The sequence below is a fragment of the Clostridium sp. K04 genome, from assembly GCF_019734375.1.
Classification (GTDB): domain Bacteria; phylum Bacillota; class Clostridia; order Clostridiales; family Clostridiaceae; genus Clostridium; species Clostridium saudiense.
The window spans coordinates 57,672-99,723 of record NZ_JAASHD010000002.1 but is presented as its reverse complement, the minus strand read 5'-3'; the positions used below and the strand labels follow the sequence as shown (position 1 = coordinate 99,723).

Here is a 42,052-nt window from a genome sequence, read left to right as displayed (position 1 = left end):
GTAATTCCTCTTCCTGTTGGACCTGTTACTCCAGTTGCTCCTGTGATTCCTACTCCTGTTGGGCCTGTTACTCCTGTTACTCCTGTAATTCCTCTTCCTGTTGGACCTGTTACTCCAGTTGCTCCTGTAATTCCTACTCCTGTTGGTCCTGTTACCCCAGTTGCTCCTGTGATTCCTACTCCTGTTGGTCCTGTTACCCCAGTTGCTCCTGTGATTCCTACTCCTGTTGGGCCTGTTACTCCTGTTGCTCCTGTAATTCCTACTCCTGTTGGGCCTGTTACTCCAGTTACTCCTGTAATTCCTATTCCTGTTGGGCCTGTTACTCCTGTTGCTCCTGTAATTCCATCAACTCCATCTCTTCCATCATTTCCTGTTGGACCTGTGATTGAAACTGCATCTACACCATCTCGTCCTGCTGGTCCTGTTGGTCCTGTGATTGAAACCGCATCTACACCATCTCGTCCTGCTGGCCCTGTTGGTCCTGTGATTGAAACTGCATCTACACCATCTCGTCCTGCTGGTCCTGTTGGTCCTGTAATTCCTACTCCTGTTGGTCCAGTTACTCCTGTTGCTCCTGTTACTCCTGTTGCACCAGTTACTCCTGTTGCACCAGTTACTCCTGTTACTCCAGTTACTCCAGTTACTCCTGTTACACCTGTTACTCCAGTTACTCCTGTTACTCCAGTTGCTCCAGTTACTCCTGTTACTCCAGTTGCTCCAGTTACTCCTGTTACTCCTGTTACTCCTGTTACTCCTGTTGCTCCTGTTACTCCAGTTACTCCAGTTACTCCAGTTGCTCCTGTTACTCCTGTTGCTCCTGTTACTCCAGTTACTCCTGTTGCTCCTGTTACTCCTGTTGCACCAGTTACTCCTGTTACTCCAGTTACTCCTGTTACACCTGTTACTCCTGTTACTCCAGTTACTCCAGTTGCTCCTGTTACTCCAGTTGCTCCTGTTACTCCTGTTACTCCTGTTGCTCCTGTTGCTCCTGTTACTCCTGTTACTCCAGTTACACCAGTTGCTCCTGTTGCTCCTGTTGCTCCTGTTACTCCTGTTACTCCTGTTGCACCAGTTACTCCTGTTACTCCTGTTACTCCTGTTGCACCAGTTACTCCTGTTACTCCTGTTGCTCCTGTTACTCCTGTTGGTCCTGTTAATCCTATTAATCCTATTCCTGTTGGTCCTGTTGGTCCTGTTGGACCTGTTATTCCACCAAAAGAACCAGTTGGACCTGTTGGGCCTGTTGGGCCTGGAGGGCCTGGAGGGCCTGGCATAATTTGATAGCAAATAATTCTTCCCTTGCAATCTCTTATGCATTTACACCATCTATTCGAAGTTTCATCATATATCCATTCCTGATTATGACAATAAAACTGATTATTATCCATACTTCATCCTCCTTTGCGATACTATCGTAACAATAATATATGTTTTAATAAAACAAAATGTGTATAAGCGCAAAATTATTGCTTCTTATCGAATCTTGAAAGAAATAACCCTCAAAAAATTTCTTTTATAAAAACACTTGTTGCTCCTAGATTATAATATTCTATCATCATAAAAAATCATTTGATCCACCTAATTTATAGCCATATTTTACAAAAAAATAATCACAACATCTTGGATACTTCCCAAGAAGTTGTGATTATCTCCTTAAATTTTTTATTTTTCTTCTTTACTCATTTCTTTTGCAACTTCATTAATTACTTTATTAATTTCATCTATTGCTTCTTCTTCACTTTTTACACTAACATCTTCATCATTCTCATTTTCTTCAGAGCTATCCCCATAATTATTTCCATTATTATTTCCACAATAAATTCCCTTTTTAATAGGTGCTATTAAAAATCCAGCTACTGCACCAGCAAAGAAACAAGCTGCCCCTAACAATACCTTTTCATCTAACTTCATATATAACCTCTCCTAAATTAATTATTTTTCTCTTAAAATTTTAACGATATTTTAGTTATATGTTTATAAATTCAATAATATACCGAAGCAAATATAGAATTAGATTTTATTATTTATTTAAATAAGGTAATACATCTTGAGAATAGGCTCTTAATACCTCGCCTACACTCCAAGCTTGAGAATAACATCCTCTTCCTGTTGAAGCAAAATCACCATCAAATATTTCAGCAATACCATTAATACATCCATCTTTCATAGTATCTTCAAAAACCTTACACATATGATTTGCTTTTTCTATAGCCTCTTTAGAATAGTCATTAACTTTACAATATGCTGTTATAAATCCTCCAATTAAGAAAGCCCAAGTAGTTCCCATATGATATGCACAATCTCTATCAATTAATTTTCCTATATATTTCTTTTTATAATCCTTGTCCATAAATGAAAGAGAACGTAATCCATAAGTTGCATATAAATGCTTATATACTGTACTAACTATTTTCTTTTCTTTTTCTCTATCTAAAACTGCAAATGGCAATGATACTGCCCAAATTTGATTTGGTCTTATTTTATCATCATTTTTATCAACTACATCATAAAGACAATTTTTTTCTTCATTCCAAAATTTATTATTAAATGATTCTTTTACTCTACAAGAAAGCTCTTTATATTCTAAAGAATCATCTCCAAATTTCTCACATAACTCTTCCATTATTTTCAACGCATTATACCATAAAGCATTAATTTCAACTGGTTTTCCATGTCTAGGTGTAACAACAAAATCTCCAACTCTAACATCCATCCATGTTACTTGATCAAGACCTCCACCAGCAAATACTAATCCATCACTATCCATTCCAATTGAAAAGTCTGTTTTAGTAGAATAAGCCTTATATATTTCCTTTAACTTTGGATATAGCTTTTCTTTAACAAATTTATAATCACTTTCATCACCAGTATACTTTAAATACTTATAAACTGCTTGAAAATACCAAAGCGAAGCATCTACTGTATTATATCCAGGCTCAGTATTCTCATCTGGAAATACATTAGGAACTAGTCCATTTTTAATATATCTTGCAAAAGACTCTAAAATTTCTCTTGCTTCATCAAATCTTTTAGTAACTAAAGTAAGACCTTCAAAAGCAATCATTGTATCTCTGCCCCAATCTGTAAACCATGGTAATCCTGCTAAAACAGTCTTTAGCCCTGTACTTTCTCTATTAACAATGAAATGATCACCTGCTTTAACTAAATTATTTGCAAAGTCATCATTTAAATTAGCATTTTCAACTAAAGCTTCAGCTCTCTTTTTATATTCATTCACTATTTCAAATCCACTTTTTTCATTTAATCCTTCAATAGTACATTTAACGTAAAATCTTTTCTTTTCAAAAGGCTTTAATTCAATATGAACTTCATAAGGTGTATAATGATTATCTACCCCTAGGAAACCTGTTCTATGATCTATCATATAAAAATGATTTTCTTCCATTAAATAGTTTGGTGTTGCCATACTTGTAGGAATTAAACTTCTATCATAGAAATCTCCTTCCGAAGTATAAAAGTCTATTTTTATATTCTTATCTTTCTCAGGTATTAAAGTTAATATTTTTCCACTAGTCTTTACATCAAATTTTAAATCCCCTCTTTCACTAGTTTCTCCAGCCTCTCTATAATTAAATAAAGGTACTACTTTTAATGTTGCACTTTCACTTCCATTTTCAATTTCATAACATACAGCAACAGTATTATGTCCATATTCTATCGATATAGTTTTTTTAATAGATACATCTTCAATTGAATAATAATATTCTGGTACCGTATCCAAAATAAACTGCTCCAAATATTCTTGTCCATCTTTTGAAGTTCCGATATATTGTTGTGATGTTAAATCATACTCTCTATCATTAATTATAATTTGTTCTTGCGTTCTTGTTAAAATTAATTTTCTATTTACTGGTGCATTTAAGGATGCAATTAAATATCCATGAAATGCTTGAGCACCTCCACCAGCAACTGTATGATTTGCATACCCACCAATACCGTTACCTATAACCCATGATAGCTCATTTCCAGACTCAATATTCTTCCACATTCCTCTTCCATACTTGTACATCTCTATTCCCCTCCTGTAACTGTTATCATATCTATATTGAAATTATACATAAGTTTTAATATACAAACAATAAAACAAATATGCTACTTTTATATTAAAAATGCTATTACATTCAAAAAGAGTAAGATTTATAAATATAAATCCTACTCTTGCATTTTTTATTAGTGATGAGCATCAAAATTTCCTTGACTAATTGCCATACGTTCTGCAGAAAGATTTGCAACAACCTCATTAAGAGTCCAATTAATTGATGTTTCAGTTACTGTAGCCTTTAATACATTATTAATTTTTAGCTTTCTTAAGTTTTCTAAAAATACATTTATTTTTGCAGGTGATAATGCATTAAATATTATGGCTCTTTCTTTTCTTCCATCAGTACAATCTGATTTTATATTATTTTCTAGTATATCCTTCATAACTGTATCAGCATTTTTAGGATATAAAACTATTTGGTCTCTAACCCCTAAAAGTGAAGCATATCCTTGAATTGATTTAAGTTCTTTTCCTCCTATGTTATAAATAACTACACAAGCTCTTCCTTCTACTTGTGAATTATCATTCATATCTAATTTTGTAAATGTCATAAATAAACCTCCATTTTTTTCAATTCAACTGTCAATATAAATTATATCCTAATTATAACATAAAATTCATGTATTATGTAATTAAATAATAATAACTATTATTTAATTATTATTACAGTAAAATTAAATATACATTTACCTTCCACCTATCTTTTTATACAACTCATCTTTATCAATTATTTTTCTTTTAACTTTTAATTCTCCAATACTATTAACAACATTAGACCAAGTACTATATTCTTGAAATGGATTACTTCCTGCTTTTGCTTTTAACCATGAATTTAGAGTACTAGGAACATCCCCATCAACAGATAACAAATCTCCACTTTCATCTCCTAGAAGCCTTCTTCCTAAAAGTCTTATAGACTCTAAGTCTAATAATGAATTTGCCTTATTACTTATCTTCATTTCATATGGCATTAAATGTTCAATTGATTTTGCTACTGATAACAGCCTTTCTCCTTCCCTTACTGAATACCACCAACCTCCAATTAATACGCCATAACGTCTACTGGTAGAAACAAAATAACTGTCAATTGTAATTCCATTGTGAGTCAATTCATTATAATGTAAAAAACAACTAATATTATATAAATTACTCAACACCCAACTTGCTGTATTAACTGACACCTTTCCTTTATAATACGTTAATAAATCTCTTAATAAAATTAAGTCTTCTTCTTTTTCAAATACTATTCCTATCTTCCCAGTTACTGTCCTAAAACTTGTAATAATTCTAGGCATATATTTACTAAATTCTTTTTCCATATCATCATTTGCATATTTAAAATTTTTTATTTGCTTTAAAGCATTTAAAGCAAATTTTTCATTTTCTTCATTAAACAAATATAATACAATTTCATTTCCTATATACATTTTTCCTAATTCAAAATTATGACTAATTCTAAATTTCATCATATAATATTTGCCATCACTTTTTTTTAATTTTATCATACCCGGCTTATTCCATATTCCCTTTTCTATATTTGACTCAGCCTCTTTATAAAGCTTGTTTATTTTTTCTGTAACTTCAATATATTCTTGTTTCTGCTCATTTAAATCTGGATGGTAAATCTTCATTAGCTCAACATACTGTTTTTTCATAGTTTCAATATCCTCACTAAATAATTCAGAAGGATATTTTATTTTTCTTATTTCTTCAATAGTAAGCATTTAACCCTCCTTAATTTGAACACTCTAATTAAATCATAGTTTATATTTATGAACTTAAAATAATTATTATGTAATTATTTATAAATCTATTTTCAAATATTTTCCAATTTGCTATAATATACTATAGGTTAGGGATAATTTAGATATATGAGGGATTGGAGTGTTTTATTATGAATAATGAACTAAAATTTAAAATATATAATAAACTTTCAAAAAAATGCTTTAAAGTAACCAGAATAGATTATATAGATAAACAAGTTTATTACTATGATAAAGATGAGGAAGAAATAATAGCCTTAGATGATTGTATTTTACTAATGCCTACTGGAATATGTGATTCTTTAGGTCGTGAAATTTTTGAAGGGGACGTTATTATTTATCAAGAAAATAGTTTTACTTATAAAAAGACTGCAGAAGTAGTTTATGAAAATGGCTGTTTCGTAGCAAAACAACTTTTATCTGGTACTATAGAACAAACAGCTTTAGATGAAGGTATGTATATTGATCAATTTAAGGACCTTTTATTTTCAACAACCTTTTCTACTTACAAACCTGTTAAAGTAATCGGTAATATATTCACTTATAAGCTAAGTAAAAATAACAGCAAAATTAAAATACCTATAAAATTATAATTTTATTTAAATTTAAAAGAAGAGTTTGAATATATAAATATCAAGACTCTTCTTAATTTATTTTATTAATTATACTTCCATTATAATTGGTACTATTATAGGTTTTCTCTTTGTTTTACTATATATGAATGAACCAATATCACTTCTGATATTATTTTTAATCTCAGACCATTTAAACACGTTATTATCTATAGACTTTTGAATGCTTTCATAAGAAATTTCTTTTATTTCATTTACTAATTCTTCTGATTCTCTAACATATACAAATCCTCTTGTAATTATATCTGGTCCACCAACTATTGCACGACTTTCTTTTTCAATTGCAACAATAACATTAATGATACCATCTCTAGATAAGTTCTTTCTATCCCTTAATACTATATTTCCTACATCACCAATTCCGCTTCCATCAACTAATATATTACCTGCTTGAACCTTTTTAGCAATACATGCTGATTTTCTACTTAAGCTTAATACATCACCATTTTCTAATATAAATGATTTTTCTTTTTCTAAACCAACTTCTTCAGCAATTAAAATATGTTTTCTTAAATGCTTATATTCACCATGTACTGGCACAAAATATTTTGGTTTTAATATTGAATGTATAAGCTTTAGTTCTTGTTCACAAGCATGACCTGAAACATGAATTTCTTCAATTGACTTATAAATAACTTCTGCTCCCTTATGAGTTAATTCATTTATAACCCTTGAAACAGCCTTCTCATTTCCTGGTATTGGACTAGCAGAGATAATTATCATATCATCTTTTTCAATTTGTATATTTTTATGTGTAGATGCAGCAATTCTAGTAAGAGCTGACATAGGTTCTCCCTGACTTCCTGTAGTTACAATAGTTATTTGATCATTGTTATAAAGTCTTAAATCCTTTAAATCAACTAATAACCCTTCTGGCATATCTAAATATCCAAGCTTAACTGCAACATCTGATATTTTTTCCATACTTCTTCCGCTAAATGCAACTTTTCTTCCATACTTAATTGAAGAATTAATTATTTGTTGTAATCTATGAATGTTAGAAGCAAAAGTCGCAACAATTATTCTTCCTTTTCCTTTGGAAAATAAATTATCTAACTTTTCCCCAACTGTCTTTTCTGACATGGTATATCCTGGATGACAAGCATTTGTACTATCTGCCATAAGTAATAGTACTCCTTGCTTTCCAAGCTTTGCAAATCTTTGTAAGTCAATTACATTTCCATCAACTGGAGTGAAGTCTACCTTAAAATCCCCAGTATGAACTATTATTCCTAGTGGAGTATGAATTGCTAATGAACAACTATCAGCAATACTGTGATTTGTTCTTATAAATTCAACTTTTAATTTATCTAATTTTATTATATCTCCAGGTTTTACAACATTTAAATTAACAATATCAAGCATCTTATGCTCTTCAAGCTTGCTTTCTATTAATCCAACTGTTAAGTTAGTTGCAAATATAGGAACATTAACTTGTTTTAAAATATAAGGAATTGCCCCTATATGATCTTCATGTCCATGTGTTATAAAAAATCCCTTTACTTTTTCTATATTATTAACTAAATATGTTACATCTGGAATTACTACGTCTATCCCGTACATTTCTGAATCTGGGAAAGTCATACCACAATCTACTACAACTATTTCATCCCCATACTCTATTACTGTTATATTTTTTCCTATTTCACCAAGTCCACCTAATGGTATGACCTTTATCTTCTTCTTGCTTTCCATCTAAATCCTCCATACTTTATATATCACTACTCTAATTTATTGTACAAAAATAAAAGTTGTATAAAATCAACTCTCTATTATTTATTGATATTCTTTTATAAATTAATACGTTCAATTCACTTAATTAACAAAAATACTTTAAAAGTTATTTTCTTAACATTGCATTTACAAAGCTTAACATCTGACTATGTTAATTCATTCCTTGTTTAATGTTGCTAAGCCGTATTTAAATATAATTTTCACGTCCTAATTATATAAAACAACTTAAATAAATACACTTAAGTTTTCCTAAATATATTCATTTAACTTATTTTATTTCATAAGTCATTATATCCAATTTGGAACTTTTTTTCAACTAAATTTATATTTGTTGAAAATGTAAGAACAAAAAAAGAATATTATCTTTTACATATTGAACTGCATTACCCCAATTTTATTTTGATTAGCAATATTCATTATTTTTAGTAGTAATAAAACTTAATTTCCTCTTCATTCACTTTAATGTATTTATCTTCTTTATAGATTTAAATTTTTTCATAAAAATGACCCTAAGGTAAGCATTTATTAAATACTTACTTTAGGGTCATAAAAACTTAAATTAATTCTAGTAACTTTAAAACATGTGTTGCTATATTTCTCTCTTTACCTTTATATGGATAAGAGTGAATATGAATTGCTGGGTTGAAATTTAATTCTATGATTGCATAATTAGTATTTTCATCACTATAATCTTCTAGCATCATATCCACACCACAGATTTTAGCACCTGCTGCTTTTGCTGCATTTACTGCAATATCTTTAAATTTTTGTGGAATATCATCTGTATAATCTACACTATCTCCACCAGTACTTATATTAGAATTTTCTCTTAAGTACACTATTTCATCCTTTTTAGGTATATAATCAAAATTCTTTCCTTGTTGTTTTAAGAATAATTCTGCATTTTCCTCTAGTCTTATTTTTTCTAAAGGTGTAACATACCCTTTACCTCTTAATGGATCTTGATTTTTAATTTCTACAAGCTCTGTTATAGTCTTTTTACCATCACCAATAACATTTGCTGGTACTCTATGAAGTATTCCAACAACTTCATCATCAATAACTAAAAATCTATATTCTTTTCCCTTAATAAACTCCTCAATAAGAACAGTATTATCATTTTTAAATGCTATTTCAAAAGCATGAATAATATCTTCTAAGTTAGCTCCATTTGGGAAAATATTAATTCCAATTCCGAAGTTTGTGCTCTTAGGTTTTATTACTATTGGCTTATTAATATAATTTGCTGCCTTAATTTTTGCTTCTTCAATACTGTTAAACTCATCACCAAGTGGAACTTTAACTCCCTTTTCAGCTAATACCTTTTTAGTTACAGTTTTATTTTCCATTATTAATACTGAAACATAGGTGTCTTTTGATGTTTTAGTTGCTTGCTTAACATATTCTATTTTTTCATTTTTCTTTAAAGATATAAAGTTTTCACTTCTATCTACTATATTTACAGTAATACCTCTTTTAATAGATTCCTTCATTAAAATTTGTGTGGATAACTCTAAATCTTCATATCCTTCTAACTTAAATCTATTTTTATAAGCATCATTTTTATATTCTTTAGCTAAGTTTAAGAATGTATTAATATATCCATTTTCCTTTATAATTTCAGAAATTCTATAAGCATAAGTTAACTTACTATCCTTAACCTTTTCTATCATATTATTTATAATTTCTTCAAAGTTTAAATTTAGCTTATTATTAACTTCTTTAACTTCATTTAAAATTTCTAATCCATATTGAATTCTATTAATATTTTTTCCATCTTTCTTTAATTCAATATCCTTAAGCCCTGAAACAGCAATCAATTGTTGATTTTCTAATGCTTCTTCTTGCCATTTATCAAAATTGCTTTCCTCTTTAACCAATAGATATATATTAAATATTTGTAGGAATTTTAAATCCTCTAAACTTATTCCACCTTTCTCAAATGGATTAATATCAATAGTTCTATACTCTAAATACTTAATTCCATCATTGATTAGTGATTCCATAAAATTGCTTGTATCACTTGGTTTTAATCTAACTTGACTATAAATTTCTTTATGACTTTCAATAAGACCATCACTTAAATACTGTTTTATACTTTTAATATGATCTTCTACAGTGCTATAGCTTGGGAATAAATCTACTTTATTTTTATAACCACATTTTCCATTTCTATGTGAAATAGCTCCATTACTACTATATCCATGCTTAGTTAATTTCATTAATGGACATTTATTTTCACCTATAAAACTTTCATGTACTATTGGTGCTGCTCCTAAAAGATATACTATAAGCCATCTATATCTAAGATAATTTCTGGCTACTTTTAAGTAAACACTATTTTTAAATTCTTTGTATGATTCCTTTTTACCACTTACTTCGTATAATTTATTTATTATATTTTCATCAAATGAAAAATTATAATGAATTCCTGATATAAGTTGCTTTTTCCCACCATATTTTTTTAATAACTTTTCCCTATACTCTTGAGCTTCTTTACTATGATTTTCAAATTTTGCAACAGGTATTTTATCATCATCTGGAATAATACATGGCATAGATTCTGGCCATAAGTATTCATCACCTATTTCCATAGCAACAATATCATAAAGTGCTCTAGTAAAGTTATATGCTTCTTCTGTTTTTTTGAAAGCTGGTGTAATTACCTCTACTTGACTTTCTGAAAAGTCTGTTGTTATATATGGATTTCTTGCCTTATCTCCAAATATAATCGAATGATCTGTTTCTGCTAGAAATCCTTCTGCATCTAATCTTAGCGTTTCTCTTTCGATACCAAAATTCCCACTTACAATTTCATTGCCAGTAAATAGATCTTTTATTTTATTTAACATTACTTTATTATCTCCTTACTAATTTAATGGTTTGTATTCCTCTCTTAAAGATCCTATTATAATATTTCTAACATCTTCACTTAAAGTTTTTTCTTCATCTTTTGTTAAATTTACAGTTTCAATTGCTTTATGAAATGTAACTGTAATTGTTGAAGGTTTAAACTTATTATTCTCTTCAAAGGATGTAAATGATGCATCAATAGTAACAGGGACTATAGGAACTTTAGCTTTTGTTGCAAGCTTCATGCTTCCTTTTTTGAAAGGTAATGTTTTTCCATCTAAACTTCTAGTTCCCTCTGGAAAAATCATCATAGAATAACCTTCTTTTAAATTTTTAACTCCCTCACTTATCATTCTTACTGCATCTCTCGGATTTTGCCTATCTAAAGCAATACACTTTCCTTTTGATAACCAATAACTTAATATTGGAATCTTAAGTACTTCTTTCTTTGCTATAAATCCTACTGGTTTGTTAAGGGAATAAAAAATTACTGGAATATCTAATATACTTGTATGATTCCCTACAAATAAACAAGTCTTATCAGGTATATTTTCTCTTCCTTCTACTCTTATATCCATCCCTACAACATTTATTGTGAACTTAGACCATAAATATATACTTCTTGATGCATATTCTGTTGCCTTCTCTAACCCTTGTGTTCTTTTTATATGTTCATACTTGAATCCTTTTAATCTAGCATAAATCATATAAAACAAGTATTTTACTCCTTTGATTAACACAATATTTTCCTCCTAGTTATTGTTTTATAAATTATTCTAATGTCAATTCTACCATAATTATCATACTTTTTCACACATAAAAAAACAGTATATTGTTAAAGCTTGTTTAACAATATACTGAAATAAATTATTTATTATTTAAATGGATTTTCTGTTTTATAAAGCATTCCTTTAGGTTGATTGAAACCTACTTCTTTAACTCCTAAGTAGTTAAATACATTTGTTATAGCTTTTCCAAAATGTCCAAATGCAACTGCTCCATGATGTGGATATCTTCCTTCTATTAATACATGTCTATAGAATCTTCCCATTTCTGGAATTGCAAATATTCCAATTGATCCAAATGATCTTGTTGCAACTGGTAATACTTCACCTTCCGCAACATATGCAGTTAATTCAGCATCTGCATTACTTTGTAATCTAAAGAATGTAATTTCTCCTGGAATAATATCTCCTTCTAAAGTACCTCTAGTAATGTTTGGTTCTTGATTTGGTTCTAAGCTTCTAGCCATAATCATTTGATTTTTCATGTTCTTGAACGATAATTTACATGCTGGAGTATTTCCACAGTGGAATCCCATAAATGTATCTTTTAATGTATAGTTAAATTTATCTTTGATTTCAGAATCATACATATCTCTTGGTACACTGTTGTTAATATCTAATAATGTAACAGCATCTTTACTTACACAAGTTCCAATATACTCACTTAATGCTCCATAAATATCAACTTCACATGATACTGGAATTCCTCTTGAAACTAATCTACTATTTACATAGCAAGGAACAAATCCAAATTGAGTTTGGAATGAAGGCCAACATTTGTTAGCAAATACTACGTATTCTCTAGATCCTTTATGAGCTTCCATCCAATCTAATAATGTTAATTCATATTGAGCTAACTTAGGTAATATACCTGGCATTTTATTTCCTTGTCCAAGCTCTTTTTCCATGTCAGCTATAACTTCTGGAATTCTTGGATCATTTGCATGTTCATTAAATGCTGCAAATAAATCTAATTCTGAGTTTTCTTCTATTTCAACACCTAAGTTATATAATTGCTTAATTGGTGCATTACATGCTAAGAAGTCTTGTGGTCTTGGCCCAAAAGATATAATCTTTAAATTTTGTAATCCTAAAAGTGTTGTAGCAACTGGTTCAAATTCCTTAATCATATCAGCAACTTCTTCATAAGTTCCTACTGGATATTCTGGAATATATGCTTTAATGTTTCTTAATGCTAAGTTATAGCTAGCATTAAGCATACCACAATAAGCATCTCCTCTTCCTCCAACTAAGTTGTTTCCTGTTTCCTCAGCAGCAGCTACAAACATAACTGGTCCACCAAATTCTTTTGCAAGTAATGTTTCTGCCGTTTCAGGTCCAAAGTTTCCAAGGTAAACAACTAATGCATTTACTCCTGCTTCTTTAACTTCTGCTAAAGCTTTTCTCATATGAACTTCACTTTCAACTGTTGTAGGACATTCATAAATTTCTCCATAAGTTTCTTTATATGCTGCAACAACAGCTTGTCTACGTCCTGCTGATAATTCCATTGGGAAGCAGTCTCTACTAACTGCAACAATTCCTAATTTTACATCTGGTATATTCTTAAAATTCATAATTAATTCCTCCAATTTTTATGTTTTATTTTATTTAAAATTCTTTATTTGATTTATCTTGTTATAATTACTTTAAACAAATATTCTTGCCCTTAAGTCCAATAAACGCTCCTTGTGCTCCAAGATCTGTTTCTGGATGCCCAATTAACCATTTATTTTTAGCAAATAATAATGCATCTTCACCTTGTTTTTCTATAGTAGCTTCTAATTCTGTATTTGTATCCTTTGGTAATATTACTACACATCTAAATCCACCTTCATTAGCATTACAAGGTGCATAATGTAATGTAGTTCCATAAACTTCTATAGCAGTTCCCGCTGGAACAAATATAGCTTCAATATTTGAAGTATCATACGAGTAATCGTCTTCAATGTCTTTTTCTAAACCTAATAGTAAAATTAAATCAGTAACAGCTATATTAATTTCACTAGTTCTGTGATATTCAACTGCATTTAGCATATAGTTATTTCCATTACAATAACCTATTTGAATATCTAATCCTCCAAATTCTCTGTTCTTAAAGTCTTTAGCTACTTTTAACTCTTCTAATTCCTTTATTGAAGGCTCATATATAACTCCTTCTGGCAATGGAGTTTCTTCCATTTTATTTAAAAGTTCCTTAACATCATAATTATTAAGTACCTTACCATACTTTTTAAATTCAATGTCATTGACATTTTTTATAACCATTTAATTCAACTCCTTTTATATGGGAGTACAAGCCCATTTAACCCTTTTATTTTCCTTGATATTCAACAATATTTATTTTAAATACATAATTTACAATTTAATGTGTGTAAGAAGTAATATGTTTTACTAGGGCTTGTACATATTAAATTAATAGCTAATTTAATTAGCTAATTAATTTCATTATTACCTTCCTATTTATGAACCTTAAAAGTCCATCAATTGGAAAATTGTTCTTAAAATAATTTCATTATTTCATTAACAACATTTTCTACTGTAAATCCAAATTGTTTAAATAAAGCATCTGCATTTCCTGATGCACCAAATGTATCTAGCGAAATTATTCTTCCATCTAATCCTACATATTGATACCATCCAAATGAAGTTAAAGCTTCAACAGCAACTCTCTTTCTAACGCTATTTGGAAGTACACTTTCTTTATATGCTTCATCTTGAGCATTGAATATTTCAAAAGATGGAATACTTACTACCCTTGCATCTATTCCCCTTGCTGCTAATTCATCTGCAGCTTTATAAATAAGTTCAACTTCTGAACCTGAAGCCATTAAAATTACATCTGGAATTTCTTTCTTAGAATCTTTAAGGATATATCCACCCTTTAATGCTCTCTTTGCACATCCATCATATAGTGGTAACTTTTGTCTAGTTAATACTAATGAAGTTGGAGTGCTTCCATTAGTTACTGCATAATACCAAGCTGCTGCTGTTTCCTTTGAGTCTGCTGGTCTAAATACAGTCATATTTGGCATACTTCTAAGTGCTGCTAATTGTTCTATTGGTTGATGAGTTGGCCCATCTTCCCCTACTCCAATACTATCGTGAGTTAACACATAAGATACTGGTAAATTCATTAATGAAGATAATCTCATTGCACCCTTCATATAATCACTAAATACAAAGAATGTTGCACAAAATACTTTTAATCCACCATGAGCATACATACCATTTGCTATAGCGGCCATTGCATGTTCTCTAACTCCAAAATGAAGATTTCTTCCACTTCTATCTTCTGCTGAAAAATCACCTTTTCCAGTCATATAAGTTTTATTAGATGGCGCTAAATCAGCTGATCCTCCAATTAAATTAGGAATTAAATTTGCTAATCTATTTATCATAATTCCTGAAGATTCTCTTGTAGCCATTTCTTTATCAAAGCTCCAAAGTTCTTCATTATTTAATAGTGATTCACTATCTATTTCTCCAGACATCCATTTAGAATATTCTTCTGCTAATTCTGGATATTCATTTTTATATCTTTCAAATAAATTATTCCAAGAATTTTCTTTTTCTACTCCAGCATTAATATACTTGTCCATATTTAAATATACTTGCGCTGGAACATAGAAATCTTCTTGCTTCCATCCTAAGTTTTCCTTCATTGCTTTTACATTTTCAGCTCCTAAAGGTTCTCCATGAGCTGATGCTTTTCCTTGCTTTGCAGGACATCCAAATCCAATTTGATTTTTAACTATTATCATTGATGGTTTAGTAGTTTCTTTCTTAGCTTCTTCTAAAGCATTTTCAATTGCTTCAATATCATTTCCATCATTCACTTTAATTACTTGCCAGTTATATGCTTCATATCTCTTTGCTACATCTTCTCTAAATGCTATATCTGTATTACCTTCAATAGAAATATTATTTGAGTCATATAAAACCACTAATTTTCCTAATCCTAAAGTTCCTGCAAGTGAAGATGCTTCTCCTGAAATTCCTTCCATTAAGCAACCATCGCCAACAATAGCATAAGTATTGTGATTAACAACTTCATATCCTGGTTTATTAAACTTTTCTGCTAAATGAGCTTCTGCAATTGCCATACCAACAGCATTACAAATACCTTGCCCTAAAGGTCCTGTTGTTATTTCAACACCTTGAGTATGTCCATATTCCGGATGACCTGGTGTTAAACTTCCTACTTGTCTAAAATTCTTTATGTCTTCCACTGTTATTCCATATCCAAATAAATGTAATAAAGAATATTCAAGCATTGAACCATGACCTGCCGATAATACAAATCTATCTCTATTATCCCATTTTGGGTTCTTACCATTATGATTCATATTGCTCCATAATGTATAAGCCATTGTTGCAGCACCGAGTGGTAATCCTGGATGTCCTGATTTTGATTTTTCTATTGCATCAGCAGAAAGTACTCTTATTGCATTTATGCATAATTTATCTAATTCTTTACTCATATTTAACTCCTTCTCATTAGCCCTTAATGACTTCTATTTAACAAATAACTATATATCCCCTAGAGGTATAGTATTAAAACTTTTATATTATTTTCTTTACCTCTAGGGTGATATATTACTTTCCGAAAGCTGCTGCCCACTCTGCCTTAAATTTCTCTAATCCTGCATCTGTTAATGGATGTTTAACCATTTGCATTACTAAGGCATATGGTACTGTTGCTATATGTGCACCTGCTCTAGCTGCTTCTATAACATGAATTGGATGTCTAACACTTGCAGCAATTATTTCTGTATTTATTCCATGCACTTCAAATATTTCAGCAATTGTTCTTACAAGTTCCATACCATCCATAGATATATCATCTACTCTTCCTAAGAATGGGCTAACATAAGTTGCTCCAGCATTTGCTGCTAAAAGAGCTTGGTTGGCAGAGAAAATTAATGTTACATTAGTTTTAATTCCTTCTCTAGCTAATACCTTAACAGCTTTAAGGCCTTCAACTGTCATTGGAATTTTAACAATCATATTTTTATGAATAGCAGCAATTTCTCTACCTTCTTTTATCATTCCTTCTGCATCTTCACTTACAACTTCTCCACTTATAGGGCCATCAACTATTTCTGTTATTTCCTTTATAACTTCATTAAAGTCTCTTCCTTCTTTAGCTATTAATGATGGATTTGTTGTTACTCCACAAATTACTCCCATTTCATTTGCTTCTTTAATATGTTCTACGTTTGCTGTGTCTAAAAATAACTTCATTCAAAACTCCCCTTTATATTCAAATTATTATTTAATGACTTTTTAAAACTTATTTCAAAAGTTTCTTTATAAAAAGGCAGCCTTTATTTATCTGCCCTTTATCGTAAAACATCCATGTTACACAGTATTACTAAGATATATATTTTGAAAACATCTTAATTCAAAAATGCTTCTAATGGAACCATTGCAGCTCCTACTAAATATGATCCCTTAAATTCTGTAACATCAATCTTACAATTCTCCTCATTAGTGAATAAATTGTCCTTATAAACAATATTTCTTAAATACTCTATATTTTCTTTTAATAGAATATTTATATCTCCTCCTAAAACTACGCAACTTGGATCTAATAACATTGTTAAATTAGAAATTCCTATACCAAGTATATTAAAATACTTTTCTAAAGCCTCATGTGTAGCTTTATCTCCATTTTCAAATAAAGATATAAATTCATCTATATCATCTATTTTATAATTACTGATTTTATTATATTCTTCTAATAATGCATTAGTTGATGTATATGCTTCTAGACATCCCTTAGAACCACATTTACATGGCTTTCCATCAATAGCAATTTTAATATGTCCCATTTCACCAGCTGCATTATTACTTCCTCTGTAAATTTTACCATCTATTATTATTCCTAAGCCTAATCCATCTGTTATTGATACATATAAAAGATTACTTAATATATGTTTTTTATTTAAGAATTCATAATAAGCTGATAAATTTGCTTCATTATCTATAAAAATAGGAACATTAAACTCTTTAAAGCTTTCTTTTAAGTTATAATTTTCAGCTCCTAATAAATAACAATTTTTAATTATTCCTTCTTCTGAATCTACTGTACCCGGAATTGAAATTCCTATTCCCAATAACTTATCTATAGAAATATCATTTTTCTTTAATATTTCCCTTAGATTTTCCTTAGCAATGGCAACTATGCTTTCGATTCCATCATTATTATGTCTTATTTTAATATCTTCTATAATTTCTTTTTTTAAATTTATTAAAGATAACTTTACATGACGAGGAGTTAGCGCTATTCCTAAAGCAAATCTACAATTTTCATTGATTTTTAAAGCCATTGCTTTTCTTCCACCTGTAGATTTTAAAGACCTTACATCACTAACAATCCCTTCATCCTTAAGCTCTGATATATTAGTAGAAACTGTTGTAATACTTATGTCTAAACTTCTTGAAATATCTAATTTAGTTATTTCATCTTTTTCTAGTAATAACTTAATTATTTTTTTTCTATTTGTTTCTTTGATTTTACTATGATTTACTTCCATCAAATTATGCCTTCCCCTCTTAGTTAAATTATCCTGCCTTAAATATCCTTTAATCTTGGATAAAGCGAATTATACACTTCATATATCTTATCATAAAGGGCTATATTATCACAATTTGGATTTACTAAATCCTTACCTTTTATTATCTTTTCACAGGCTTCTTCAACAGATTCATATATTCCAACACCTACTCCTGCTAAAATAGCAACTCCTAATGCTGGACCTTCTGAAGCTTTTATAGTTCTTAGTGGATAATTAAATATATCAGCTAAAATTTGTCTCCAAACTTCACTTTCTGCTCCTCCACCACTTACTCTAACATCAGTTATATCAACTTTCATATCTTCTATAATATCTAAGCAATTTTTTAAACTGAAACTAACACCTTCTAGTACACTTCTAACAAAGTCAGCATGATTATTTATTAAAGATACTCCAACAAATCCACCCTTAACATTAGGATCAATATGTGGTGTTCTTTCTCCCATTAAATATGGCATATAAATTACTCCATTTGCTCCTGGCTTTGAAGTAGCTGCTTCTTCTGATAAATAATCGTATATACCTATATTCTTTTCTTTAGCTTCTTCAATTTCTTTTTTACAGAAGTTTTCTTTAAACCATTTTAAGGATAATCCTGCACCTTGAGTAACTCCCATTACATGCCACTTATTAGGAACTGCATGACATAAGGTATGAACTCTACCTTCTTTATCAAATCTTGGTGTATCTGTTGAAGCAAAAACAACTCCTGAAGAACCAATAACTGTAGAAATTATACCTTCACTAACTATTCCACTTCCAACTGCTCCAGCTGCTTGATCTCCAGCTCCTCCAACTACAGCAGTACCTGCTTCTAATCCAGTAGCTTTTGCAACTTCTTCAGTAACATGTCCACTTACAACAACTGATTCATAAACATCTGCTAATATATTATTATCTATTTCTAAAGCCTCTAGTAATTCATTACTCCAATTTCTTGTGTTTATATCTAACATTTGCATACCACTTGCATCTGAAACTTCAGTTGCAAATATACCTGTTAATTTAAATCTTATATAATCCTTTGGTAATAATACCTTATTTATATTTTTATAATTTTCTGGTTCATTATCTCTAACCCATAATAGCTTTGAAAGAGTAAATCCTGTTAGTGCCGGATTACCTGTTATTTCTATTAGTTTTTCCTTACCTAAAACTTCTGTCATGTATTCACATTGTTTTTCAGTTCTTTGGTCACACCAAATAATTGAATTTCTAATTACTTTATCATGCTTGTCTACCAAGACAAGCCCATGCATTTGACCACTTAATCCGATACCTTTTATATCTGAACTATTAACTTTGCTCTTTTTAACTACATCTTTAATTCCGTTAAGACAAGCTTCCCACCAATCTTCTGGATTTTGTTCTGCCCACCCTGCTTGTGGTTGATATAAATCATAACCATAAGTTGCAGTTTCAATTGTATTTCCTAATTCATCGAACAAAGCAGTTTTCGTTCCTGATGTGCCAATATCTAAACCTAATAAATATCTCATAATCCCCTCCACAATATATAACTCTTTTTTATCTTAATCTTTTAAAAACTATTATTAAATAACTTTTTAAATGTTCTTTGATAAGTTTATTATAATACCAGTTTTATACTTTTGCAACTACTTTTAAAAAGTTTTTGTATACATTTTCATAATTATTTAAAAATATACCTCCTACAAAAGTTTATATATATAACTTCTATAGGAGGTATTAATATTTTTTTCTTTATTTAACTTCTTTCAATCTTAACCTTGCTTCCACCCATTCCAGCTTCTGCAGGAGTAATTATAAGTTTAACAGGAACCCTATTTTTAATTGATTCAACGTGGCTTATTATACCAACCTTCAATTTATCATTATGAATTCTTTCAAGTGAACTCATAACAACTTCTAAAAGATTATCATCTAAAGTACCAAAACCTTCATCTAAGAAGAACAATTCAAGTGGTGCTGTACCCTTAAGTTGAATTTCTGCTGATAACGCAAGTGCTAAAGCAAGTGACGCTAAGAAGGTCTCACCTCCTGAAAGTGTAGATGCATCTCTTTCTGCTCCACCATTTTTATAATCTCTAATTATAAATCTTCCATCTTCATCAACTTCTAAACCATAATTTCCATTAGTTATTTCCTTTAGCTTTCTACTTGCCTCAAGTGAAACATACTTAAGTCTTGTAGCTGCAACAAATTCAACAAACTTTTTACCTTTAAATAATTTATCTAAATCATTTAACAACGCAAGCTTGTGATCTAATTCTTCTTTTTGCTTTAATAAATCTTTTAATTCTAGCATCTTTTCTTCTATGACCTTAAGCTCTTCTTGAAGTTTAATTTTTATTTCATTATACTCTTTAACTTTAATTTCCTTTTCCTCTTTTTCATTTTGTATATTAACCCATTGTTCTTCAGTTAACTCTCTATTTCCAATCTTCTTAGAAATGCTTTCAATAGCTCCCTTTATTTTTGCTAAATCATCATTATACTTATCAATTTCAACCTTTAAAGCTTCTATTTTAACCTTCTCTAAAACATTCTGTTTAACTTCATCTTCACTTAAAAATCCTTCTTCTTTTAATGCCATATCAAGCTTTTGCTTTTCTTCTTCTTTTCTTTTATAAAGTTCTTTTCCTTTTGAAGTAATACTAATTAATTTAGAATTACACTCTTCATAATTTTTATCTGCTTCTTCTTTTGCCTTTTCTGTAAAGATATAATTGTCTTCAATTATTTTCATTTCTTTTTGAACTTTATTTAATATTTCTTCTATATTATCTATATCTTCAACTTTACTTTTTATTTTTAATAAATTTTCTTCTCTAACTTTATTTTTTTCATCTAAAGTTGTATTAATTTTAGCTAATTCTTGATCAGTATCATTTAAATTATTTCTTGCCTCTTCTTTTTCTGTATTTAATTCATCTATTCTATTTCTATAGCTTTTTATAACTTTTTCTATTTCTTCTCTTTCATTTTCAATTTTATTTATTTCAGTATTTTTAGTTATAAAATCTTCAACATTAGTTTTTTCTTTAAGAATACTTAATTTTTCTTCAACTTGCTGCAAATTTTCTTCTTGCTTTTTTTTATCTTCTAATAATTCATTTATTGTATTTTCATTACTATTAATTTTAGTTTCTAATTGTGTATGCTTAAGTTTTAAATTATTACATTCTTCTTTTAAATTCTTTATTATATTTTCAAGCTCTTCCTTTTTAATATTGTAATCATTTATCTTAGCTTTTAAATCATTCATTTTAACTTGAAGATTAAGTACTACTTCTTCATTAAAATCTTCACTTAAATCTTTAATTCCTGCTTCATTTTCTTTTATTTTTTCCTTTGCAATACTTAACTTAGCTTCTATATCCTTTATGCCATTAAATAACTCAAGAGATAGTTTTTCTTTTAAATCTATGCTTTCTTCTAGATTAGTAACATCCTTAATATCTACATGCTTAATTTTTTCCTTATGATGTTCAACTGAACCACAAACTGGACAAATATCTCCATCTTTTAATTCTTCTCTTAATTTATGAGCCAGGTTTTCTCTTTCTATTTCAAGTATTTCTATTTTTATTTTTTTAACTTCATTTTCTAAATTAATATACTCTTCTTTTTTAGGTTCTAAATCTTTGCTTAATAATTCAATAGCATTTTTATTTTTTAATAATTCTTCATTTGCCTTTTTAAATATATCTAACTTCCCTTTAAGTTCAGAGTATTTTTCTTGCATATCAAATAAATCATTTTGATTTCCCGGGCAATTTTTAATTAATTTTTCTAAAGTTTCTTCATTTTCTACTAATAAATTATCTTTCTTATCTAATTCAAGCTTTAATAATTGTTTTTCATCTAAATATTTTTTTACTTCGCCTCTATTAGCTTCTATCTTAACTTTATATTCATTAACTATCTTAAATAAATTATTATAATCTCGGGTGATAACTACTCCTTCTTGAACATTTTCTTTTAACTCTCTTTCAATATTTAAAGTATCCCTATATTCTTCCTTTTCTTTTAATAACTCATTTCCCTTTTTTAATCTCTTTTCACAATCAATTAATTTTTCATTATTTTCCTTCTTCTTTTTAAGTAATTCATCTGCTCTTTTATTAATTTCTTTAATTTCATTTTCTAAATCAATTAAAGCTTTTTTATCCTTTATTGCTTCCTTTATTTTTTCTTCTTGAACCTTATATTCTGGCAATTTGCTATCTTTATTTATTCTAGCTTTATTCCATTCTTCTTCACATTTAGCCTTTTTCTCTTTAAGCTCTTCACATTTTACTTTAAGTTCACTTAATTCTTTTTCTGTAAAGTTAATATTTTTTAATGTTTCTTCATAAGAAATTATATATGGATTAACTTTATTTGCAGCTTCAGCAGCTTTAACCTTATCCTTAATTAAATTTATTTCATCAGCTTTTTCAATAAGCTTGCTTTCTTTAGTCTTATAATCTTTAACTTCAAGTTGCATATTCCATAATTCAGTATTTTCTTTGAAACTTTTTTCTATTGCTTTAAGTTCTTCATTAGCCTTTTCTAAATTTCCAATACTTATATTTAGTTCTTCTTCTTTTTCTCTTTTCTTTTCTTCACTTATATCTTCATATCCCATAAGCTGACCTAGAAGAACACTATTTTCAGTTCTTTCTTTTGTTATTTGTTTAGATAATTTACTTGAAAGCTTATCCCCATACTCACCTAAGTTGAAAAGTCTTTCTAACATTTCTCTTCTTGGTTTTCCTTCAAGCTTTAAAAACTCTGAAAACTTACCCTGTGGCAAAACAACAGTCCTTGTAAAATCCTCTAAACTTAAACCAATTACTTCTTTACATTTATCAGTTACAGTTTTAACCTTATCAGCTAAAACCTCTTCTCCATTAGTTATATCAACTATTTTACACTTCCCTGATACAGGATTTCCTGATTTTTTATCTCTTTTAAATTCTCTATTAACTAAATACCTTTTAGTTTCTGCTCCTGATATTTGAAACTCAAAACTAACATTTAACCTATCACAATTTGTATTTATATAATTAGAGCTTTTTCTCGAAACATCTCCATATAAAGCTAATGTAATACCATCTAAAACTGTAGACTTTCCACTTCCTGTTGGCCCAAATATTCCAAATAAACCACGATCAGTTAATTTTTCAAAATCTATAGTTTGCTCTTCTATAAAGCTATTTAATCCCTTTATCTTAAGCTTAATTGGTCTCATTTTCATCCCCCTCTTCATTTATTAACTTTAATAATAAACTTACAACTTCTTCATCAGCTTCTACATTTCTTTCTTTCTTATAAAACTCTCTAAATATTTCTTCAAATGATTTTTCTTGAATACTAATAGCACTTTCATCATCAGCTTCATTTTGAAGTTTTGGTATTATCTCCAAAATATCCTTTTTAATTTCCTTCATTTTCTTTATTTCATCTTCTCTTATATATCTGTCGCACTTAATCTCTAAATAAACCCAACAATCTCTATCTTTATTTTTTTCACATCTCTCAATTGCATCATCGATACTTTCACATTTCCAAACTTCAATAGGCTTGTAGACTTTAAATTCTACTTCATTTATTTTACATTCTTCTTTTGCTTTTATATCCACAATAAAACACTTCTTTGTAATATTTATTTCTTTTTTATTATAATGAAGTGGTGAACCTGAATATCTTGCCCTTTTATTAGTACCTGGTACAACTTGAGGCTTATGTACATGTCCTAATGCTATATACTGAGCTTCTTCTGGTAAACATGATCCATTAACAATGTAACTTCCACCAAGCTGAATACTTCTTTCTGAACCACCTTCTTCACTTCCCATAGCAAATAAATGTGAAACCGCCAAATTTATAGTGTCTTCTCTATAATTTTTCTTTAATGAATCAAATAATGATTTTATTCTTTCTCCATAAGTCTTTAATCTATCTTCATCACTATCCATTTCCCCATAAAGAACCTCATTTAATCTTTTTTCACTTGGATATGGTACAGTTAGTATTACTGCTTTTTCATTATTAATTTCTATTTCAATAAATCCTTCACCAGAATTAATAACCTTATGTTGACCATATTCTCCACATTGCACAACAGTTTTAGGAGTACCAACCATTATTATTCCATGCTCCATAGCAAGTGGCCCTGCTGCAACTAACCTTTCAGGATTATCATGATTACCTGCAATAATTAAAGTTACTCTTTCTCCATTTTTAGAAAGCTTTTTTAATGTGTCATAAAACATTTTTTCGGCTCTTGCTGGTGGATTACTGCTATCATAAACATCTCCAGCAATAATAACTAAATCTATTTCATTATCTTCAACTATATCTATAAAATCCTTTAAAAATAATTCCTGTTCATCCATTCTACTTGCACCTTCTAAATTCTTTCCTAAGTGCCAGTCTCCAGTATGTAGTATTCTCAAAACATAACCTCCTCTTATAATTAACTCATTATTAATTATTCCTATTATTTAATTATAACAAAAAAGATGATACATTTCTGCATCATCCCTTTTTACTTTCATCTATTTAACTTCTTTGCACCAGCTAGAAGATATTCTTGAATTATCTATATAGCCTAAATAACTATGTCCAACTTGTACTTCTCTTCCATCATATTTATTGATTTGATCCTTATTTAATTTCTCAACTCTTTCATCACTAGATAGGTATACATCCTTACTAAAAATATATTTCTTATCCTTACAAAATATCATAGTTTGTCACCTCGAATATTTATTTATTACAAATATATTATACACCCTTTTACTTATATACCCATCTAAGTTGTAATTTTCTAATTTCTGAATAATTTTATTCATATTTTTTACAATTATGCATTTTACAGAAAAATTAGAATAATTACTCTAATTACTCAATAAAAAACTTCTTAATGTATTTAATTTTAATATTATATAAGCAATAATACTTCCAACTATAGAGCTTATTGAAAATGGAATAATGTAAACAAATAAAGCAACTTCCTTTCCTAAAACAAAGGCTGCCAATGGATATGCTAGCAATGCACCTATTATTCCAGTTCCAATCACTTCTCCAACAACAGCTATCTCTACTTTTTTAAACTTTTTATATAATATAGCAGCTAAAAATACTCCAACCATACTTCCTGGAAAAGCTAATATACTTCCCGTTCCTAATATATTTCTTAATAATGATGATACAAAAGCACACGAAATCCCATATGCAGGTCCTAATGTAACTGCCGCAATTACATTTATCAAATGTTGTATTGGCGCCACCTTTGCTCCTAATACTGGAATAGATAATGATCCTAATATAGTCGCTAAAGCTATTAATATTCCGCATATAACTAATCTTTTCGTTGCGTCTTTACTTTTAGTTAATTCCATATATAATTCCCCCAAATACTTTTTTATCAATTTTGTTATTCACTAATTTTCTTTACCCATTTTTCACATTCTAATCTTATATCATTAGCTTTTAATATTGCTGAAACAACAGCATATCCATCAATATTATATTGCTTTAATTTATCAATATTATCTAAAGTTAAACCTCCAATTGCTACAATTGGTAAATTGACTTCTTTCTTAATTTCACTTAACCTATCAACTGTTACACTTTTTGCATCTAATTTTGTTGTAGTTGTAAACATAGCTCCAACCCCAAGATAATCTGCTCCATTTTCTTTAGCCCTTATAGCTTCTTCTACTGTTCTTGCAGATACACCAATAATTTTATCTTTTCCAGTAAGCTTTCTAACTTTATCTACTGGTATGTCACTTTGTCCAACATGAACGCCATCAGCATCACAAAGCATTGCAATATCAACTCTATCATTAATAATAAATTTCACATTATATTTTTTAGTTAAATTCCTAAGCTTCATTGCCTTGTCTAAGAATTCCTTACCACTAGCATTTTTTTCTCTTAATTGAAGCATCGTTACTCCACCCTTTAATGCTTCTTCAATACAATTATAAAAATCTCTTCCTTTTAAAATATCTGAATCTGTTACTAAATAAAGTTTTAAATCTTTCATTTTTATCACCTTTTTTCTAATATTTATGCTGCAATATCTTTAACATTAGCTATTTTTTTAAATCTCTCTAAAGGAATTATAGATAAAAGCATTATACATAAAATACCTTCAACTCCAGCACTAGTAAAATTATATAAGAATGAATAAAGATAAGTATTCATCCCTTCCGGTGCAAACTCCGCAAAAAATACTACACCTGAAACAAAATAAGAAAATACACTTAAAGTAACTGCAAATAACCCTCCTAAAATCACCTTATATTTCTTATCACTACCAAAAACACATGTAAAACCTAAAGCCATTGGCCCAAACAAACAATCTAAGAAAAATTGAACTGGATGTATTACATATGCTCCATTTAATAATGATAAAAAACCCCATATTAATCCACCTGTTATACCTGCAGTTCTACCATATAATAATGAAAGTATCATTATTGGTAACATAGAAAATAAAGTTATTCCACCACCTTGAGGATATTTTACAAACTGAATTAAACTAAGCATAAATGATAGTCCACTCATCATTGCAATTACTACCATTTTCTTTGTTGTTATAGGATTTCTTTTTAAATCCCTAAAATAAAATGCAAATAATATTGCTGATATTATCGCTATAAAAATAACCATATTACTTACCTCATCTTAAAATAAATTTTATCTCATGGTTGGTCATTGTAACACTCAACCTAAAACTAAAAATTCAGTTTATTTATTTGCCATATTCCAAAACTCCATTTCATAAAGACTAGATTTTATAAATATGTCCTTTAGCTTTTCCTTTTTTACTTCTGATATGTCCTTACATATATCATCTATATAATCAATCCACTCTTGTGCACATTCCCTAAACTCATTTGATGCATATCCTTCTATCCATGGAGCATAAAAATTATCTTTTAAGTTTTCCTTATATGTTTCATATAAGTGCTTCCCAATATAATAATAACTCCAAGTACATGGCATTATAGTCATTGCAATATCCTTTGAATCACCTTTTAATGCAATTCCAAGCATGTAATTTGTATAACTTTCAGTTGTTAATTCACTTTTATAAGCTTCTACCTCTTCTGTACTTAATCCAAAGTCTTTTAAGTAATTAACATGAACTGCAGTCTCATCATCTAATACTCCTTTTATGGATTCATGATAAAACTTCATTTCCTTCATAGTTTCTGCTTTAACTAATCCCATAGCAAAAACCTTAGCATAGTCCTTTAAATATAAATAATCTTGAATTAAATAATTTTTAAACTTTTCTTTATCTAAAGTTCCTTCTCCTATTCCTTTAACAAAGGGATGCTCTAAATATCCATCCCAAATTTTCTTAACTTCACTAAATAAAACTTCTGAAAATTTCATATTATTCAACCCTTCCATATTCTTTTAATTTATAACTATTCATTTCATAAATATTGTTCATAAGTTCTTCCTTGAAGCTTCCTATTGCAATATTATTTCTATCGCTTAATTCACCACTTACTCCCATTGTAAGTACCCCAATTGCAACAGCTTCTATCTTACTAACTTTTTCATCAGACTTAATAAGAGAATCATAAGCTCCTAAATAGCTTCCTATTAAGCTTCCTGTCATACACCCTGTACCAGTTACACTCTTTAACTTTGGTGTTCCATTAAATATCTTTATAACCCTATTTCCATCACTAATAAAATCAACTTTTCCAGTTGCAACTACCACACATCCAAGCTTTATAGCCACTCTTTTTACTACTTCAGATATATCTTCACCATCATCAAAGGAATCAACGCCTTGTCCCCTTACATCAAGTCCACCTATAAACTTTATTTCAGCTATATTTCCTTTAACAACATCAAATTTAATTTCATTTAATAGTTTATTTGTAAAGTTTGTTCTTGTCTTTGTTGCAAAAACACCTACTGGATCTAATACAACAGGCTTATTAAATTTATTAGCTGCTTTTCCTGCTTTAACAAATAAATCTAATCTACTTGAATTCATAGTTCCAATATTAATTACTACTGAACTAGCAACACTAATTATCTCTTCAACTTCTTCATCAGAATAACTCATTAAAGGGCTTGCCCCTAAAGCTAATGTTATATTTGCACAATCATTTATTGTTACTTCATTTGTATAATGTAATACTAAAGGATTTATTTCTTTAACTTTATTTATTAATTCAAACATTACTTCTTCTCCTTATCTAAGTCTTAGTCTTCAAATTTATAAAAATGATTTACAGGTCCAACACCTTTGCCTATATCAAAGCTATGTCTTATTGCTTCTGTTATATACTCTTTGCTTAACTTAACAGCCTCCACTATGTCATATCCTAATGCTAAGTGCGACGTTATTGCTGATGATAAAGTACATCCTGTTCCATGAGTATTTTTTCTATCTAGTCTTTCTTGTTTATAAATTTCAAATGTATCATTTCCTATTAATACATCAACTGCATCACCTTCAAGATGTCCACCTTTCATTAACACATACTTAGGTCCTAATTCTAATATCTTTCTACCTGCTTCTCTCATATCATCTACATTATTTATTTCTATTCCTGTAATTTCTTCTGCTTCTGGTGTATTTGGAGTTATTATATAAGCCATTGGTATAAGCTCTTCAATTAAACTTTTCTTTGCCTCCGGCTTTAATAATGAATATCCACTTTTAGATATCATGACTGGATCTACTACTAAATATTTAGGATTATATTTTTTTAATGTGTTTACAATTGTGTGAATAATTCCTGGACTTGATACCATCCCTATCTTTACAGCAGCTGGCTCTATATCTTCAAAAACTACATTTATTTGACTTTCTATTATTTCTTTACTTAAATCTTCAACAAGAAAAACTCCTTGTGTATTTTGTGCTGTTATTGCTGTAATGACACTCATTCCATAAGTTCCTATTGCACTAAACGTTTTTAAATCTGCTTGTACACCTGCTCCTCCTGATGAATCTGATCCTGCAATGGTTAATGTGGGTATTTTGTAATTTCTCATATTTCTTCTCCTTTTTAATTTTTAATTTTTCCCAATAAAAAAAGCTATATCCCAACTAGAATATAGCGTTATAATTACAAATAATATATTTACTTTTACTACAAATTATTTAAACTTATACTATGATAAAGTTTAAAAATTACCTTGTAGATTATTTAAAGTATACATTAATAAGCTTTCCTACGCTGGCACTATCCAGATCAGGTACAAGGGTTAATAATTTCTTATCTCTCAGCCTTAATTGGCACCCCTAGCATTTTATATAGTTCTTTATATCCATATTATATAGCATTGTAATTTTTTGTCAACATTTTCTAATATAAATTCTTCTATTTTTTGTCATACTAACTAAAGAAAGTAGATTTTCTAAAGCTACTTAATAAGTTTAATGTTTAGATAAGAAGTTTTCTTAAAAATATTAATATTTTTTGTTATAAATGAAACTGGATTCCTTTCAGTCGCTGAGTACACTAAAGTGTACCTTCAACTTGCTAAATTAAAATTTGGAGTTTCAGGCAAGTTCGATTAACTAAATTAAAATTTAGAATCCTCTTTAAGGAAACTCGACTCCTTTCAGTCGCTGAGTAAGTTCGATTAACTAAATTAAAATTTAGAATCTCACTTAGTCTTGCATTTTTCGCTTTGGTTTATTATTATATAATGTAATATCTAATTCAGCTTAATTAAATTTTTAAAGTTTATTTAGCTCATCTTACCTATTGGACAGTAAGTTAAAGATATTTTATAAAAGTTTAAAACATAAGGAGGTTTTTTATATGTCAAGAAGAGCAGCATTTTTTGATATTGACGGCACAATCTACAGAGAAGGACTTATTACTGAGGTCTTTAAAAAAATAATTAAATATGACCTAGTTGATGAAAATAAGTGGTATAAAGAAGTAAAACCTGCTTATATTAACTGGGATAAAAGACAAGGCGATTATGATACTTATCTTTTAAAAATGGTAGATGTCTACACTGAAGCAATTAAAGGATTAGATAAATATCATATAGACTATATTGCTAAAAAAGTTATTGAACAAAAAGGTGATAGAGTTTATACATTTTCTAGAGAAAGAATTAAATGGCATAAAGAGCAAGGAGATATTGTAATTGCTATTTCAGGTTCTCCTATAGAATTGGTAAGAGAAATGTCATTAAAATATCATATGGATGATTATAGAGGTACAATCTATGAATTAGATAAAGATAATAGATATAATGGCTATATTACTCCTATGTGGGATTCAGAAAGTAAAGAAAAGGCAATTAAAGAATTATGCAAGAAGTATGATATTGATTTAAGTCAAAGTTATGCTTATGGTGATACTGCTGGTGATTTTACTATGTTTAAAAATGTAGGTATCCCATATGCTATGAACCCAACACGTGAACTTATTTCTAAAATTATGGATGATGAAGAAATTAAAAAGAAAATAAATATAATCGTTGAAAGAAAAGATGTAACTTACAAATTAGATGTAAATTGTCTTTCTCTTATTTAACATAATATAAAAATTTAAAGGTGGTTAATTTAAAAAGTTAACCACCTTTAATTTACTTAATTTTTACTATTTTACTTTCATAGGCCTTTAAATTAATATTATTAAAAATTTTACCTTCTGCTGTGTGGTTCATAATGAAGTAATACTCTTCATCATTTACTTTTCTCTTAACTACTTCAACACCCTTAGGTGATTCTATAGCTTCTATATCAGCTTCTACTATAATTTTTTTAGCTATTAAGTCCATAATATTATTATCTACACCAGTACCTATATAATAAGCTTCACCATTTTTATATTTGTTTAAAGTTATAGCTGATAATTCATTATAAAACTCATCATCATACATAAATAGACTTTCTGCAGTAGTAGTTTTTAGCATATCTCTAAATACAGTTCCACTACCTTCAACTCCATTAAATTCATTTATCCCCTTAACATTAACCTTTTGACCTTCTTGAAGAGATTCTATTTCTTCAACAAAGCCACCTATTAAATCAGTGTAAAAACTTGGATTTAACTGCCCTAATGTTAAATTATTATAGTAATCTTTAATTGCAGTTCTAAAACTAAATACTACTTTACCACCATTTTTAACAAACTCTCTAATTCTTTCTTGAACTTCAGATTTAAATACAATCATTGTTGGTATTAATAAAACTTTATACTCACTAAAATCTACATATGATGGAATGACATCAATATTAACATTATTTTCATAGAAAGGTCTATATAATCTATATACTTCATTTTTATAATCCATTAAAAAGCTTTGTCTTTGAATTCTAAATGATGCCATAGATTCATAATCATAAATTACTGCTATTTCTGATTTTATTTCACTATTTATAACATCTTCATTTTCTTTCATATTATTGAAAAAATCTTGAACCTCATAAAATTTTCTTCTTTTTTGATTATCCTGATCTATTATTCCATAGCAATATTGTTCAGCTCCTTGTGTTGCGCCTCTATATCTAAAATACATAAGAGAATTGCATCCATGAGCCATTGCTTGATAAGACCACATTTTAGCTTGATTTGGTCTTGGTAAATAACCAATAACATCATGTCCTTGTGCTCCCATTATAGCTTCTGTAATCCAAAAATTTTGTCTTTTAGCCCCCCTCATAAAATCTAAGCCACAAGCAATTTCATGTGCAGGAATTGGCTCCCTTTGCCCTCCCCACACAGGATAATTATTATATGCAACTACATCTAGGTATTTTGCAACTTTTGAAAAATCAAAGCTCTTATCAAAATATCCACCTGAAAAGTCATGAATTATAACAGAATCTTCGCCTAATATTTCTTTTAAAATATCTATTTGCAATTTTGCATAATTTTCAACACTTACGCTCCTAAACCTTTCCCATTCCATCCTAAGGCTTGGATTATGAGTAGTTATTGTCTTTGCTGGAACTGGTATTTCATCAAAATCATTGTAAGTTTGCGACCAAAATCTTGTTCCCCATATTTCATTTAATTTATTTATATCATTATTATAATTTTTTCTTAAATAATCTCTAAATGCATTTTTACATTCATTACAGAAACATACATCGCTACCTTCATGACCAAATTCATTATCTATTTGCCATGCAACTATTCCTTCTTCATCTTTAAAATGATTTGCAAGTTCTTTAATTATAATTTTACTATATTTATGATAAGTTTTACTATTAAAACAATATTGTCTTCTTCCACCAAAAACTCTCTTAGTATTATCTTCAAACTCACCTAATACATCTGGATGTTTTTTAGCAAGCCATGCAGGCATTGTTGCTGTTGGTGTACCGAATATTATTTTTAATCCTTTTTTCTTTGCTTCATTTATTACATGATCAAAATAAGAAAAATCAAATAAACCTTCTTCTTTCTCCATCATATGCCAAGCAAATTCACCAATTCTTATAACATTACTTCCAAGCTCTACTATATTATTTAAATCTTCTTCTAACATATCTTCATTCCAGTGCTCTGGATAATAATCTACACCTAAATACATTTTAACAACTCCTGACTACTATTTATAAATAATTTATCTTTCTAAAAATTCTTGTATTTAAATTTATGTTTTATATACTACATATCTAATAAATCAAATTGTAATGTAATTTTTTTATTGATGATAATTAATAAGTAAGAAGTACAAGCTTTAGAAATATACTATTAAATTTATTTGAAAATATAATTGCATAACTTCTAATCATTATTCTTAACTTCTTACCTATTAAAATAATTATTAACTTAAATTTTATTTTACTTGTTTAATATCAATCTAACCTTTATGCAAAGTTAATTTCAGCTTCTCTCTTTTTATTTAATTCTTCCATTATCTTTTCTTGATATTCACCTTGAAGTTTATAACCCTTTACATAAATGAATAATCCTAATAATGTTATTACTGAAGGTACTGCCACCATAAGTATTCTCATACCAAATATTGTTCCTGCAGTTTGTGTTATATTAGGAACATATCCTACTATTGTTAATCCAACACCTATTAACCATCCTGATACAGCTGATGCTGTTTTAACTAATAATGTTTGGAACGAAGCAACTATACTTTCATTTCTTGAACCAAATCTTACTTCACCATAATCTATAACATCTGCTAACATAACAGTGGTAGCTCCTAGTGTAAATCCTGAACCTAACTTAACTATTATTCCTGATAAAGCTATAAGTGCCGCATTACCTGGAACAAATATTCCTGCTAATAATAGAATTATTAATCCTACTGCTGGTAAATAACATGCTAGTCTAAATACACCCTTTTTACTCATTCTCTTTGAAAGCATTGGGAATAACATAAGTGCAGCTATTTCAGCAATTCCAGCAAATGCAGTAAATACTTGGTACATATTTTCATTTCCTACAACATACTTAAAATAGTAAATTGACATTCCTCCTGATAATTGAGCAACTAAGTTATATGCAAGTACAACTCCTATAAATACCATAAGTTGATCATTTTCTTTTATAAGTTTAAATGCTTTCTTTAAGCTTGTTTTTTCTACTTTTTTATTTGATTCTGTTACTTTACAACTACTATCTTTAACATTTATAACTGTTATAATTGAAGTAATTATAAAAATTGCTGCAATCACTACTGCAAAAGCTCCATATCCCTTAGTTTGATCACCATTTCCTAACTTATTTACTATTGAAAGTCCAAATGCACCCATTATTAACCATGCACAGCTTGCAAATATTCTTGGTATAACTGACATTTGAGCTCTTTCTTCATTAGTCTTAGATAAAGAAGGTAACATAGACCAATATGGTATATCCATTATTGTATAAGTCATACCCCATAATATATACATAACTGAATAATAAGCATATAGTGAACTTCCTTCTAATCCTGCTGGTCTCTTAAATAAGAATACTAAAACAACTGCATTTATAAGCGTTCCTATTAAAATCCATGGTCTAAATTTTCCCCACTTTGTTTTTGTATTATCAACTATCATTCCCATTGCTGGGTCATTAACTGCATCCCATAATCTTGCTACTAAAAATAAACTTCCAACAAATGCTGGAGCTAGTCCAATTGAATCTGTAAAATAAATCATTAAATAACTAGATACAATTGCATAACATAAATCCTTTCCTAATGCTCCAATTCCAAATGAATACTTTTCTTTAAAAGATAATCCCATAATTCTCATCCTTCCTCATTTTTATTCAATACTAACCCTTTTTTGTAATAGTTTTCACTTACTACATTTTTATATTACCATATCAGTAAACGTTTCACAAGCGTTTTATAGTAAAATTTTAATTATTTTTTACTAAAATTTTTTATGATTTTATATAAAAAAGATAGCTATTCCAAATAGCTATCTTTTGGATGAATTATTCCTCTATTTTACTTATCTTTATTATAATGCTATCATAATCTCCATATAATTTTAGTTCTAATCCATGATTCATTAAATATCTTCCTGTTTTCACAATAACATTTTTATCAATTTTAACTAAATAGGTACTTTCTTTTTCAAGTGCTCTAAACTTTATAGTTGTACCTCTATGTCCAAGTTCACTTTGAGGTAAAAATGCAAATACTAACCCTTCTTTTCCATTCATGTATTGATAAAGCTTATATTTATTTTTGGAATTATTTTCTAATCTATAGAAATCACCTTCTTGAACTATATGCCTTATATTCTTATATTCTTCAATTAATCCCTTAGATAACTCTATTTCTTCTTCACTAAATTTTAATATATTACATCCAATACCTAAAGTACCCATCATAGCACTATGATATCTAAACTTCATAGGTATAATTCTTCTTGATAAAAAGTTCGGACAATCAGTTACCCAAGCTCTCATAGCTTTTATTGGATATATATATGAATAATTCTCTTGAATAAATAATCTGTCATAAGCATCAGTATTATCGCTTGTCCAAAAATCATCGAATATTCCTAAAATACCATAATCTATTCTTCCACCCCCTGAAGCACAGGCTTCAAATAGTACATTTGGATGCTTAAGCTTAAGATTTTTTACAATATCATAGACAGCTTCAATATGCTTGTACCAAACATCTCTTTCTAAATTAGTTTGAGACATAGGTCTATTTGCATCCCATTTAATATAATCAATATCATAAGTTGTTAATAAATTATCTAACATATTATAAATAAAATCTTTTACTTCTTTCTTTGTAACATCTAATACATATTGCCCTCTAGATGTATCACTTTCTCTACTATCAAAATGATATATCCACTCTGGATGTTCTTTATAGAGATTAGATAACGGGTTCACCATTTCAGGTTCTACCCAAATTCCAAACATCATATCCATAGCCTTTACTTCATTTATTAATGGGTTTAATCCATTTGGAAATTTTTCTTCATTTACATACCAATCTCCAAGTCCATTGTCAATTCCATGTCTTTCTCCAAACCAACCATCATCTACAACAAACAGCTCAGCTCCAATTTCCTTTGCCTTTTTTGCAAGTTTTATTTGCTCATCACAACTCACTTTAAATTCAGTTGCTTCCCATGAATTATATAATACTGGTCTTAATCCACTTCTCAATACATTATCTTTAGCAAAGTTATGGAGATTATGAGTCATAGTTTCAAACCCACTATTACTATAACCTGCTATAATAGCCGGAGATATAAACTCTTCTCCCTGATTAAGCTTTAATAAGAAATCATGTGAATTAATACCTAGTTGTACTAATGTTTCTCCATATTGTGTTTGTTCAATTACTCCACTAAAGTTACCACTTAGTTTTAAAGCACCAAAGAATACTTCTCCTGTGGTTTCTGTTGCATTTTTATCTAAAATGAAATATGGATTATGATTATGAGTAGAAATCCCTCTTCTATTTTCTATAACAATCTTTCCATAGCTAACTTTTTGTGTAAATCTTTGTTGCTCTGCACCCCAATGACCATGTACATTTGAAAAAGTTAAATCTTCATATGGTATATGAAATTGCCCACTATGCACTTTTTCAATTTCAATAACATTTTCCGAATTATTTTTAATAGTCACATATCTTTCAATTAAGTCATATTCTTCATAAACTTTATAATGAAGATTCATATTGAAATCATAATGAATGTCCTTTAATTTTATAACTAGTTCATTTCCATCAACTTCATAACCTTCATAGCTATAAACTAACTCTCTACATCCATCAATAAATGAAGCCTTTAAACAATGTTCTTTATATCTTAAACTACCGTACACCGGAAATTCTTCTTTAGTTATTTCAAAAACAGGATCATTAGTCGATACTTCAACTAATGTTGGCATATCAAAATCATCAACATTTTCAATTTTGCTTCCCCAATATAAATGTCTTACCAACCCCATATTATCTATTCCAAAAACATAACTATTATTTTTACTTTGTAATGCAAATACATTTTTTAATTCATTTATTACAATTCCCATAATTACACCCTTACTTTCACATATTATTTTAGATAACGTTTTCTTAATAAGTATTATAATATATTTACAGTAAAATTTTCAAGTTTTTTAGTAAAATTTTATTTTAAAAATTCACTTATATTTTTTAAATACTCAATCATAATTTCATCATCTTCCATATAAAGTTCATGCTTCCCATTCTCAAATCTTATCTTTTTACACATATTTGCTATTTCACAAAATTTATTCTGCCCTTTTTCTTTTACAAAGGTATCTCTCCCTGCCTGAAAAAACAATATTGGTATATTTATTTTCTCAATATTCCTTTTCTTTAATATTTCCTTAGTTGCCTTTAAAGACTCATTAAGCCATTTAAAACTTCCACCACATCTTTGCAATTCCTCGTTTTTGTTTAAATAATCTAAATGATTTTTATATCTATACATATTAGAAGTTCCTGATGACTCTAAATCATATTTCCCTTCAAATGGACCTTGTCCAAATAAAAATTCCTCTCCCTTTCCAATATTAATATATATCTGACTTATTAAATAAGATATAGCCTTATGGTATTCCCCTGTATTTATATCCATCATCGGAGCACTTAATATAGCCTTTTTAAAATATCCACAGTACTTCTCTAAAAACATTGTACCGATAGCTCCTCCCATAGAATGTGCATATAAATATAAATCAACGTCTTTTCCTACAACAATAGTATCTAAGAAAATCCTTAAATCTTCTACATAATATTCAAACTTATCTATACTTATTTGACTTTTATGTTTTTTTCCAAATGAACCTGATCTTCCATGTCCCCTATGTTCAATTGCATATACTGAATAGCCCATTTCTGTAAAATAGTAAATTAACTCATTATATTTTTCTATACATTCAGAAAACCCATGCGAAATTACAATTCTACCTTTTTCATTTATTACAGAAAATACTTGGTAATAAATATTTAAGTTATTACATCCTTTAAAATATCCATCCTTTTTAATTTTATTAATACTTATCTTTACCTGTTCAACATCTTCTTCATTATATCCGTAATTTGAATAAATCCCACTTTTAATTGTTTCCATTTTTAACCTCCACCTAGCAACCCCCTTAATAACGTTTACAGTAAAAATATATAGTATTTTACTAAAAATATCAAGTTATTAATTTATAATAAAAAAAAATAGTAACAATAATAAATATTATTGTTACTATTTTAATCTCTAATTTATTAATTAAAATTAACTATTTTACATACTTAACACTATTTCTTAATATAAACTCACTTGGTATTATTACTTTTTTAGCGTACTGTCTTCCCTTTAATTTCTCCATCATAAGTTCAACTGCAACTTCTCCTAAATACTCTATATGAACTCTTATAGCCGTTAATGGTGGATTAGTATATTGAGATATTATAGTATCATTAAATCCTATTATGCTAATATCATTTGGAACCTTAACTCCATTTTCTTGAAGTCCCTTAATAACACCGCTTGCAATTGTATCATTAGCTGTAAAGAATGCTGTTGGCATTTTACTTTCAGATCTTATAAATTTATTTATTGCTTCATACCCACCTTCAGCCGTCATACTACTATTGATTATAAATTCTTCCTTTAGCATTTGTTTATTATTCATATATTCATAAAAGAACTTTAGTCTATCATCGAACATAGGTATTTTATTATCTCCTAAAGTGTACTTTTCCCCAATAAATCCTATGTCCTTATGTCCAAGCTCTAAAAAATAATCTAATGCTTGTTTAACGCCTAATTTATAATTAACTTTAACACTATCATACAATTCATCATTTGGCGCTGAATCTATAAAAACTATATTTTGTGTTCTTTTCGATAATTCATTTACTTCATCCGAAGTAAACTTACCAACTGCAATTATTCCCTGTAGTTCAACTTCTTCTGCTAACTCAAATTCATTATCTTGCTTAAAAAATCTAACTAGCTTAATATTATTCTCAAAGGCTTTCTTTTCTACTATATTTCTTAAAAGTAAATAATATGGATCTTGTAATTGTTTAACTACATCATACATTTCAACAATTCCAACTATAAACATATTTTTACTAAAATTTTTACCTTTTCTTTGCTTTGCTGTTCTATAATTTAATTCCTCTGCTACTTGTAGTATTTGTGCCTTAGTTTCATCAGCGACTAAAATTCCACTATCATTGTTTAAAACCCTTGATACAGTAGCTAATGATACTCCTACCTTCTCTGCTATTTCTTTCAACGTAGCCATTATCCCTCACCTCAATATATCTTTCATCTTTGTTAATTATATAATAAACCTTAGCTTGTTATTTTTATCTTATCTTTTATAAAAATTACATTTTTATAAACTCTATAGCATACTATATATTACCATAAGGCTAATCAAATTACATTACTTAATATTAATTTTATCAATAAATAACTTTAAAATAAAAGATATATTATTTAAAAGTAATTTTTACTGTCTTTTTAAAACAACTTTATTTAACATATTTATTTGTGATTCCCTTAGCTTCATTGAATAGTTAATTACTAAACTTCCTACTACCAAAATAATAAACGTAGCTTTAAAGTCAACTAGCAGCATATAAAGCACCCCCAACCAAATTAATTGCGATGCACCATTAGATTTCACCTTTGTAGATAATCCCCTAATTACAAATGTAAAGGAATCTTTTAAAACAAAATATATTACTACTACTCTAATTGCCACTACTACCGTTTTAAAATAAACGAATTTAAATTCAAAACCTGTTAATTTTAATATTTCAATTAAAATTAAATATATAATTCCAAAATAATATGTACTCGTGCTACAACATATATAAGAACCATATCTTTTAAAGTTTTTAATTATCATATATTTTTCATTACAATTTTCATTTAATATTCTAAGCTTTTTACCTATAAATAAAGCTCCAATATAAGATATTAATATTGTACCTATAGGCATTGTTGCAACAAAAATATTAAAAGCAACTTCCATATATTCACCATTTAAAGGAAACATTTCTGTATAACTATCAAATTCTTTCATAAAACTATAACCTGTTAATTTAGAAAAATAAATATCAATCAAAACCATAACAAAAGTTCCTAAAATTGCTGAATAAAATAAATCATCAAATATTGTACCTTTTTTCCTGATAAAATACCCACAAATCAATCCCATTATAATTCCTTGGCTCATCCAAATTGCTGATGCTACGTCACCTACTGCAAGAGTTACAATAAGCAATGATGTAATAGAAGATAATAATGTATACTTAAAATCAAGCCTCATAAATATAAGACAAATAAAAAGTGGCACTATCATATCCAAATATAATGTATATGCTATTCCTGTGTAAATTGCTACCATGCTTGAAACCACAAATAAAGCTGATAACATTGCTGCTTCTGTTAATTTTTTTGTTTTCAAATTATGTTCACCACACTTAATCTTAATGTATCTTTATTTATTATATGCTTTTCTTATAAAGTTAATAGTAAATTTTCTTTAAATATTATTTATTGTAATTTATTTCTTTTGATTTATAATAAATATTTAACCCTTCAAATGTTGGCTCTATTCCATTCTTAATACATTCTTCAACATATTCCTTTAAAACATAAATACTCATTTATTACACCTCTTTTTAAGACATTTTTAATTATTTATGTTTTAATATATGTAATAGAAGTTATGTAAATGACTAAAAAATAAAAATTTTATCGTAGGTGTAAAATGAACTATATAATTTTTGATTTAGAATTTAATCAACAACATCCTGAAGATGTAGTAATAGATGCTCCTAAACCATCTTTACTATTTGAAATAATTCAAATTGGAGCAATAAAATTAAATAAAAATTTTGAAACCATAGGAACATTTAATTCCTTAATTAAACCTAATATTCATAAAAGGCTTCATCCTTATGTTGAAGAATTAACAAAAATAAATATTAATGATTTAAATGCTTCTTATAACTTTATTGATGTTTTTAAACAATTCATTGATTTTATTGGAAAAGATAAGAGTACTTTAGTTGTATGGGGTGATTCTGATATTACAGAATTAATAAAGAATATGGGATTTTATAATATTCCCACTACCTTTATTCCTGAAAAATATATTGATATTCAGCACTATGCAACTAAACTGCTTAATGTTCCTAAAGGTCAAAAAATTGGCTTAAAAAAAGCTGTTGAAGCATTAGAAATACCTATTGATGGTGATTTCCATGATGCATTTTTTGATGCACATTATACTGCAGAAGTATTTAAAAAAATATATAATAAGCAATTATTATCTAAGCCAATTAATAAAGCCAATACTAAGCGACCTAAAGTAAAAAAAGAAAAACTTGATTCAAATGCACTAATCAATGAATTTGAAAAGAAATATAACAGAAAAATGTCAAAAGAAGAAATTGAAATGATACGTTTAGCATATTTTATGGGTAAAACTAAACAATTTATAATTAAAGATGAATAATTTTCCATAAAAGTAGATATTCTAATACTAAAGGAGGCTACGTAAATGTTGCTTGTTTTAGGAGATATTATTTTATTTACTTTTAGAATTATATTTACTCTTTTGAAATTTATAATAAAAGCCATTGTAAAAACACTAACTTTTATATTAACTAAACCTTTTTTAAGGTTTCCATTTTTACTTTTTACTATTGGCTTTTTTCTTCATATAAAATTTAATACATTAGCAACTATATACTTTTTATATTTAGTAAATATATGCGCTATTAAATTCAAGATATACGAAAAAATATATATAGATTTAAGTTATTTATTTGATACTATATTTAATTCATATAAAGTTTCGCACAATTTAAGAGCTTTAAAAAATGATAGTATTATTTTAAATAATATTCACTTAGAAAATAATGATGAAGATAGTTGCTTAATTGATGATCTTGTAATAACAAATAGTGGAGTTTTTGCAATTAAAACATTAACTTATCCTTATACAGATTTCACAAAAAACAAATATTCTAATGAAATTGCATTTGATAATGAAGATTTAAATGATGATACTATACTTGATAATAATGTACTTAATAAAATATACGATGAATGTACCAATTGTTATAACATACTACAAGACATTTTGTCTTCTGATATTCCTATAACCAATATAATTGCTCTTCCTCAAAAAAGCCTTGTTATTAAACAAAATGAAGTACT

The 42,052-nt window shown here is 28.4% G+C and carries 32 protein-coding genes, 1 pseudogene and 1 riboswitch (1 of these 34 running past the window's edge); of the genes and pseudogenes, 4 read left to right on the top strand and 29 right to left on the bottom strand.

The genetic code is table 11. From position 1 onward, the window contains the following. The 5 genes and pseudogenes from HCG70_RS01540 to HCG70_RS01520 all read right to left on the bottom strand — a co-directional run. A pseudogene (locus HCG70_RS01540) lies at positions 1-1,274 on the bottom strand (hypothetical protein); the annotation flags it as partial. 388 nt (positions 1,275-1,662) lie between these two features. Further along, the gene (locus HCG70_RS01535; protein ID WP_042395419.1) at positions 1,663-1,911 is read right to left on the bottom strand and encodes a hypothetical protein; all 249 of its coding nucleotides are present in this window, start codon (positions 1,909-1,911) and stop codon (positions 1,663-1,665) included. A 109-nt stretch (positions 1,912-2,020) separates the two neighbouring features. Continuing rightward, entirely contained in the window at positions 2,021-4,030 is a 2,010-nt protein-coding gene (locus tag HCG70_RS01530) for an amylo-alpha-1,6-glucosidase (protein WP_221697409.1), read from the bottom strand. Positions 4,031-4,191: 161 nt separating this feature from the next. Next, positions 4,192-4,614 carry a DUF3783 domain-containing protein gene (locus HCG70_RS01525; protein WP_221697408.1) on the bottom strand — a complete coding sequence of 141 codons (423 nt, stop codon included), beginning with the start codon at positions 4,612-4,614 and terminating at the stop codon, positions 4,192-4,194. A 135-nt stretch (positions 4,615-4,749) separates the two neighbouring features. Further along, positions 4,750-5,787 (bottom strand): J domain-containing protein, encoded by a 1,038-nt coding sequence (locus tag HCG70_RS01520; RefSeq protein WP_221697407.1) that lies wholly within the window; start codon positions 5,785-5,787, stop codon positions 4,750-4,752. 170 nt (positions 5,788-5,957) lie between these two features. Here HCG70_RS01520 and HCG70_RS01515 point away from each other — a divergent pair, with 170 nt between their 5' ends. Then, positions 5,958-6,419 (top strand): YopX family protein, encoded by a 462-nt coding sequence (locus HCG70_RS01515; protein ID WP_221697406.1) that lies wholly within the window; start codon positions 5,958-5,960, stop codon positions 6,417-6,419. A gap of 69 nt (positions 6,420-6,488) precedes the next feature. Here HCG70_RS01515 and HCG70_RS01510 read toward each other — a convergent pair whose 3' ends face one another. The 18 genes from HCG70_RS01510 to thiD form a co-directional block, all read right to left on the bottom strand. Then, positions 6,489-8,153: a ribonuclease J gene (locus HCG70_RS01510; protein WP_221697405.1), complete on the bottom strand. Its 1,665-nt coding sequence runs from the start codon at positions 8,151-8,153 to the stop codon at positions 6,489-6,491. A gap of 593 nt (positions 8,154-8,746) precedes the next feature. Then, positions 8,747-11,044: a bifunctional glutamate--cysteine ligase GshA/glutathione synthetase GshB gene (gene gshAB, locus HCG70_RS01505; protein ID WP_221697404.1), complete on the bottom strand. Its 2,298-nt coding sequence runs from the start codon at positions 11,042-11,044 to the stop codon at positions 8,747-8,749. Positions 11,045-11,062: 18 nt separating this feature from the next. Continuing rightward, the gene (locus HCG70_RS01500; protein WP_154820902.1) at positions 11,063-11,785 is read right to left on the bottom strand and encodes a 1-acyl-sn-glycerol-3-phosphate acyltransferase; all 723 of its coding nucleotides are present in this window, start codon (positions 11,783-11,785) and stop codon (positions 11,063-11,065) included. Positions 11,786-11,919: 134 nt separating this feature from the next. Next, positions 11,920-13,407 (bottom strand): L-fucose/L-arabinose isomerase family protein, encoded by a 1,488-nt coding sequence (locus HCG70_RS01495; RefSeq protein ID WP_221697403.1) that lies wholly within the window; start codon positions 13,405-13,407, stop codon positions 11,920-11,922. Between the two features lie 67 nt (positions 13,408-13,474). Further along, the gene (locus HCG70_RS01490; protein WP_042395395.1) at positions 13,475-14,098 is read right to left on the bottom strand and encodes a DUF4867 family protein; all 624 of its coding nucleotides are present in this window, start codon (positions 14,096-14,098) and stop codon (positions 13,475-13,477) included. 233 nt (positions 14,099-14,331) lie between these two features. After that, positions 14,332-16,314 carry a transketolase gene (gene tkt, locus HCG70_RS01485; protein WP_221697402.1) on the bottom strand — a complete coding sequence of 661 codons (1,983 nt, stop codon included), beginning with the start codon at positions 16,312-16,314 and terminating at the stop codon, positions 14,332-14,334. Positions 16,315-16,429: 115 nt separating this feature from the next. Beyond that, complete coding sequence (fsa, locus tag HCG70_RS01480) at positions 16,430-17,077, bottom strand: fructose-6-phosphate aldolase (protein ID WP_221697401.1); 648 nt, start codon at positions 17,075-17,077, stop codon at positions 16,430-16,432. Between the two features lie 155 nt (positions 17,078-17,232). Further along, positions 17,233-18,375 (bottom strand): ROK family transcriptional regulator, encoded by a 1,143-nt coding sequence (locus tag HCG70_RS01475; protein ID WP_221697400.1) that lies wholly within the window; start codon positions 18,373-18,375, stop codon positions 17,233-17,235. A gap of 35 nt (positions 18,376-18,410) precedes the next feature. Next, positions 18,411-19,913, bottom strand: coding sequence for a xylulokinase (gene xylB, locus HCG70_RS01470; protein WP_042395379.1), 1,503 nt, complete (start codon positions 19,911-19,913; stop codon positions 18,411-18,413). A 227-nt stretch (positions 19,914-20,140) separates the two neighbouring features. After that, entirely contained in the window at positions 20,141-23,632 is a 3,492-nt protein-coding gene (locus HCG70_RS01465) for an AAA family ATPase (RefSeq protein ID WP_221697399.1), read from the bottom strand. After that, positions 23,619-24,839, bottom strand: coding sequence for an exonuclease SbcCD subunit D (locus tag HCG70_RS01460; protein ID WP_042395374.1), 1,221 nt, complete (start codon positions 24,837-24,839; stop codon positions 23,619-23,621). The genes HCG70_RS01465 and HCG70_RS01460 overlap by 14 nt, the downstream gene beginning before the upstream one ends. A 102-nt stretch (positions 24,840-24,941) precedes the next feature. Then, positions 24,942-25,133 carry a hypothetical protein gene (locus HCG70_RS01455; protein ID WP_055276222.1) on the bottom strand — a complete coding sequence of 64 codons (192 nt, stop codon included), beginning with the start codon at positions 25,131-25,133 and terminating at the stop codon, positions 24,942-24,944. 150 nt (positions 25,134-25,283) lie between these two features. Next, a complete protein-coding gene (gene thiW / locus HCG70_RS01450) occupies positions 25,284-25,787 on the bottom strand; it encodes an energy coupling factor transporter S component ThiW (RefSeq protein ID WP_042395370.1) in 504 nt (167 codons plus the stop codon). Positions 25,788-25,822: 35 nt separating this feature from the next. Further along, positions 25,823-26,446: a thiamine phosphate synthase gene (gene thiE, locus HCG70_RS01445; protein ID WP_042395620.1), complete on the bottom strand. Its 624-nt coding sequence runs from the start codon at positions 26,444-26,446 to the stop codon at positions 25,823-25,825. A gap of 17 nt (positions 26,447-26,463) precedes the next feature. Next, positions 26,464-27,069: an energy-coupled thiamine transporter ThiT gene (gene thiT, locus HCG70_RS01440; RefSeq protein ID WP_042395368.1), complete on the bottom strand. Its 606-nt coding sequence runs from the start codon at positions 27,067-27,069 to the stop codon at positions 26,464-26,466. Between the two features lie 78 nt (positions 27,070-27,147). Further along, the gene (tenA, locus tag HCG70_RS01435; RefSeq protein ID WP_042395366.1) at positions 27,148-27,801 is read right to left on the bottom strand and encodes a thiaminase II; all 654 of its coding nucleotides are present in this window, start codon (positions 27,799-27,801) and stop codon (positions 27,148-27,150) included. A gap of 1 nt (position 27,802) precedes the next feature. After that, positions 27,803-28,609 carry a hydroxyethylthiazole kinase gene (thiM, locus tag HCG70_RS01430; RefSeq protein ID WP_221697398.1) on the bottom strand — a complete coding sequence of 269 codons (807 nt, stop codon included), beginning with the start codon at positions 28,607-28,609 and terminating at the stop codon, positions 27,803-27,805. Between the two features lie 23 nt (positions 28,610-28,632). After that, positions 28,633-29,430: a bifunctional hydroxymethylpyrimidine kinase/phosphomethylpyrimidine kinase gene (gene thiD / locus HCG70_RS01425; RefSeq protein WP_042395362.1), complete on the bottom strand. Its 798-nt coding sequence runs from the start codon at positions 29,428-29,430 to the stop codon at positions 28,633-28,635. Between the two features lie 160 nt (positions 29,431-29,590). After that, positions 29,591-29,692, bottom strand: a riboswitch (TPP riboswitch). Positions 29,693-30,206: 514 nt separating this feature from the next. On the opposite strand from thiD, the gene HCG70_RS01420 reads away from it, so the two are divergent. Continuing rightward, positions 30,207-30,935: an HAD family phosphatase gene (locus HCG70_RS01420; protein ID WP_042395359.1), complete on the top strand. Its 729-nt coding sequence runs from the start codon at positions 30,207-30,209 to the stop codon at positions 30,933-30,935. A gap of 52 nt (positions 30,936-30,987) precedes the next feature. Here HCG70_RS01420 and HCG70_RS01415 read toward each other — a convergent pair whose 3' ends face one another. From HCG70_RS01415 to HCG70_RS01390, 6 genes are all read right to left on the bottom strand, one after another. Further along, the gene (locus tag HCG70_RS01415; protein WP_042395357.1) at positions 30,988-32,943 is read right to left on the bottom strand and encodes a beta-galactosidase; all 1,956 of its coding nucleotides are present in this window, start codon (positions 32,941-32,943) and stop codon (positions 30,988-30,990) included. Between the two features lie 280 nt (positions 32,944-33,223). After that, positions 33,224-34,612, bottom strand: a complete 1,389-nt coding sequence (gene melB / locus HCG70_RS01410) for a melibiose:sodium transporter MelB (protein ID WP_221697397.1) — start codon at positions 34,610-34,612, stop codon at positions 33,224-33,226. Positions 34,613-34,799: 187 nt separating this feature from the next. Continuing rightward, complete coding sequence (locus HCG70_RS01405; protein WP_042395351.1) at positions 34,800-36,872, bottom strand: alpha-galactosidase; 2,073 nt, start codon at positions 36,870-36,872, stop codon at positions 34,800-34,802. 98 nt (positions 36,873-36,970) lie between these two features. Further along, positions 36,971-37,939 carry an alpha/beta fold hydrolase gene (locus HCG70_RS01400; protein ID WP_042395348.1) on the bottom strand — a complete coding sequence of 323 codons (969 nt, stop codon included), beginning with the start codon at positions 37,937-37,939 and terminating at the stop codon, positions 36,971-36,973. Positions 37,940-38,099: 160 nt separating this feature from the next. Beyond that, entirely contained in the window at positions 38,100-39,116 is a 1,017-nt protein-coding gene (locus HCG70_RS01395) for a LacI family DNA-binding transcriptional regulator (protein WP_221697396.1), read from the bottom strand. 210 nt (positions 39,117-39,326) lie between these two features. Beyond that, positions 39,327-40,289: a DUF2232 domain-containing protein gene (locus tag HCG70_RS01390; RefSeq protein WP_221697395.1), complete on the bottom strand. Its 963-nt coding sequence runs from the start codon at positions 40,287-40,289 to the stop codon at positions 39,327-39,329. A gap of 306 nt (positions 40,290-40,595) precedes the next feature. Here HCG70_RS01390 and HCG70_RS01385 point away from each other — a divergent pair, with 306 nt between their 5' ends. Both HCG70_RS01385 and HCG70_RS01380 read left to right on the top strand, forming a co-directional pair. Next, the gene (locus HCG70_RS01385; RefSeq protein ID WP_042395339.1) at positions 40,596-41,345 is read left to right on the top strand and encodes a 3'-5' exonuclease; all 750 of its coding nucleotides are present in this window, start codon (positions 40,596-40,598) and stop codon (positions 41,343-41,345) included. A 45-nt stretch (positions 41,346-41,390) separates the two neighbouring features. Beyond that, positions 41,391-42,052 carry the 5' portion of an NERD domain-containing protein gene (locus HCG70_RS01380; RefSeq protein ID WP_042395337.1) on the top strand. The gene runs 262 nt beyond the window's last position, so the window shows 662 of its 924 coding nt (coding positions 1-662); the start codon lies at positions 41,391-41,393; its stop codon lies beyond the right edge, outside the window.

Bases quoted from the DNA above. Each gene is read 5' to 3' on its own strand.
- HCG70_RS01400 (WP_042395348.1), bottom strand. From the start codon at position 37,939: ATGGAAACAATTAAAAGTGGGATTTATTCAAATTACGGATATAATGAA.
- thiW (WP_042395370.1), bottom strand. From the start codon at position 25,787: ATGGAATTAACTAAAAGTAAAGACGCAACGAAAAGATTAGTTATATGC.
- HCG70_RS01395 (WP_221697396.1), bottom strand. From the start codon at position 39,116: ATGGCTACGTTGAAAGAAATAGCAGAGAAGGTAGGAGTATCATTAGCT.
- HCG70_RS01420 (WP_042395359.1), top strand. From the start codon at position 30,207: ATGTCAAGAAGAGCAGCATTTTTTGATATTGACGGCACAATCTACAGA.
- HCG70_RS01415 (WP_042395357.1), bottom strand. From the start codon at position 32,943: ATGTATTTAGGTGTAGATTATTATCCAGAGCACTGGAATGAAGATATG.
- xylB (WP_042395379.1), bottom strand. From the start codon at position 19,913: ATGAGATATTTATTAGGTTTAGATATTGGCACATCAGGAACGAAAACT.
- HCG70_RS01520 (WP_221697407.1), bottom strand. From the start codon at position 5,787: ATGCTTACTATTGAAGAAATAAGAAAAATAAAATATCCTTCTGAATTA.
- HCG70_RS01405 (WP_042395351.1), bottom strand. From the start codon at position 36,872: ATGGGAATTGTAATAAATGAATTAAAAAATGTATTTGCATTACAAAGT.
- HCG70_RS01530 (WP_221697409.1), bottom strand. From the start codon at position 4,030: ATGTACAAGTATGGAAGAGGAATGTGGAAGAATATTGAGTCTGGAAAT.
- thiM (WP_221697398.1), bottom strand. From the start codon at position 28,609: ATGTTTGAATTAATAAATAAAGTTAAAGAAATAAATCCTTTAGTATTA.
- tenA (WP_042395366.1), bottom strand. From the start codon at position 27,801: ATGAAATTTTCAGAAGTTTTATTTAGTGAAGTTAAGAAAATTTGGGAT.
- HCG70_RS01465 (WP_221697399.1), bottom strand. From the start codon at position 23,632: ATGAGACCAATTAAGCTTAAGATAAAGGGATTAAATAGCTTTATAGAA.
- fsa (WP_221697401.1), bottom strand. From the start codon at position 17,077: ATGAAGTTATTTTTAGACACAGCAAACGTAGAACATATTAAAGAAGCA.
- tkt (WP_221697402.1), bottom strand. From the start codon at position 16,314: ATGAGTAAAGAATTAGATAAATTATGCATAAATGCAATAAGAGTACTT.
- HCG70_RS01525 (WP_221697408.1), bottom strand. From the start codon at position 4,614: ATGACATTTACAAAATTAGATATGAATGATAATTCACAAGTAGAAGGA.
- HCG70_RS01535 (WP_042395419.1), bottom strand. From the start codon at position 1,911: ATGAAGTTAGATGAAAAGGTATTGTTAGGGGCAGCTTGTTTCTTTGCT.
- melB (WP_221697397.1), bottom strand. From the start codon at position 34,612: ATGAGAATTATGGGATTATCTTTTAAAGAAAAGTATTCATTTGGAATT.
- thiT (WP_042395368.1), bottom strand. From the start codon at position 27,069: ATGGTTATTTTTATAGCGATAATATCAGCAATATTATTTGCATTTTAT.
- HCG70_RS01385 (WP_042395339.1), top strand. From the start codon at position 40,596: ATGAACTATATAATTTTTGATTTAGAATTTAATCAACAACATCCTGAA.
- thiD (WP_042395362.1), bottom strand. From the start codon at position 29,430: ATGAGAAATTACAAAATACCCACATTAACCATTGCAGGATCAGATTCA.
- HCG70_RS01490 (WP_042395395.1), bottom strand. From the start codon at position 14,098: ATGGTTATAAAAAATGTCAATGACATTGAATTTAAAAAGTATGGTAAG.
- gshAB (WP_221697404.1), bottom strand. From the start codon at position 11,044: ATGTTAAATAAAATAAAAGATCTATTTACTGGCAATGAAATTGTAAGT.
- HCG70_RS01515 (WP_221697406.1), top strand. From the start codon at position 5,958: ATGAATAATGAACTAAAATTTAAAATATATAATAAACTTTCAAAAAAA.
- HCG70_RS01495 (WP_221697403.1), bottom strand. From the start codon at position 13,407: ATGAATTTTAAGAATATACCAGATGTAAAATTAGGAATTGTTGCAGTT.
- HCG70_RS01455 (WP_055276222.1), bottom strand. From the start codon at position 25,133: ATGATATTTTGTAAGGATAAGAAATATATTTTTAGTAAGGATGTATAC.
- HCG70_RS01510 (WP_221697405.1), bottom strand. From the start codon at position 8,153: ATGGAAAGCAAGAAGAAGATAAAGGTCATACCATTAGGTGGACTTGGT.